Below are 55913 nucleotides of genomic sequence, written 5' to 3'. Positions count from 1 at the left end.
GTTCGGCCGATGGTCGTGCGCTGCGGGTCGCGGTGATCATGAAGGGCGCGGAGGCGGACGCCGACGACCATGTCGCGCCGCTCGCCGCCCAGACCGCGGCGGTCCAGCGCAGCCACCCGGAGCTGCGGGTGGCGGAGACCGGCAGCCCGTCGGTCAGTGTCGGCGTCGACACCCAGCGCGGCGACGACCTGGCGCTCTCCGAAGCGATCGCGCTGCCCGTCACGCTGCTGACGCTGCTGGCCGTCTTCGGGTCCGCGCTGATGGTGGCGGTGCCGCTGCTGCTCGCACTGACCTCGATCGCGGCCGCCATGGGCCTGTCGATGGTGGTCTCCCACCTCCAGCCGGACGCCGGGGTGGGCAACAACATCATCCTGCTGATCGGCATGGCCGTCGGCGTCGACTACACGCTCTTCTACCTCAAGCGCGAACGCGAGGAACGGGCCCGCTCGGGCGGCCGGCTCGACCCCGAGGCGCTGGTGGAGCTGGCCGCGGCCACCTCCGGCCGGGCGATCGTGGTCTCCGGCCTCGCGGTGATCGTCTCCACCGCCACCCTCTACCTGGCCACCGACGTGGTCTTCTCCTCGCTCGCGACCAGCACCGTCATCGTCGTCCTGGCCGCGGTCCTCAGCTCGCTGACGGCGCTGCCGGCACTGCTGGTCAAGATCGCCCAACGTGCCGACCGCCGCGCGGCCCGCCGTGCGCAGCGGACCGGCCGCCGCCCGGCGCCGCGGGAGAGGCCGGACGGGCCGGGCCGACTCTGGCGCGCCCTGCTGCGTCCGGCGAGCGAGCACCCCGCCCGCACCCTGTGTCTGTCCGTCCTGCTGATGCTGGCGCTCGCCGCACCCGCGCTGGGCATGCAGCTGCGCGTCCTCAACAAGGACAGCCACTCACGCGAGATCCCCGCCCTGCAGACCTACGACCGGCTCACCACGGCCTTCCCCGAGCTGCGCGTCCAGCATCAGATCGTGGTCCGGGCCCCCGCCGCGGAAGCCGCCGAAGTGGCGTCAGCACTGCGGGAGTTGAGCGAACGGGCGCAGTCCGATCCGCTCTACGCCAAGGGCGTCACCCCGCTGGTGAAGACCTCGCGGGACCGCCGTACCACCACCATGGAGCTGTCGACGCCGCACAAGGTCAGCTCCCCCGAGGCGATCGCCTCCCTCGACCGGCTCCGTACGGACCATCTGCCGGACACCGTGGGTGCGGTGCCCGGGGCGGAGTTCGCGGTCAGCGGCGATGTCGCCCACGACACCGACTACCTCGCCCACCAGGACGGGAAGCTGCCAGTGGTCGTCGGCGCGCTGCTGCTGCTGACCTTCCTCATGACGACGCTGGTCTTCCGCTCCGTCGTCATCGGTCTGATCGGTGTCGCGCTCAATCTGCTCTCCGCTGCCGCGGCGTTCGGGCTGGTCGTGGTCTTCTTCCAACACGGCCTGGCGAGCACACTGTTCGGGTTCGACACCGCGGCGACCAGTGCCATCGGCTCGCGTGTACCACTGTTCCTGTTCGTGATCCTCTTCGGCCTGTCGATGGACTACCAGATCTTCGTCGTCAGCCGGATACGGGAGGCGGCGCTGCGCGGGGTACCGACCCGTGAGGCGGTGCTCCACGGGGTCGGTGCCTCCGCCAAGGTCGTCACCAGCGCGGCGGTGGTCATGGTGACGGTCTTCGCCAGCTTCATGTTCCTGCACCTCGCGGAGATGAAGCAGATCGGGTTCAGCCTCGCGGTGGCGGTCCTGCTGGACGCCTTCGTCATCCGTGTGGTGATCCTGCCGTCGGCGCTGACCCTCCTGGGGCGGGCGAGCTGGTGGCCGTCCCGGACGATGCGGCGGGCACAGAGCGCCAGCGCCCTGCCCGTGCCGTAACTCTGCGCCCGTCCCGCGCCCGCGTCACCCGGCGAGCGGCACCGCCGGGTGGTCCGCGGGCCGGTCCGCAAGCCGGTCCGCGGCGCTCTCGTGGAGGCACAGGTCCTCGGTGCCGTGGACGCCCCAGGCCGGGAACGGGTCGTCGGCCGCCGTGGGCGTGGGCTCATCGGGGGCGAGGAGGCAGGAGGTCAGGGCGGTGTGCAGCGGTCCGGCGCGCAGCCCGGTGCCGATGAAGACCAGCTCCTGACCCGCCGGGCCCGGCTCCGCCCTGTCTGCCGTGACGGACTCCGTACGCCCGTCGTCCACGCCCGACGGCTCGAAGCGGGCGACCGAACCGGCCTGGGACCACAGCCCGGTGACGCCGGGGCGGGTGGCGAGCCGGAAGAAGCCCTTGGAGCGGAGGATGCCGCCGAAGGCGCCGCTGTCGAGCTGTTCGGTGACGAAGTGCCAGAGGCGGGCCGGGTGGAAGGGCCGGCCGGCGCGGAAGACGGTGCTGGAGATGCCGTACTCCTCGGTCTCCGGGACATGGTCGCCGTTGAGCTCGCGGACCCAGCCCGGCGCCAGCTGGGCGCGCTCCAGGTCGAAGCGGCCGGTGCCCAGCACCTCGGCGGGCGCCACCGTGCCGTGTCGTGCCGGAACGATCCGGGCGGCCGGATTGAGCCGGGCCAGCGTCGCCCGCAGGCGTTCCGCGGTCCCGGCGTCGACCAGATCGGTCTTGTTGAGCACGATGACGTCGGCGAACTCGATCTGGTCCATGAGCAGATCGCTGACCGTGCGCTCGTCGTCCTCGTACTGGCCGAGGCCGCGCTCGGCGAGGCCGTCGCCGCCTTCGAGTTCGGGGAGGAAGCCGGCCGCGTCGACGACGGTGACCATGGTGTCCAGGCGCGCGAGATCGCCGAGCGTGGCGCCGTCGTCGCGGGGAAAGGCGAAGGTCGCGGCGACCGGCATCGGCTCGGAGATACCGCTGGACTCGATCAGCAGATAGTCGAAGCGCCCCTCCCGGGCCAGCCGGTCGACCTCTTCCAGCAGATCGTCGCGCAGGGTGCAGCAGATGCACCCGTTGGTCATCTCGACGAGCCGCTCCTCGGTGCGGGACAGCGCCGCGTCGCCCCCGCGCACCAGGGCGGCGTCGATGTTGATCTCGCTCATGTCATTGACGATCACGGCGACGCGCAGGCCTTCCCGGTTGCCCAGGATGTGGTGGAGCAGAGTGGTCTTGCCGGCGCCGAGGAAGCCGGAGAGGACGGTGACCGGCAGCCGGGGGTGCGCCATGGCCGGTCAGCCCTTCGGGTCGATCAGGCCGAGCCGGTAGGCCTTCGCCAGACGGCGCGGCACCTGGTACACGGAGCCGTCGACGGTGACCGGCACCAGCTGGGGAGGGGTGGCCTTCCACTGGGCCCGGCGGTGGCGGGTGTTGCTGCGGGAGAGCTTGCGCTTGGGTACGGCCATGGGGCGGGCCTCCTACGGGACGGGCGGGTGCCGGCACGGTGCACCGGCGGACATCGTCGGGAGGCTATATGGAAATGGGTCCCATTTTCAATTGCGGCGCCCGGTCACGGGGACGGGATCGCGGGGCGGCCCCGGTCCGCCGGCGGCAGGAACGCAGCCGCCCGGGGCGGCCACCATGGGCCACCCCGGGCGGTAGCGCGCCTGGGCGGGAGATCCCCGACGGGATCAGCGCGATCAGCGGAATCAGCAGGAGCAGCAGATCAGATCGTGGCGGTGTCGATCACGAAGCGGTAGCGCACATCACTCGCCATGACCCGCTCGTACGCCTCGTTGATCCGGTCCGCGCTGATCACCTCGATGTCCGCGGCCAGCCCGTGCTCACCGCAGAAGTCGAGCATCTCCTGGGTCTCCGGGATGCCGCCGATCATCGAGCCGGCGATCGACTTGCGCTGCGGGATCAGCGCGAACGGCGCGACCGGCAGCGGATTCTCCGGGGCGCCGACCTGGACCAGGGTGCCGTCGGTGCGCAGCAGCCCGAGGTAGGCGTTCAGGTCCAGGTTGGCCGAGACGGTGTTGACGATCAGGCCGAAGGTGCCCGCCAGCGCCTCGAAGGTGGCCGGGTCGGACGTCGCGTAGTAGTGGTCCGCGCCCAGCCGCAGCCCGTCGTCCTTCTTGCGCAGCGACTGGCTCAGCACGGTGACCTCCGCACCCATCGCATGCGCGATCTTCACGCCCATGTGGCCGAGGCCGCCCAGGCCGACGACCGCGACCTTCTTGCCGGGGCCGGCCTTCCAGTGGGCGAGCGGGGAGTAGAGGGTGATGCCGGCGCACAGCAGCGGGGCCGCGGCGTCCAGCGGGATGCTCTCGGGTATCCGTAGTGCGTAGTTCTCGTCGACGACGATGTGGGTGGAGTAGCCGCCGTAGGTGGTCTCGCCGTCCCGGCCCGTGGCGTTGTACGTGCCGACGTTGCCGAGCTCACCGGTGCAGTACTGCTCCAGCCCGGCAAGGCAGTTCGCGCACTCCCGGCAGGAGTCGACGAAGCAGCCGACGCCGACCCGGTCGCCCGCCCGGTACCGGGTGACCTCGGCACCGACCTCGGTGACCACACCGGCGATCTCATGGCCGGGGACGATCGGGAAGGCCCCGCCGTCGCCCCACTCGGCGCGCACGGTGTGGATGTCGGAGTGGCAGATGCCGGCGTACTTGATGTCGATCAGGATGTCGTGGGCACCCAGCTCGCGGCGCGGAATCGTGATCCGCTCCAGCGGTGCTTTCGGGGCGGGTGCGGCGTACGCGGAGACAGAGGTGTGCTTCATGCCACCGACAATGCTTCGTTGCGCTTGCCCGGACCAGTGCCCCCTTCAACATAGGCATGGTGTGCCTACCCCTGCCGGAACCCCCCTCCGGGTCGGCCGCCGACCCCGGTCAGCAGGTGATCACCCACCAAGCTGAACGGGGTCGCGGTCGGGCCGAAGCGCTCCGGCGGCCGGTGTCGGCTCAGGAGAAGACCACCGATCAGGAGAAGACCACCGAACGCACCTTCAGCCGCTCCGAGCCATGACCACCGTTCGGCCGGAGGCTGAAGAAGTCGCCCGTGCAGTCGACGCCGGTGAACACCGTCGCGACCGACGAGGTGTAGTTCTTCGGGGTGTGCGCGGGCGGTACGGCAGGGTCGGCCACTTCGGGGAGGGTGATGCACACCCGGCTCACCGGGTCGGGCAGCAGTCCCACATGCGGAGTGCCGGTCTGGTCGGTGTAGACGTAGGTGAAGGGGCCGGTGGCCGCGCCGGCCGGGGTGGCGGGCAGGGACAGGGTGAGCGCGAGCGCGCTGACGGCGAGGGCGGCGGTGTGACGAAGGCGCATACGGATATTCCTTCCATTCCGGTTCCGTGCGGAATGTGTGCTTCCCGGTCCTTCGTCCGGTGATGTGCGTCGTCACACGAAGGAGTTGCGGCGAAACGATCCCTCGGCCGTTGTTCGGGGCGCCGGGGGTCTGTCGATGAATGCCGGGCCGCCCTAGGAGCGTTGGTGGCCGTCGTGCCGCGCCCGCAGGATGCCGGCGCTCCGTTCGCACCAGTCGCGGGTCTCCCGTTCGAAGGCGAGACCGCGCAGACAGGTCAGATACGGGCCGAGCCGCGCGCCGTGGGCCAGGAACTCCGCCTCGTCCCGTCCACCGCGCAGCCGCACCGCCAGCTGTTCGAGAATCTCGACCTTGGCGGCGGCGGTCCGGGCCCGCGCGTCCAGCTGCTCGATCACCGGCCCGGCGTCGATCCGGTCCACGGCCTGCACCTTGACCAGCAGATCGTCACGGATGAACGACGGCTTGGCCGTGGTCGCCGCAAACCGCTCAAGCTCGGCCAGGCCCTCCTCGGTGACATGGAAGAGCCGCTTGTTGGGCCGGGTCTCCTGGATCACCTGGCGGCCGGCGACCAGCCCGTCCGCCTCCAGTTTGGTCAGCTCCGCGTAGAGCTGCTGCGGCAGTGCGTGCCAGAAGTTGGCGACGCCGGCGTCGAATGCCTTGGCCAGCTGATAGCCGCTGTACTCACCGTCCAGCAGTGCCGCCAGCACCGCGTGCCTGAGGGCCATGACCCGGCCACCCCTTCCCATACTCAAGAATATGACTAATCATAGTCGCGACTATGAGAGGGCGGGGTCCGAACCGTGGCCGAGGTATGGCCGAGGCCGCTCGGACGGCTGCCCGGCCGAGGCGAGGAGAAGAGTCATGGGGACGACCGCGGAGCGCTTCAAGGCGGCGGTGGAGGCACAGGAACTCGACGCGGTGGAAGAGCTGTTCACCGAGGATGTCCGCCTCTACAGCCCGGTGAAGTTCACGCCCTTCGAGGGGCGGCCGATGGTGCTCGGGCTGTTCGGGGTGCTGCTGCGCACCTTCGAGGACTTCCACTACGTCGGCGAGCTGACGGGCAGTGCCCAGACGGCGGCGGGACCGGACGGCGGCTCCGCCGACTCCACGGTCCTGATCTTCCGGGCCACCGTGAACGGCAAGCAGATCCATGGCATCGATCTGCTGCAGTTCGACGAGGAGGGCCGGATCAAGGAGTTCACGGTGATGGTGCGGCCGCAGTCCGCGGTGCATGCGCTGGGCGAGGCGGTGCTGGCCGGACTGGTCGAGGACGGGCTGGTGCCGCAGGAGTAGCGGGGCCCGGCGGGCCGGTTCCTTGTGGCCGGCCGGTGCCGCTGCCCCGTGAATGTCGCCGCCGTCAGGAGGGAGTCGTCCTCCTGACGGCGACAGCACATTCCGCGGATCACGTGGTGGCGGGCGCGGAGGGGGCGTGCCGCGGACCGGATGCCGCGGCGCGCTGGTTTCAAAGGCGTCGGCTAGACCCGCTCCGACTGCTCCACCGTGATCGCCGCGGCCGGGCAGATGGCCGCCGCCTCGTGCACCGCTTCGTGCAGTGCGGCCGGTGGTTCGGCGTCGAGCAGCAGGACGATGCCGTCCTCCTCGCGCTGGTCGAACACCTCCGGCGCGGACAGCACACAGCTTCCGGCGCCGCAGCACTTGTCCTGGTCAATGAGTACGCGCATGGTTCTCTCCATGATGGGCCGCCCGGCTACCGAAGGCCGTGGGCGGACGAGCTGGAACGGGATGACGGGAACTGCCGGGGCGGCGGTGCCGGTCGCGCGGACTCACCATGCGACCGGCAGGGCGTGCACCCCGTATATCCCCATGTCGTGCCGGAACGGGACGTCCTCGAAGGGGATGTCGAGCCGCAGGCCGGGCAGCCGGCGCAGCAGTGTCTCCAGGGCGATCTGGAGTTCCACGCGGGCCAACGGCTGGCCCAGGCACTGGTGGACGCCGAAGCCGAAGGCGACATGACGGCGGGCATCGCGGCCGACATCGAGCGCGGCGCCCCCGGGGAAGATCTCCTCATCGCGGTTGGCGATGTTGAGCACGCACAGCACGCCCTCGCCCGCGCGGATGGTGTGGCCGCCGATGGTGACGTCCTCGTCGGCGATCCGCGGGAGACCGTTGTGGACGATCGTCAGATAGCGCAGCAGCTCCTCGACGGCCCCCTTGATGAGCGAGGGTTCCGCGCGCAGCCGCGCCAGCTGGTCGGGGTTGCGCAGCAGGGTGAGGATGGACAGTGCGGTCATGTTGGCGGTGGTCTCATGGCCCGCGACCAGTAACAGCCGCCCCATGGAGGCGATGGCCGCGTCGTCGAGTTCGCCGCGGGCTACCAGCCGGCTGATGATGCCGTCGTCGGGCTCGCGCCGCTTGGACTCGGCGAGCCCGCACAGATAGTCCTGCAGCTCCTTCTGCGCGAGGTGCACCTCCTCGGGCGTCGACCGGAGGCTGAGCAGGACGCTGCTGTGCTTCTGGAAGAACGCATGGTCGCCATAGGGGACACCGAGCAGCAGGCAGATCACCAGGGACGGCAGCGGCAGCGCGAATTCCGCGACCAGGTCGGCCGCGTGGCGCCCCTCGGCCATCCGGTCGAGCAGGTCGTCGGCGATGCGCTGCACCTCGGGGCGCATCGCCTCCACCTTCTTCACCATGAAGTCGGCGGTGAGCATCCGGCGCAGCCGCGCATGCTCGGGGTCGTCCTGGCGGATGAACGACGGGTTGCCGGTGGCGAATTGCCGTGCGCCGGCGGTGAGGAACGGGAACCCCGGGCGGGTCGCGTCGGCGCTGAACCGCGGGTCGCCGAGCACCTCCCGTACGTCCTGGTGCCGGGTCACCAGCCAACAGGAGGATCCGTCCCACAGGGTCGCCCGGGTCATCGGCTCCTCCCGGTGGGCCCGTTCGAGCGCGGGTGCCGGGTCGAAGGGGCAGCCGGTGGCCCGTGCGGCCGGGACGGCGACGGGGGTGCGGTCCGCGCCCGGTCCGGTCTCCTGCTCCCTCTCGATACGTTCTGCAGTCGTCATTCGGCTGGTCCTTCCACGATCGGGACACGGCACTGCCGTGGCGAACGGTGCGGGTAGCGCCACTCCTTGACGGGACATGCGAACTCGGTGGCCGGCTCGGCAGCCGCGGTGACCAGCGGCGATCACGGTCGGCGATTACTAGTTACCTAACTTAAGCAACTAAGTTTTTCCACGCTAACTCACCCGCGGAGGGGGAGGGAAGGGGAGAGCGCGGCGCGTACGAGGTTGGCTCAAACCGAGCGGGCGCCCCTACGGAACGGGCAGCTCACGGGGCGGATCGCGGCGTTGCGCGGGCCGCTAAAGTGCCTGCATGCCGGACCCCGGAAGAGACCAGGACCCCACCGCCGCTCTGCAAAGAGTGCTGGCCACGCTGTCCTACCTGCTCACCCGCTCCCGGGCGCACGAACGCCAGGCGGCCGAGGCGGGCGTCACGGCGGCACGCTCCGATCTCTGGCTGCTGATGGCCCTGGAGGACAGCGGAGGCAGCAGCAGGGTCGGTGATCTGGCCGCTCTGCTGATGGTCGAACCGCCTCATGTCACCCGGCAGATCAGCCAGTTGGAGGCTCAGGACCTGGTCGAACGGACCCCGGACTCACTCGACCGCCGCGTCCGCAAAGTGGCGATCACTCCGCATGGCAAGGCGGTCCTCAACCGGCTTCAACAAACCAGCCAAGCCGGTCTCCATGAGGCGCTCGCCGGATTCGACGACTCCGATATCGCCGCCACCGTCGCCGTGCTCAACCATCTGGTGTCCTACGCCCGCCAGAAGTTCACGGCCGAAGAGCGGTAGCGGGGGCGGGAGATGTGAGCGGGGTGGGGGATGCGAGCGGAGCGGGGATGTGAGTGGAGCGAGGGATGTGAGTGGGGCGGGGCCCGGTGCGGGTCGGGCGAGGTGAGGGGGGCGGGGGATGTGAGTGGGGCGGGGGATGTGAGGGGGCAGCGCCCGGCGCGGGGCGGGGGCGTGAGTGGGCAGCGCCCGGCGAGGGACGGGATGCCGTGCCGGACGCCGGTAGCCCGGCCTGATCCGTGATCCGTGCGTACGTCCCCGGCCGGGCCCCCGCGCCGCCCCTCGGTGCTACTCGATCTCGACCCGGCCGCTGTGGCCGTTGGCCGTGCCGGAGCTGCCGTTCTTGTCGGCGTTGGCGGTCTCCCCTTCGGGGGTGCCGAGGTTGCGGCGGACCGAATCGAGGATGGTCAGGCCCTGGCCGACCAGGCCGGCGGCGATCTCGCCGAGGCCGTCGGTGCCGTTGAGGACATTGACGTTGGCGTTGGCCAGGCCCGCGGAGGCCTCCTTGACGATCTGCGGGAGCTGGTCGATGAGCATCCGGTCCAGGGCCACCCGGTCGTGCGAGGCGGCGGCCTCGGCCTGGATCTTCATCCGCTCGGCCTCGGCCATGGCCAGCAGCCGGATGCGCTCGGCCTCCGCCTCGGCGGGCTTGACGACCTCGGCCACCAGCTCCTGCTGGCGCAACTGCGCGGCGCGCTGAGTTCGGTCTGGGCGGCGAGGACTTCCTGCTGTGCGTGGGCCTGGGCGAGCGGGCCGGCCTGGGCGGCGTGGGCCTGGGCACGGTCCACCTCGGCGGAGTACTCGGCCTGCACGATGGCGGTCTGCCGGGTGTATTCGGCCTGGTTACGCGCGGCCTCCTGCTGCGCCTCGACCGAGGCCTGGGTGGCCTGGGCCTGGGCGATCTGCGCCTGCCGCTGGATGGCGGCCTTGTGCGGGGCGGACATCGCCTCGATGTAGCCGGTCTCGCCGTCGTCGATCGACTGGATCTGCAACGAGTCGACGATCAGACCGATCTTCGCCATCTCGGTCTTGGACGTCTCCAGGACCTCGGTGGCCAGCTTCTGCCGCTCGGTGACGATCTCCTCGACCGTCATCGAACCGATGATGGAGCGCAGATGACCGGCGAAGATCCGGCCGGTCAGCACCGCCATCTGGTCCTGTTCGGACAGGAACCGCTGACCTGCGTTGACCACGCTCTCGGTGTCGTTGCCGACCTTGAACGCGATCACGGCGCGCACGGTCAGCGCAATGCCCTGCCGGGTCACACAGGTCTCGGCGACCTCCGACTCACACATCGCCAGGGTCAGAAAGCGGACCTTGCGGAAGACCGGCAGCACGAACTTGCCGTGCCCGGTCACCACTCGGAATGGCGCGCCCCCTTGTCCACGCCTGCCGCCCGAAATCAGCATGGCTTGATCGGGGGCAGGAACGCGGTAACCGAACATCTTTTGTCTCCTCAGCCTGCGTCGCCGGCCCCGCCGGTCAACGCGTCCAACGGATCGGCCCACTCCATGACGTCGACCTGGCGACTGCCACGGCACTCGATGACGAGCACGGTCGCCCCTACCGGAAGGGGCTCGGCGGACCAGGCGAGAAAGGCCTCGGAGCCGCCCCTGATCCGCACCAGAACCTCACCGGGACCGGCAGCCCCACGAGTGCCGATCAAAAGCACTCCCGTACAGCCGATTACGGCATTGTCCTGCGCCATCGGCGGCTGCCCTCCCCCGTTTACGTTCCTGGAAATCCGACCTTAGCGCTCCGCTGCGCGGCGGCCCATGGGGGGATGGTGGCGAGTTGGGGCACCGGCTTGGGCCCGATCAATTTCCCGTTAAGAGAAGCCCGAATGCGGTGTGGATTTCCGTTGGGTCGAGCTGTCGCGGATTTCGGGAGTGGAGGCCGGTGTCCCAGTCTCCCGGTGTCCAGCCTCCCGGTGTCGCGGTGTCGGCGGGTAATTCAGTGTGCCGAAGGCAGGGCGTCAAGGGCGGTGAGGATGTCGGTCGGTTCGGCGCGGGTGGTGTAGTCGGTGTCGAGGTAGGTCCAGCGGATGGTGGCGTCCTGGTCGATGACGTAGGTGGCGGGGAGCGGGAGGGTGCGCGGGTGTCCGCCGTTGACCCGCTGCAGGTCGAAGCCGAAGGACTCGTACACGACGGCCAGATCGTCGGGCAGGTCGAAGCTGATGCCGAACTGCTTGGCGGTGTCCGAGCCGAGGTCGCTGAGCACGTCGAAGGCGAGCGAGTGCTTTTCGGTGAGGGTGAGGGACTCGTCGGGGATCTGCGGCGATATGGCGACCAACTGGGCGCCGCGGGCGGTGATATCGGGGTGGTGCCGCTGGAGGGCGCGCAGCGCGAGGTTGCAGTAGGGGCACCAGGCGCCGCGGTAGAAGGTGAGCACGACCGGGCCCGCGGACAGCAGGGCGTCGAGGGTGACGGTGTCGCCGGTCGCGCTCGGGAGGCTGAAGCGGGGGGCGGTGTCGCCGGTCCGCAGGGCGCGCGCGGCCAGGCCGGAGGCGGCGAGGTCACGGGCGGCGCGCTCCATCACCTCGCGGGCGGCCTCGGGGAGTTGGGGGAAGCCGGTGCGGAGAAGGGTGCTGAGTTCTTCCTGAAGGCTCATTGCGGTGGGTGCTCCTGAGGTGAGAGAGGGGCGCGCAGTGGCGCGAGGGCGGCGGTCACCGTGTCGGTCAGGGCCTGGGCTTCGGCGCCGGCACGGGAGCGCAGATTGACGCCGTACGCGAGGGTCGCCAGCACCGCGGCGGAGGCGTCGAGATCGCAGGACGGCTGGAGGTGCCCCAGCTCGGCGGCGTTGGCCAGGGCCGCGCGCATGGCTGACTGGAGCATCTGGTGGTGGTCTTCGAGCAGGGTGCGGATGCCGGTGTCGTCGCATTCCGGGCCGGCGTAGGCATTGGTGACCATGCAGCCCCAGCCGGCGACCGGGCCGGAGCAGCGCACCTCGATCAGCCCGGCGAAGAACTCCTCGATCGAGGTCAGCCCCGAGGACGCCTGCGACAGATGGGCGAAGGCGGGTGTCGAGTGCTGCGCTATATAGCGGCCCAGCGCCGCGGCGTAGAGACCGTCCTTGTTGCCGAAGGTCGCATAGAGGCTGGAGCGGCTCACGCCGGTCGCGGTCACCAGCGCCTGGATGCCGGTCGTCGGAAGGCCGTGGCGCCAGAAGACCTGGATCGCTTCGTCGAGCACGAGGTCGGGGTTGAAGTGCTTGATGTCGGGCATGGCCGGGCTGCTCGTTTCGTTGTCACGAGAAGTCATGCAGGGTCGTCACGAGAAGTCATGCAGGGTCGGTCGGTCCCGCCCCGTATCTTGGAACGGTTATTCCAAGATAAGTCGAGAGCCCTTCCCTGACAAGGAGTTGGGGAAATCGGCTGTGGACAACATCTGGAACCCGCCCTTCCGGCAAGGGGGTTGGGGAAGGGCAGGGCAGGGCGTACATCTAGAGCCGGCTGAGTGCCTGCATCGCCTCGCGTTCGACGCGCGAGAGCTCGTGGAGGAGGGAGCCGGCCTGCACGAGGTGCTTCGCGTCGCCGGATTCGCCTGCTGTCGCGACGAGTGCGGCCACCTGCGTCCAGAGGGTGGCGGCCTCGGTATACAGGGTGTGGCCGGTGCGCAGATGGCCGCTGTCGATCATCTGGGCGCACTCGGCGAGGAAGTCCCGGTAGAGATTGCGGAACAGGGCGCCGCCGGTGCCGGCCCTCTCCATGAGGACGGCGGTCCGTGGCAGGTCTTCCCGCGGATTGTCGCTGCGCTGCAGCCACGTCGGCACGTGCTTGGCGGTCTTCTCGATGCCCCGGTGGCCCAGGTTCGCGATGGGCGGGTTCAGGAAGGCTTCGGCGCAGGTCTTGATCGCGGGGATGATCCGGTCCGGCGGTGGTGTCGGGCTGCTGGGCGCCGTGATGGTGAAGGAGCGGTGCTTGGCGGTCATGGGGCCGCGCTCGGCCCTGGCTCTGGCCAGGCCGGCGAGGCTGGTGGAGACGGCTCCGCCCTGCGGGGCGGTGTCCACCAGGTAGGCGTCCTGTTCGTCGTAGCCGTACATGGCCACGACGTGCCCGCCGAAGTGCACCTTGGTGGTGAAGTAGTCCAGGTGGTAGCTGTCGAGTTGCAGGCCGACCGGCCGACCGGCGTCGATGGGTGCTGCCACGTTCCGCCAGGCCTTGCGCGGGGAGGTGGTCTCCCCGATCAGCAGCTCAAGCCCGAGGGCGGCGGCCAGGTTCCTGGTGAGCTCGAACGGCTTGACCCGGCCTCCCAGGAAGGGAAAGCCCATGGCTTTGCTGTCCCAGTAGATGAAGGACAGCCCGGAGCCGAGCCCGAACAGCATGGGCTCGGACAGGTCGAGTCCCTCATGCCGCAGAAGCACGCCCAGCGCCGTCGTCTCGCAGTGCTGCATGCCGCGGACATCGATGTCTTTCACCATGGCCATGCCGCTCATTCTCCTCCCCTCACCTGACCACAACCCTGCAGATGAGGTTGCCTGGCCGCCGCGTCCCAGGCCTGATCCGCCGGATACCCCCTAAGCGCGGCGGCCCGCGGCCGGGTCCGGGAGGAGGGGCAGCAGGGCCGAGATCGCGGCGGACAGGGCGACGTTGAGGGCCACCGAGGCCGCCAGCGCATGCCCGTACGCACCGGTCGCATGATGCGCGGCGCCGCCCAGCGCGCCGTAGTAGAGGATGCCGACGACGGCCACGCCGACCGCGCCGCCGATCTGCTGTCCGGTGGAGAGCACCCCGGAGGCCATGCCCACCTCCTCCGGACCGACGGTGCCCAGCACGGCGTTCAGCAACGGGGTGACCAGCAGACCGTTGCCCGCGCCCACCAGGACCAGGGCCGGTGCCAGCTCCCAGGCGGTCAGCGCGGCACCGGCGCGGGCGGCCAGGAGGAGGGTGCCCAGGAAGCCCACTCCGCCGAGCAGGGCGCCGAGCTGTAGCACCCGCCGCCCGAAGCGGGCCAGCCGGCCGGCGAGCAGGCTGGCGGCGAAGAAGGCGACGGCGAGCGGCGTGTAGACCAGGCCCGCGCCCAGCGCGTCCAGCCCCAGACCGTCCTGCAGCGTCAACGACAGGATCAGGAAGAAGGAGTTGATGCCCGCGTACGTGAGGACGACCAGGGTCATCCCGACCGCGAACGGCCGCTCGCCGAACAGCCGCAGCCGTACGAGCGGGGCGCCGCCCCTGGCCTCCACCCGCCGCTCCACCAGGCCGAACGCGGCGAACGCGGGCACGGACGCGGCCAGACCGAGCCAGGCCCACAACGGCCAGCCGTACGCCCGGCCCTCGACCAGCGGCACCACGAGCAGAGAGAGGGCCACCGTCAGCACCACGGCGCCGGGCAGGTCCAACCGCCGGGACCGGGGCGCCCGCGACTCGGGCACGAACCGGCCCGCGAGCAGCAGCGTCACCACTCCCACGGGCACATTGACCCAGAAGACCGGCCGCCACGAGGAGCCGAAGAGGTCGGCGGCGATCAGCAGACCGCCGACCAGCTGCCCGGACATCGTGGCGATGCCGATGACCGCGCCGAGCGCGCCGAAGGCCTTGGGGCGTTCGCCTTCCGGGATCAGTATCTGGATCACCGCGAAGACCTGCGGGAACATCGCGGCCGCACCGAGGCCCTGGACCAGCCGCGCGGCGATCAGGGCGCCGGAGCCGGGCGCCAGGGCACAGCCCACGGAGGCCAGCGTGAACAGCGCCATCCCGGTCAGGAACAGCCGCTTGCGGCCGTAGCGGTCGCCGAGCCGTGCGCCGGTGATCAGGGCCAGGGCGTAGGTGAGTTGGTAGCCCGCCAGGATGAGTTGGACATCGGCGGGGGAGGAGTGCAGATCGGCCTGGATGGCGGGGGCGGCGACCAGCACGATGAAGGTGTCGAGCACGGCCATGAACGCCCCGACCAGTACGACGGTCAGGGCCCGCCACGGCGCCGCACCGGCCTGCCGGGCGGACGGCGGGACCGGCGCGGTATGCCGTCCGGTGGTGCCTGCGGGTGAGGTCTGGGTCATGCCGCCAGCGTCGGACGGCCCCGGCCGGACATACAGAGACCACTTATGCTGGTGTCCCCACAACCCCCCATCCGTCACCGTGCTGCGCCCGGAGACATCCGCGGCGAGCCCCTTCCGGCCGCAGACGCGGCGGGCCCGTCCGGCCGGCACCCGCGACCCGCGGCGAACGGGAGTACCGATGGCTGACCAGCAACGGCGGCGGAACCTCGCGGAGTTCCTGCGCTCACGCCGGGAGCGGCTCTCGCCCCGGGAAGCGGGCATCCTCGCCGGACCGCGGCGGCGCACCCCGGGGCTGCGGCGCGAAGAGGTCGCCCAGCTCTCCGGGGTCAGCGTGACCTGGTACACCTGGCTGGAGCAGGGCCGCGACATCACCGTCAGCGGACAGGTCCTCACGAGCCTGGCGCGCGCCCTGATGCTGAATTCGGTCGAGCGCCGGCATCTGTTCGCGCTGGCCGGGGTGCCGTTGCCGGAGCGGCCGCCGGGCCGCGGTCCCGGGCCCGCCCTGCAGCGGCTGGTGGACGCGCTCGCACCGAATCCCGCCTACCTCCTCGACGCCAACTGGGACCTGGTGGGCTGGAACCGCGCCGAGGCGGGGCTGATCGGCGACCCGGGCGAGCTGGAGCCGGCCGAACGCAACCTGCTGTGGCTGGTGTTCATGGACCCGGCGATGCGCACGCTGCTGGCCGACTGGGACGGACAGGCGCGGGATCTGGTCGCCCAGTTCCGGGCCGATTCCCGGCAGCGCTCGGGGGACCCGCGCCACGAGCAGCTCACGGGCGGCCTGCGGGAGGCGAGCGAGGAGTTCCGGGCCTGGTGGGAAGCGCATGACATCGCGGAGTTCGGCAGCAGCCGACGGACCTTTTCCCATCCCCGCGTCGGGGCGCTGACCTTCGACTACGTGAAGCTGGCGGCGCTGGACGCGCCCGGCATCAAGCTGTTCGCGTGTATGCCGGCCGATGCCGCGACGACGGAGAAACTGCCCGCGTTGCAGCGGTGTGCGGCGGGCGGGGCGGCCGCCTCGCCGATGTGAGGAGCCCGGCCCCCCGTCGTAGGCCCCGGCGGGCTCCCGGTCCCCTACGGCCGCGGGTTGACCGCCACGGCCTTGAAGAAGGTGTAGTGGAAGGTGCCGCCCTCGGCGGCGGCCAGCCGCAGATCGGCGATCCCCCGGTCCCAGTCGGCGGCGGTGCTCAGACCGGTGCGCAGCGCCTCGTCGCGGACCGCCTCGACCATGGCGATAAAGGTCTTCCGGGTGAGGCCGTCCACCAGCGCGGGCCGGGTGGCGTCGGCATAGGCCGTGCGCGGCCGGACCACCACCTGGTCGAAGCCGGCGCCGCTGAGCAGCGGCTGCAATGCCCGTCCGAGCAGCGCGTTTCCGCCGGCGGCGGCCTGCAGCCGTACCTGGTGGCTGATCACCTCATGGGCGTGGACGCTGTCCGGGTGCAGGACCACCGATCCGTGGTCGCCCTCGATCACGGTGAGGGTGCCGCCGGGCCGCAGTACGCGTCGCAGCCCGGCCAGCGCACGGCCCGGGTCCGGAAGGTGCTCCAGCACGAAACAGGCGAAGACATGGTCGAACTCCGCGTTGCGGAAGGGGAGGTGGTGCAGGTCGGCGGTCCGCCACTCCACCTCGGCGGCGGGCTCCTGGGCCGTCACATACGCGCGGGCCTGCGCCAGCGACTCCGCGGAGCGGTCGATCGCGACGATCCGCGCCCCCGGGCTGCTCCGGGCCAGATGCACGGTCTGCGCGCCCACCCCGCAGCCGACCTCCAGCACCCGGCTGCCCGCGGCGTACGCCGTCCCGGCGTGCAGCAACGCGGCCAGGGTGTCCGCCTGGTCGCCGAGCCGACGTGCCTCCTGAGGTGAATAGCCGTGCACATACGCCGTGTTCGTGGTCATGCCTTCACCGTGCCGCGACAATGGCCCGGTGCACAGGTCCAAAGAGCACCCTGCCAACCGGTCCATAACCTCCGAGTCCCCAGCCTCCGCGGCCCCCTCGTCCCCGGCTCCGCCGTCCCCCGGCTCCTCCGACTTCCTGCAGCTGAACCTCGATGACGCGCCCGCGGGCGGCCGGTCGGACTGGCTGGCCCAGGAGTTGCGGCGGGCGATCGCGGACGGCCGGCTGCCGGTCGGGAGCAGACTGCCCGCGACCCGGACGCTCGCCGCCGACCTGCGGGTATCGCGGGGTGTGGTGACCGAGGCCTACCAGCGGCTGACCGAGGACGGGCAGCTCGCCGGGCGGGGGAGGGGCGGCACGATCGTCGTCGCCGCGCCCGTGACGGCCGCCGCGACGATCACGGGAGCGACGCCCGGCGCCGGCCGGGCCCCCGTACCGTTCGCCGCACCGCCCGGCCCGGAGATCTTCGACGAGCTGCGCACCGCCCCCGCCCGGATCGACCTCTCGCCCGGTGTGCCGGACCTGGCCGCCTTCCCTCGTGCGGCCTGGCTGCGCGCCGAACGCGCGGTGCTGGCGGACCTCCCGTCGGCCGACTTCGGATACGGGGACCCCCGCGGCACCGTCGCGCTGCGCCGGGCCGTCGCCAACTGGCTGGCCCGCAACCGCGGCATCAGGGCGGACCCGGACGAGGTGGTGATCGTCGTCGGCACCGTGCAGGCGCTCGGTCTGATCGCCCAGGTGCTGCACCGCGACGGCATCCCGGAGATCGCGGTGGAGGACCCCGGATCGCTGGGCGCACGACAGCATCTCCAGCACTGGCGGATGGCGACGCCGCCGGTCCCGGTGGACGACGACGGGATACGGGTCGACGCGCTGCGGGCGAGCGGTGCGCGGGCCGTTCTGCTCACCCCGGCGCACCAGTTCCCCACCGGGGTGGTGCTCGGTGGCGGACGGCGCCGTGAGCTGATGCGCTGGGCGGCCGACGGCGGCCTGATCGTCGAGGACGACTACGACGCCGAGCACCGCTACGACCGCGCGCCGGTCCCCGCCCTGCGCTCGCTCCTTCCCGAGCAGGTCTGCTACGCGGGCAGCGTCTCCAAGCTGCTGGCCCCCGCTCTGCGGGTGGGCTGGCTGCTGCCGCCGCGGAAGTACCGGAAGGCGCTGGTCGACGCCAAGCGGTTCGCCGACCTCGGCAACGCCGCACTGCCCCAACTCGTCCTGGCCCGGCTGATGGAGTCCGGTGAACTGGAGCGCCGGCTGAGGCTGTTGCGCCGCCGCCACCGCCGCCGCCGGGACGCCATGATCGCGGCGATCCGCGACCGTCTGCCGGGCGCGACCGTGCACGGCGCCGCGGCGGGCCTGCATCTGACGCTCACCTTCGGACGGGACGGCTACCGGGGCTCCGACACGGACCTGGCCGCGGCCGCCCTCGCCCACGGCGTCAAGGTCCACCCGCTGTCCTGGCACAGCCAACGCCCGGCCCCGCCGGGCCTGGTCCTCGGCTACGCCGCCCGCACCCCGGACGAGATCACGCAGGGTGTGGCCGTCATCGGCGAGGCGCTGACCGGCGGGTGACGGGGCTGCGGGCACACTGCGCGCCACCCCGAGCGCAGCAGACCATTCCGTGCGCTCCTCCTCTCGGAGCGCACGGAATGGCGGGGTGCCGTCCTGGTGACCGGGCGCGGCATGGCGGGTGAGTGGGGTGGTGCCCGCCGGTGCCGCCGGGTCGGCCGGTGACCGGTCGGGAATCAGGGTTCGATGACTCCCGCGTGGTCGCTGGACGGCGACAGGATTGCCGACCCGGTGGAGCCGCCGGCGAACTCGGCGTCATAGCCGCCGTTGGCGAGGATGAGCGTCAGGATGAGCGTCTCGTTGAACCGGGCGACGCCTTGGGCGTCGGTGGTGGCGGTGCCCAGCAGGTTGCTTCCGATCTTGAAGATGATGGTCTGGCCGGGCACGGGCAGCCCGGTGACCTGATCGGTCAGCGTGGCGGTCAGGAACGGGAAGTACACGTGCGGCGGGAACAGCTTCGCCAGCGCCGGGGTCGCGGTCAGCGAGGTGGCGTGGACGGGCAGGAGGTAGGTGAAGCCGTTCACCAGGCCGGCACTGCCACCAGGGGTGGTGACGGTGACGGTCACGGGACCGGCCGCCGCCCCGGGCGGAGTGGTGGCGGTGATCTGCGTGCCGGTGGCGTTGACGCTCACCCCGGTGGCGGGGACGCCGCCGAAGTCGACACTCGCCCCGGTCAGGTTGGTGCCGGTGATCGTCACGACCGTGCCGCCCGCGATGGGACCTTGGGTGGGGTTGATGCTGGTCAGCGTCGGGTCGAATTGGATGACGCTGACGTTGTTCCCGTTGATGTTGCTGACGTAGACCTTGTTGTTGGGGGCGACCGTCACGGCGATGGGTCCGGCGCCGACGGGGATCGGGGCGCCGACGACGGTGTTGGTGGCGGTGTCGAACACCGTCACGCTGTTCGCCGCCCGGTTGGCCGTGTAGGCGATCCCGTCGGCGCCGACCGCGATTCCCCACGGCTGGTTGCCGACGGCGATCGGGGCGCCGACGACGGTGTTGCTGATGGTGTTGATCACCGTCACGTCGTTCGACCCGATGTTGGCGACGTAGGCGTTGCCGTTGGGGGCGATCGCCACGAAGTTCGGCTGGGCGCCGACGGGGATCGGGGCGCCGATGACGGTGTCGGTGGCGGTGTCGATCACCGTCACGGTGTTCGATCCCCGGTTGGTGACGTAGGCGTTGCCGTTGGGGGCGACCGCGACCCCGACCGGCTGGGCGCCGACGGCGATCGGGGCGCCGATGACGGTGTTGGTGGCGGTGTCGATCACCGTCACGGTGTTCCCGGCGAAGTTGGTGACGTAGACGCGTCCGCCGGGGACGGCCGCCACCACGGCCGGCTGGTTGCCGACGGCGATCGGGGCGCCGACGATGGTGTTGGTGGTGGTGTCGATCACCGACACGGTGTTCGACCCGCTGTTGGGGACGTAGGCGTTGCCGTTGGGGGCGACCGTCAGCCAGACCGGCGTACCGCCGACGCCGATCGGGCCGCCGACGACGGTGTCCGTGATGGTGTTGATCACCGACACGTTGGCCGACCCGGAGTTGGCGACGTAGAGGTCGCTGCTGGGGGCGATCGCCAGCCCGACCGGGTTGTTGCCGACGGGGATCGACGTGACGGCCAGGAAGATGTTCGCCGGGACTGCCGCCTGGCTCACCTGCCCCGCCTGGCTGGGGAGCGCCGCTGTCTGCAGCAGCTCCTGCATCGGCGACTGAACTTGCGTACTCATGTGGACCCCTTTTGTGGGGGCCATCCAGATCCCGCTCCGGGGCACCACAACCACAGACCGCGCGTCATAAAAACGCCGCGGGCTGCCCATCCCCGAGGAGGGATGGGCAGCCCAGTAGTTCGGTTATCGCCCCTTTTTCCCATGCTGCGGGGAAGCGAAACATTCGCACATGCCTGCCCATGGCCGGCGCTTTCACCCGTCGGCATCCAGATCATCCGGTACGGGCAGTCGCCCGTCCCTGCCGGCCGCGACGCGCCGCACGTCGCCGAGCGCCCGGGTGGTCTGCTGGAGCGTCACCCGGAGCGTGAGCGGCCCGGCCGCCGGATCGTCCAACACCTCTTCCGCGGGGAGTTCCCCGGCGTCGGCTGATCAGCGGAACGGGAGCGGGTGGCCCCGCTCCTCCTCCGGGCGGGGGCCGAAGATGCGGCGTTCGTCGCCGGTGATCGCGACATCGTGGATACCGGCCTCCCGGCGCCGCATCAGGCCGTTCTCGTCGAACTCCCACAGCTCGTTGCCGTAGCTGCGCCACCACTGGCCGGCCGCGTCATGGGACTCGTACTGGAAGCGCACCGCGATGCGGTTGCCGCTGTACGACCAGAGTTCCTTGCGCAGTGCGTAGTCCAGTTCGCGGGTCCACTTCTGGCGCAGGAAGTCGACGATCTCGTCGCGGCCGGTGAGGAACGTGTCGCGGTTCCGCCAGACCGAGTCCTCGGTGTAGGCCAGGGCGACGCGTTCCGGGTCGCGGGTGTTCCAGGCGTCCTCGGCCGCCTGCACCTTCTGCAGTGCGCTCGGCTCGTCGAATGGGGGGAAGGGTGGGCGTGGTGCCATGACGGACTCCCTTTCTCTGCACAGGAGAACGTTCGTTCTCCCCGTTGTCGGCTAGTGTAGAGAACGTTCGTTCTCCTGCAAGGTCACGGGAAGTGTCATGGGTCACGACGAAGCCCGCACGCGGATACTCGACGCCGCGGAGAAGCTCTTCTACGAGCGCGGAATCCAGTCCGTCGGGATGGATGAGCTCCGCACCGCGGCCGGGGTGTCGCTCAAGCGGCTCTATCAGTGCTTCCCCGCCAAGCACGACCTCGTCGAGGCGTATCTGCGCCGCCGCGACACCCGCTGGCGCGCCGCACTCGCCGAGTACGTCGACGCGCATGCCGACGATCCCGCGGCCCGGCCGCTCGCGGTCTTCGACTGGCTGGGCGACTGGTTCACGGAGGGCGGCTTCCGTGGCTGCGCCTTCATCAACGCGTACGGAGAGCTGGGGGCGACCTCCGACCGGGTCGGGTGTGTCGCACGGGAGCACAAGGAGGCGCTGCTGGGGTATGTGGCCGGGCTGGTGCGGGCGGTGCCGGTCGCCGAACCGGAAGCGCTGGCACGGCAGTTGGTGCTGCTGATCGACGGTGCGATCGCCGGTGCCGCCCTCATGGGCGAGCCCTCCGCCGCCCGGCAGGCCCGTACCGCCGCCGCCGCGCTCATGGAGGCGGCGGGGAGTGCGGCGGGGCCCGGGGCGGCGCACAGCGAGACCTGATGGCGCGTTAGTTCAAGGTGCGAACTAAGATCAACTACGTGACCGCGGTCCCCGCCACGCCCCATTCGTGGCGGGATTTTTCGCGTCTGCCGCCCGTACTCCGAGGAGAGGAATCCCCCCTTCTAGGGGTGAACGACGACGCGGCCGCAGCTCACCCCGAGCTGTGGCCGCGTCGGCTTTCGGCGAGGGTGGGGCAGTCCGGCCCCCGCTCCGGATTCTCGGGTGCCGGCCCCCCGGGCCTGACGACGGGCCCGGGACACCTGCCGTTGGGACGGGCTTCAGGTTGCCTTCAGGAAGGGTGCGTAAGGGTGGCCTTACGTGCTCAGGGAGCACGCCCGGCAGGGGAACCGTCCCGCGCCGGGCGCGCCGCCGTCTCACCGTCGAGGCAGCGGCCGCGCCACCCATGACCCGACCACACCACGCGCCCACGGAGGGCGAGTAGGAGGCAGGCCACCATGCAACAACTCACCGCGCACGCCCGTTCCTTCGAGAACCGCTGCGCCGAGCGCGGCGAGGAGTTCCGCAGGCTCGGAGCCGGGCAGTCGCCGCAGGCGCTGTTCGTCACATGCTCCGACTCGCGGGTCGTTCCCGCACTGATCACCGGGGCGGCGCCGGGCGATCTGTTCGAACTGCGCACCGCGGGCAACATCGTTCCCGAGTACCGCCCCGAGCGGCCCGCGGGGGAGGCCGCCACCATCGAGTACGCCGTACAGGTCCTGGGCGTGGAGCACATCGTGGTGTGCGGCCACTCACACTGCGGGGCGGTCGGTGCGCTGGTCCGCGGGGAGGACCTGACCGGGGTGCCCGCGGTCCGGGGCTGGCTGGAGAGCGCCGCACCGGAACTCCCGGGCGGCGCCGGGACGGACGGCGGCACACCGGAACTCGCCGACGCCGTCCAGCGGCACGCGCTGACGCAGGCGGAGCGGCTGCGGTCCTACCCGTGCGTGGCGGAGGGTCTCGCCGCCGGGCGGCTGTCTTTGGACGTCTGGTTCTACGAGGTGCATACGGGGGCCGTGCGCAGGCACCGGCCGGAGACGGGGCACTTCGAGTCGCTGTGAGCGGGCGCCTGCCCGATCCGCCGGCCAACCGACCCGCCGCCCGTCCCGCCCCACGCACCCCATCGGAGAGATCTCCATGCTCACCGCGCTCCAGCGCACCACCGCCAAGTTCCCCAACCTCAGTCCCGGCACACTCCGCCGTGATGTCCTCGCCTCACTCGTCGTCTTCCTCGTCGCCGTCCCGCTGTGTGTCGGTGTCGCCGTCGCCTCCGGGGTGCCGGCCGAACTCGGGCTGATCACCGGCATCGTCGGCGGCCTGGTCGTCGGCTGTCTGCCGGGCAGCTCGTTCCAGGTCAGCGGCCCCGCGGCCGGGCTCACCGTGCTCGTCCACGAGGCCGTGCAGCAATTCGGCCTGGCGTCCCTGGGCGCGATCGTGCTCGCTGCCGGACTGCTGCAACTGGCACTCGGCGCGCTGCGCTGCGGCCGGTGGTTCCGGGCGATCTCCGTCGCCGTCGTCCAGGGCATGCTGGCCGGGATCGGGCTGATCCTCATCCTCGGCCAGGTGTACGCCATGGCCGACACCGACCAGCCCAGCAGCGGCCTCGCCAAGATCACCGGACTGCCCGGCCTCGCCGCCGGGATCGCGAACAGCCCCGAGGCCTTCACCGCGTTCGCGGTCGGCGTGGGCACCCTCGGCCTGCTCGTGCTGTGGCCGCAGCTGCCCGCGAAGGTCCGTCTGGTGCCCGGACCGCTGGCGGCCATCGCCGTCGCCACCCTGGTCACCGCGGGGTTCGCGCTGCCCATCGCCAAGGTGGAGGTGCAGGGTCTGCTGGCGTCGATCCAGCCGCCCGGCCTCGGTGAACTCGGCGGACTGGCGCAGCTGTCCGTCCTCGGCACCGTGCTCGCCTTCGCCCTCATCGCCTCCGCGGAGAGTCTCTTCAGCGCCGCGGCGGTGGACCGGATGACCGGGGCCCGTACGGACTACGACAAGGAGCTGATGGCGCAGGGCGCGGGCAACACGGTCTGCGGGCTGCTCGGTGCCCTGCCGATGACCGCGGTGATCGTCCGCAGCGCGGCGAACGTACAGGCCGGGGCACGGACCAAGGCCTCCCGGGTGCTGCACGGCGGCTGGCTGCTGGTCTTCGCCGCGCTGCTCCCGGCGGCCCTCGGGGTCGTCCCGCTCGCCGCGCTCGCCGCCGTCCTGGTGCACGCCGGGGCGAAGCTGGTGCCCGTACGGCAGCTGCCGCAGCTGTGGCGGGAGCACCGGGGCGAGGCGGTGATCCTCGGGGTGACCGCGGGCGCGATCGTCTTCACCAACATGTTCGAGGGCGTGCTGCTCGGCCTGCTGCTGGCCGTCGTGAAGACCGCCTGGGAGACCTCCCATGTCCAGATCGACGTACGGGAGTTGACGGGCGGACGGACCCTCGTCGCGCTCAGCGGCAATGCGACCTTCCTGCGGCTGCCCAAGATCCTGGACACGCTGGAGGCGCTGCCCCGTGACAAGCCCGTCGAGCTGGACCTGACGGAGCTGCGGCACCTGGACCACGCCTGCCGCACCGCGCTGGACGGCTGGACCACCCAGCACAACGCCGCGGCGGCCCCGCCCTCAGCGGACCGGCCGGCCACGGTGACGGCCGGGCGGTCCACGGCCTCCTGACGCGAATGCGCGGCGCGGGCCCCGGCGGTGAAGGAACCGCCGGGGCCGCGCTGTGTCTTCCGGGGCCGGCCCGCCCGCCCCTAGCCCAGCGCCCGCTCCAGGCTGCCCAGCGCCGACTCCAGCTCCTCGGCGGTGATGGTCAGCGGCGGGGCCAGCCGGATCGTCGAGCCATGGGTGTCCTTGACCAGGACGCCTTCCTTGAGCAGGCGTTCGCTGATCTCCCGGCCGGTGCCGAGGGCGGGGTCGATGTCGACACCGGCCCACAGGCCGCGGGCGCGGAAGCCCGTCACACCCTTGCCGGTCAGCGCGGCCAGGCCGCTGCGCAGCTGTGCGCCGAGTTCGGCGGCGCGGCGCTGGAACTCCCCTGTGGCGAGCAGCTCGACCACCGCCGAACCGACCGCGGCCGCCAGGGGGTTGCCGCCGAAGGTCGAGCCGTGCTGGCCGGGGCCGAGCACGCCGAGCACCTCGCGGCGGGCGACGACCGCGGAGACCGGGACGATGCCGCCGCCGAGAGCCTTGCCGAGCAGCAGCATGTCCGGCACCACGGATTCGTGCTCGACCGCGAGGGTGGTGCCGGTGCGGCCCAGCCCGGACTGGATCTCGTCGGCGATGAACAGGCAGCCGTTGCGCCGGGTCAGTTCGCGTACGCCGGTGAGGTAGCCGTCGTCGGGGATGAGGACGCCCGCCTCGCCCTGGATGGGCTCGATGAGTACGGCGGCCGTCGTCTCGTCCAGGGCCGCTTCGAGCGCGGCGAGATCGTTGTACGGGACGGTGCGGAAGCCGGGGGCGAAGGGGCCGAAGCCGATGCGGGCCGTGTCGTCGTCGGAGAAGCCGACGATGGTGGTCGTCCGGCCGTGGAAGTTGCCGCCCGCCACCACGATCGTCGCCCGGTCCGCCGGGACGCCCTTGACGTCGTACGCCCACTTGCGGGCGACCTTGATGCCGCTCTCCACCGCCTCGGCGCCGGTGTTCATCGGCAGCACCATGTCCAGGCCGGTCAGCTCGGCGAGGCCCTCGGCGAAGCCGGCGAGCCGGTCGTTGTGGAACGCCCGCGAGGTGAGGGTGAGCTGGTCGAGCTGGCGGTGCGCGGCCTCGATCAGGGCCGGGTGGCGGTGGCCGAAGTTGAGGGCCGAATAGCCGGCCAGCATGTCGAGGTAGCGGCGCCCCTCGACGTCCTCGACCCAGACGCCTTCGGCGCGGGCGACCACCACGGGCAGCGGGTGGTAGTTGTGCGCGAGGACCGGGCCCTCGGCCTGGATGAGCTCCGCGGACGAACGGGGAGCGGCCTGCGCGGGGACGGTACGGGTGGGAGCGGTCATCAGCGGATCTCCTGGGTGCAGCACTTGATGCCGCCGCCGGCCTTGTGGAACTCCGACAGGTCGACGGGGACGGGGACATAGCCGTGCGCGCCGAGCTGCGCGATCAGGCCGGTCGCCTGCGGGGCGACGAAGACATGGCGGCCGTCGGAGACGGAGTTGAGGCCGAAGGCCATGGCGTCGTCCCGGGTGGCGAGCACCGCGTCGGGGAACAGCCGCCGCAGCACCTCACGGCTGCCGGACGAGAAGGCCTCGGGGTAGTAGGCGATGTTTGCCTCGCCCGTCTCCGGCGTCTCCTCCAGGACGAAGAGCGCGGTGTCCAGGTGGTAGAAGTACGGGTCCACCAGCTGGAGGCCGATCGTCGGTACGCCGAAGAACTCCTGCACCTCGCGGTGCGCCGCCGGGGTGGTGCGAAAGCCCGTACCCGCCAGGATGTAGCGGCCGGCCGGTACGAGATCGCCCTCGCCCTCGCACTGCGACTCCGGCCGGTAGACGTCGTATCCGGCCGCCTTGAACCAGGTCTCGTACTCCGTGGACTCCGGCCGCCGCTGCGGTGCGTGGAAGTGCGAGCCGAAGACCCGGCCGCCCACGACGAGCGCGGAGTTCGCCGCGAACACCATGTCCGGCAGGCCGGCCACCGGGGTCACGGTCTCCACGGTGTGCCCGTGCGCGCGGTAGGTGCCCATCAGGGCCTCCCACTGGCGCCCCGCGAGCGCGGTGTCCACCGGCACATCCGCTCGCATCCATGGGTTGATCGCGTAATGCACGGCGAAGTGTCTGGGCTCGCAGACCAGATAGCGCCGGGGGCGCGACACACGACTCATCGGCACGGGACGATCCCTTCGCTTCCTCAGGGGCATACGGGTGACCAGGTGTCACAGAGGGTCACCCGGAGTGCTTCCAAGGTAAGGAGCGAGGGAATCGGGACACAAGAAACAAATGCTGCTCAGCTGCGCAGCAATGCTGCGTCTCGCGGGCACTGAACGCAGCATTCCTGCGCGATCCCGTCACGCATTCCGCGTCCGGGGCGTGGGTGCCGGGCTCCCGGCGGCTGTGACGGGCCGCGCGCACCGGCCCGCTTCAGCGGGTGGTCCCTCCCGAGGACTGCTGGGCGCCCGCCTCCGGGCTGTCCGGCAGCAGATGGGACAGCACCATGTAGCTGATCGTCTTGCGGATGAACGGCTCGGCCCGGATGCGTTCGAGCACCTCCTCGAAGTGCTCCACATCGGTCGCCCGGACGTGCAGCAGCGCATCGGCGCCCCCGGTGACGGTCATCGCCGCCGCGATCTCCGGGTGGTTGCGCACCACCTCCGCGAGCCGGCGGGGCGGCGCCGCGCTGTCGCAGTACACCTCGACATACGCCTCGGTCAGCCAGCCCAGTGCGGCAGGGCGGACGGTGGCGGTGAACCCCGTGATCACGTTGTTCTCCCGCATCCGGTCCACCCGCCGCTTCACCGCGGTGGACGACAGCCCGATCGCCGCACCGATCTCCGCAAAGCTCGCCCGGCTGTTGTCGATCAGCGCCGCAACGATCTTGCGGTCGAGGTCGTCGAAGGGCACGGCCTTGTTGGTCACAGGGGCCTCCCGATTGATCCCGGTCCATCCCGGTGATGCTCCGTCGCGGTCGCCTCACGGTAGCGACACCGGGGGCGGGAGGAGCGGGGGCCGGGCTGGTGGCTCGCCAGGAGTTCGGGACCGGGCTGGTGGCTCGCTAGTGGACAGCCCTTAGGGGTTCTGGGGATGGCGTGACGTATCCGGCATACGGGGCGGGGCCGGGTGCGTGGGTCCACCGTCCCCGGCGGACGCCGCATGGGATCCTGGTGTGTCATGGATCTGCCGGACGGTCGGTGGACGTGCGGCGATGACGAGGGTGCCCGATGAGACTCTGCTTCCTGGTGGAGGAGCAGTACCGCCATGACGGCATGCCCCTGGAGGTGATCCACCAACTCCGCGCCTGGGACCACCAGGTGGACGTGGTGTGGCCCGGCCGCTCGCTGATCCGGATATCCGAGGCGATACGGGCGGGCAGCCACGACGCCTGGGTCCTCAAGACCGTCTCCGGCGGTCCGGGCCTGACCCTCCTGGAAGCGGCCGCTTCCGTCGGGCTGACGACGGTCAACGACGTCCGGGCCATCCGTGGCGTACGGGACAAGGCGCTGGCCGCGGTGATCGCCCGCGGCAAGGGGCTGCCCGTCCCCGTGACGTATGCGGCGGCCCGTCCCGAGGAGTTCGCGGAGATACCGGAGGCGGAGTTCCCCCTCGTGGTCAAGCCCGCCGACGGCAGCTCCGGGCGCGCCGTCCGGCTGGTGGCGACGCCGGACCGGCTGCCGGCCCCGGTGGAGCCGGACGGACCGGCCGGCGGGCTGCTCATCGCCCAGCCCTACGTCCCCAACTCCGGTACGGATCTGAAGGTGTACAGCGTCGCCGGTGAGCTGTACGCGACCGAGCGGTGCTCCCCGCTGCACCCCGCTCACGCCGTCCGCGAACGGCAGGTACCGCTCACCCCCGAAGTTGCCCGGATCACCGCCGAGATAGGCGACGTGTTCGGCCTCGACCTCTACGGGGTCGACATCCTGCTCGGCCCGGACGGCCCGGTGATCGTCGATATCAATGACTTCCCCAGCTTCCGCCAGGTGCCGGACGCGGTCGCCCGGGTGTCCGCCGCCGTCCTGGACCTCGCCCGTCATGGGACGAGGGGGCGGGTGGCGTCCGTACGGGAGGCGTCCGTACGGGAGGCCGCCCCGGCGGCCCCGTTCGCCGTGCCGTCCGTTCCCCGCCCCGCCCGGCCCGCGGCGTCGATCGGCGGCGGCCGGTGAGGATCTGTCTGCTCACCGCGGACCCCGGGCATCCGCTGCTCGCCGCGGTCACCGGTCTGCTGACCCCGGAGCACCGGGTGGAAACCCTGGACCCGGGCGCCGAGGGGCCGGGACCGGACCTCTCCTCGCTCGCCGACGTCTATCTCCTCAAGGCGCGGACGCCCCGGGCGCTGGCGCTCGCCGCGCTTCTGGAGGAGCACGGCGCCCCGGTGCTCAACTCGGCCGCGGCGACCGCCCGGTGCCAGGACCGGGTGGAGATGGCCGCGGTGGCCCGCGCGGCCGGGCTGCCGTTCGCCGGCACCCGCTTTGCGGCCACCCTCGGGGAGCTGGCCGCGGCCGGTGCCCCGGCCGGGCCGCTGGTGATCAAGAGCCGGTTCAGCCGGCGCGGGGACCTGGTGACCCGCGCCCACAGCGCCGTACAGCTGCGGGAACTGGCCGCCGACTGGCACGAAGAGCCCGTGGTGGTACAGGAGTTCACCGTGAACAGCGGCTGGGACCACAAGCTGTGGGTGGTCGACGGGCAGCTCTTCGCCGCGTTGCGGCGCTCGGAGCTGGCCCCCGACGGCCGCGGCCCGACGCTGCCGCTGCCGGTCGGCGAACTGCCCGCGAGCTGGACGGCCGCCGCGCTCCGGGTCGGCGAGGTCTTCGGGCTGGAGGTCTACGGGGTGGATCTTCTCGACGCCGGGGGCGGTGCGCCCCTCATCGTGGACATCAACGCCTTCCCCGGAGTCCGCGGCCAGGCCGGTGCCCCGGAGGCGCTGGCGGCACTCGCCCTGCGGACCGCAGTGAGCGGCCGGACCGGCAGCGGGGCCGAAAGAAAAGTGCCACAAGTCAGCGAGAAATGAACCCGGTTCGGAGCACTACGGACCGAAGAAGAGTGGAGGCGGAAGCTCCTCCTCCATAAGGCCTAAGGCGCCGACCCCTGGGGTAGCGCTGCCCCCGTCAAGGAGGGCGTGGTGCAACGCGCCTTCCTTCCATACGTATTGGGGAGAGGCCGGCACCGGTGACACAGCCATTTGAATTGCCCCACTTCTACACGCCCTACCCGGCGCGGTTGAACCCGCATCTGGAGACGGCGCGGGCCCACTCCAAGAAGTGGGCCCGCGGTATGGGGATGCTGGAGGGCTCGGGCATCTGGGAGGAGAAGGATCTCGACTCCCACGATTACGCTCTGCTGTGTTCCTACACCCACCCGGACTGCGATGCCGATGCGCTCTCGCTGGTGACCGACTGGTACGTCTGGGTCTTCTTCTTCGACGACCACTTCCTGGAGAAGTTCAAGCGGACACTGGACCGGAAGGGCGGCAAGGAGTACCTCGACCGGCTGCCCGCCTTCATGCCGATGGACCTGACGACGCCCCTTCCGGAGCCGGTCAACCCCGTCGAGGCCGGGCTCGCCGACCTGTGGGCGCGCACGGTGCCGCGGATGTCCATGGACTGGCGGCGGCGGTTCGCCGAGAGCACCGAGCATCTGCTCAACGAGTCGCTGTGGGAACTGTCCAATATCAATATCCACCGGGTGCCCAACCCCGTCGAGTACATCGAGATGCGCCGCAAGGTCGGTGGCGCGCCCTGGTCGGCGGGCCTGGTGGAGTACGCGACCGGCGCCGAGGTGCCCGCGGCCGTCGCCGCCTCCCGGCCGCTGCGGGTACTGCGCGACACCTTTTCCGACGCCGTGCATCTGCGGAACGACCTGTTCTCCTACCAGCGGGAGACGGAGGAGGAGGGCGAGCTGAGCAATGGCGTCCTGGTGCTGGAGACCTTCCTGGACTGCACCACCCAGGAGGCGGCGGACGCCGTCAACGATCTGATCACCTCCCGGCTGCAGCAGTTCGAGAACACCGTCGTCGCCGAACTCCCCGCGCTCTTCCTGGAGAAGGGCCTCGATCCGGCGTCCTGTGCGGAGGTGCTGGCGTACGCCAAGGGGCTCCAGGACTGGCAGTCCGGCGGCCACGAATGGCATATGCGCTCCAGCCGCTACATGAACGGCGGCGGGGCTGCGGCCGGCCGCTCGCAGCCCTGGTCGCCGTTCTCCTTCGGCGGGCTCGGCACCTCGGCGGCGGACCTGGACACCGCCCTGGCCACGACCGGTGCGCTCCGCCTCCGCAGCGGTACCCACCTCCCGCACCGGAAGGTCGGACCGTCCCGACTCCCCGACTTCTTCATGCCGTTCACCACCACCCTCAGCCCGCACCTGGAGGGCGCCCGGCAGCGGCTCCTCGACTGGGCCCACCGGATGGGCATCCTCCAGCCGCAGCCCGGGGTGCCGCTGTCCGACGTCTGGGACGAGCCCGCGATGATCCGGCACGATCTGGCGCTGTGCGCGGCCGGCATCCATCCGGACGCCACCCCGGAGCAACTGGACCTGAGCGCCGCCTGGCTGGCCTGGGGCACCTACGCCGACGACTACTACCCGGCGGTCTTCGGCCGCACCCGCGACATCGCCTCGGCCAAGGTGTGCACCGAGCGGCTGTCGGCCTTCATGCCGCTCGACGCCACGACGTCCGCACCGGAGCCGGTCAACGCCCTCGAACGCGGGCTGGCGGACCTGTGGACCCGCACGACGGTCTCCATGGGGCCCGAGGCGCGCCGGGCGTTCCGTGCAGCCGTCGACACGATGACGGCCAGCTGGCTCTGGGAGATCGACAACCAGATCCAGAACCGCATCCCCGACCCGGTCGACTACATCGAGATGCGCCGGGCGACCTTCGGCGCCGACCTCACCATGAGCCTGAGCCGGATCGGCCGCGGCCGGCAGGTCCCGCCGGAGATCTACCGCACCGGCACCCTGCGCTCACTGGAGAACGCCGCCGCCGACTACGCGGGCCTGATGAACGATGTCTTCTCGTACCAGAAGGAGATCGAGTACGAGGGGGAGGTCCACAACGGCATCCTGGTCGTCCAGACCTTCTTCGGCTGCGACTACCCGGCCGCGCTGGCCATCGTCCATGACCTCATGACCTCGCGGATGCGCGAGTTCCAGCATGTCGCGGCCCATGAACTCCCGGTCGTCTGCGAGGACTTCCAGCTCTCGGCCGAGTCGCGCGAGGCGCTGGACGGCTATGTCCGCGAGCTGGAGCACTGGATGGCCGGCATCCTCATCTGGCACCGGGACTGCCGGCGCTACCAGGCCTCCGAGCTGCGCCACCCGACGGGCTCGCCCGGCCGGGTGGGCGAGCCGACCGGTCTGGGCACGTCCGCGGCCCGCCTCTTCCGGTCGGTTGCGCGCGTGGGGTAGACGGGCGGTGGCCTGGCATGTCCGCGGCCCGGCCCGCCCTCCCGCCGACTGCGGGGCGGGCCGGGCCCGTCGGCCGCGGACTCCCGGCACCATGCGCCCGTGCCCCTCCCGTGCGCACTTCCGCGTCATGTGCCATCGACCTATGGTTCATGACTCATGCCTGCGGGGGCGAGACGTCAGGGGGCGAGCGATGGCGGCAGGGAGTGCACCGGGCGGGTCGGCAGGTGCTTCGGCGGCACGGCGGGCGCAGCAGGCCCGCCGCCAGGAGCGCCTGTTACGCGAACAATGGCAGGCCGCCAGGCAGCGGGCCGAGCGCTGGGAGGCGGCGAGCGAGGGGGAACAGCGGGTCGCCGCCCAGCTGCTGATGCTGACCGAGCGGGGTTGGCGGCTGCTCGTGGACCGGCGCTGGCCGGGCACCCGCGCGGCCAATGTCGACATGCTGCTGATCGGCCCCGGCGGGGTCTTCGTCATCGACGTCAAGAACTGGCGGGCCGCACCGGAGACCTCGGGCGGCCGGCTGCGGGCCGGGGGGTTCTCCCGCGATGAGCACCGTCGCAAGCTGCTCGCGGTCACCAAGGCCGCCGAGAGCGCGGTGGCGTCCCTGGGGATGTCCCCGGTGGCGGTGCGTCCGCTGCTGGCCTTCGCGGGACACCGGGTCGACGCGGAGCTGGGCCGGATACGGCTGCTGGGCGAGCGGGAGATCGGACCGGCGCTGCTCTCGGAGCGCACCCGGCTGTCAGCGGAGTCCGTCCGGGCCCTCGCCGATCATCTGGAGCGGGCCTTCCCCGAGTACGAGGCCCCGCCCGCCGCCGCCACCCCGGACGCCGTCTCCCGCACCCCGGACGCCGCCACCCGGCCATCGGCCGCCGGGTCCGACGGTCTCTTCGACCTCGACGGGCTGCGGGAAGCCGCCCTCGACGAGGTGCGCCGGGCCCCCATCGAGCGGTGGATGACCTTCCTCGATCCTGACCAGCTCGCGCTGGTACGGCGCAACTGGGCCGGCCCGGCCAGGATCAGCGGCCCGGCCGGCACCGGCAAGACGGTCATCGCCCTGCATCGCGCCGCCTACCTGGCTCAGCGCACCAACGGCCGCATCCTGTACGTCACCTTCGCCAACAACCTCCCCCGCGTACAGGCCACCTTCCTGAAGACCATGGCCCCGGCGGTGGCCGACCGGGTCGACTTCCGCAGCCTGCACTCCTGGGCACAGGAGTATCTGCGCGACCGGGGCGTCCCGGTCCATCTGCACAAGGAGAAGGCGGAGACGGCCTTCAGCTTCGCCTGGAAACACGTCGGCCGGAACAGCTGTCTGACCGAGATCGATCCGCTGCACCCGTACTGGCGGGAAGAGATCGACTACGTCATCAAGGGCCGCGGCCTCACCTCCTTCGAGGAGTACGCCGCCCTCCCGCGCCGTCGCCGCCGCGCCGGTCTGCGCCGCCCGCACCGGCAGGCCGTCTGGTCCCTGTACGAGGCGTACGAGGCACAGCGCACCGAGCGCGCCGTTCACGACTTCAACGATGTGCTCTCCCTCGCGCTCGCCGAGGCGGCCGGCCGTACCGGCCACAGCGCCTACACGGCCGTCGTCGTGGACGAGGTCCAGGACCTGACCCTCGTCGGGGTGCGCCTGCTGCATGCCCTGGTGGGCGACACCCCCAACGGACTCCTCCTGGTCGGGGACGGCCAACAGGCCGTCTACCCGGGCGGGTTCCGTCTCTCGGACGCGGGCATCGACATCCGCGGCGACCGTGGCCAGGTGCTGCGCGCCAACTACCGCAACAGCAAGGAGATCGTGGACACCGCGCTCTCCGTGGTCGCCGAGGACGCCTTCGAGGACCTCGACGGCACGCGCACCCCGGGCCGCCGGGACGTCGACCTGACCTACCACGACGGCGAGGTGCAGCGCGCCGTACTGCCCACCCCCGTCGCGCACGACGAGGCCCTGCTGACCGCGCTGGGCGCCCTGTCCCCCCAGGAGCTGGCCGGCTCCGCCGTTCTCTGCCCCTCGAAGCGCGCCATCGAGCACTACCAGCGCCTCCTCACCCGGGCGGGCCTGCCCGTCTGCGCGCTGGACCGCTACGACGGACACCCGGTCGAGGCCGTCAAACTCGGCAGCTACCGCCGTGCCAAGGGCCTGGAATTCAAGCGCGTCTATCTGCCGCAGCACGACGCCCATCTGCCCAAGGGGACCCCGGACGGTCCGGCCCCCGCCGAAACCGCCCACGAGCGCGCGGAACTGGCGCGCAGTCAGCTCTACGTCGCCATGACCCGCGCCCGCGACGTCCTCTGGCTGGGCAGCGTCCGGCCGGTCGAGGAGAGCTGACCCACTGGAGCCGCCGGCGACGGCCGTCCGTACAGCCGACGGCGGCGGCGAGGGCGAGGGCGACGGCCTACGGCTGCGGTGGCGGCGGCTGCGGCGACGGCCTGCGGCTGCGGCGACGGCCTACGGCTGCGGCTGCGGCGAAGACGGCGGGGCCGGTGACACGGGCGGTCGGCGCGCCCAGCCAGCCCGAAATGTGCTGCTGCTCGGTGAATCTCCCCTTCGAGGTGAATATCCCGAGAGGGCGTCGGGAACCCCACATGGCGACATTCCGTATGGGCCTGACCCAGGACCGGCCCGCCGTCATGGCTGACAGGAGTTCCGACTGTGCGACGCAAGACCGCTTTCCTTGGTGCGCTGGCTCTCACCGGGGGGCTCGTCGCGTTCGCTCCCTCCGGCGCACATGCCGTCACCGGCGTCATCACGTACCACACCCGGCCCGAGAACCGGCCGCACGAGATCCTCGACCCCGGCGACGACCACTGCTACGGAGTGGGGGACGGCTACGGCGAGGTGGACAACGACACCCCCACCGACCTCGTCCTCTACACCGGCCGCGACTGCACCGGCCGCGTGGTGACCGTCGTGCGCGCCCGCTCCTGGCTCAACGCCAAATTCGGCAGCCTCCAACTGAGCGCGAACGGCCCCCGGGAAGCGGTCACGTCCGCCGACGAGGACCGCCCGGATGACCAGGATCGACGCGATGGCCAGGATCGACGCGATGGCCAGGATCGTCGGGACGACCAGGATCGTCGGGACGACCAGGATCGTCGGGACGACCAGGACCGTCGCGACGACCGGGATCCTCGCGATGACCAGGCCCGCTCCGATGATCCAGACCGTTCGGACAACCCGGATCGCTCCGATGACCCGAACCGCTCCGATGACCGGGACCCTTCCGGCAGCGACAGCCCGGACCGCCGCTCCGACGGTCAGGACACCTCGGACGACCCGGCCCGTTCCGACGACTCAGATGCCTCCGGCAACCCGGACCCGTCCGGCAGCTCCGACCCCTCCGACAGCTTGGATCACTCCGACCACCCGGAGAGCCCGCTGGACCCGGACAAATCAGCCGACAACTCGGCGGACACCTCGGAACGCCGCGATCGGCCCGCGAGTTCGGCGAGCGCGAGCCCCGTGGACCCGGTGAACGCGGGAAGCCCGGGACGGCCGGGACGCCCGGGGCGTTCGGGGGGCGCGGGCTAGGAGGACGACGCGGCGCACTCCCGCCGTACGGGCCCGTGCCAGGAACGGCAGCATCACGACGGCCGGGTCCGGCCCCGCTCGGTCCGTCCGTCCGCCGCGCCGCGCGATCGGCCACGACGCGGCTGCGGACGAGACGCAGGACGGCACCTCTCGGCACCCGCGCATCGCTCAGCGCCGTGTGGGGCGGCCGGCCCAGTCGGTCAGGGCGTGGTGTCGCTCGATGCGGCGGGCCGGCAGCGCCGGGGTGCGGGTGGCCCAGGCGATATGGCCGTCGGGGCGGATGAGGATCTCGCGTACCCCGTCGAGGTCGGTGCGGTGCCCGTGCCGGGTGACGGTCAGGGCGGTCACCCGCTGCCCCCAGCCCGTGGTGACGGTTCGCCTCAGCTGCTCGTCACCCGCGAGGTCCAGCAGGACGAACCGGCCGCGCGGCAGGAGTTCATGGGCGCGGACGGCCGCTGAACCGGCCGCCGTCAGGGCGACATCGGGCATTCGTCGTCCCACCAGGGGATCGGCGTCGGCGGCGGTGGGCGGATAGGCCGTGTCGAGCGCGGAAATCCGCCCGGCCAGACGTCGGTTGACCTCCTCGATACCCAGCAGCTCCGTCAGCAGTTTTCGCAGCGCGGCGGCCGGGCGCTGATACGGGGGGAGCAGGGGCAGCTCCATCAGCAGCGTCTGGACCTCGGTGTTCTCCGTGACCGCCTGTCCGATCGGATGACGCTCGGCGTGGTAGCTGTCGAGCAGTCCGGGCGGCGCCCAGCCGTTGATCTCGCCGGCGAGCTTCCAGCCCAGGTTCATCGCGTCCTGGAGCCCGGTGTTGAGGCCCTGGCCGGCCGCGGGGAAGTGGATATGCGCGGCATCGCCCGCCAGCAGGACACGTCCGGCGCGGTAGCGGGCGGCGAGCCGGGTGGCATTGCCGAAGCGCGACAGCCAACGGGGCTGGGCCACCCCGCAGTCGGTGCCGCAGATTCCCGCCAGGGAGGTCCGGAACTCCTCCAGAGTCAGCGGCTCGGCGGCCGGTGTGCGCATCCGCCGCGGATCGACGAGGACGATCCGGGTGAGGCCTCCCGTCCGCCCCTCCGCCGGGCCGCCGTCCGTCCGTTCGTCCCCCGGCTCCGGCTCCGGCTCCAGCGGGGCGATCAGTACGCCCTGGGCGCGCGCACGGTCGAGGGCCGCCGGGTCGACGACCGCGAAATCCCCCAGTGCGCCGGTCAGGGTCTCGTCGGTGCCGGGGAACTCGATACCGGCGGCCCGGCGCACCGCGCTCCGTCCGCCGTCGCACCCGACCACGTACCGAGCGCGTACGGTCCTCAGGTCACCGCCGGGCACGCGGACGTCCACCTCGACACGGCCCGGGTCCGTGCGCCCGTCCCGCCCGTCGCCGCCACCTCGGCCGCCGTCTTCGCCGATGTCACTGCCGATGCCACTGCCCCTGTCACGGCCGTCGTCCTGGCGCAGGCCGACCACCTCGTGTCCGCGCCGGATCGGTACGTCGAGTGCGCGGGCGCGCTCCGCCAGCAGCTGCTCGGTACGGGCCTGGGTGAGGAACAGCGTGTAGCCGTGCCGGGTGTCCAGCGCGCTGAAGTCCAGCCGGGTGTCCAGTCCGGCGAAGTGCCACCCCGGTACGGCTCGCCCGCGCGCCAGGAAGCGCTCCACCAGGCCCCGTTGGTCCATCAGCTCGACACTGCGGGGGTGCAGGGTCAGCGCCCGCGAATGCCGCTGGGCCTCGGTCCGCCGCTCAAGGATCTGCACCCGCACGCCGCCCAGCGCCAGCTCGGCGCCGAGCATCAGCCCGGTCGGTCCCGCACCCACCACGATCACATCGACATCGGTGTCGGCATCCATCAGATGTCTCCCCGCAGTTCCGCCCACCATTTAGTGAACAACGTTCACGTGAACGCTGTTCACTATAATGAGAGCCATGAGCGCCGCGTCAACCCCCAGCCCTCCCAGCTCTCCCAGTCCTCCCAGGCCTCCAGGCGCCCGGTCCGCCGCCACCACGGGGCGCGGCCGGCCCCCGAAGCTCGACCAGGTGCGCACCGTCGAGGCGGCTCTGGCGCTGCTGGACGAGGTCGGGCTCGACGCGCTCACCATGCGGCGGCTGGCCGAGGCGATGGACGTACGGGCCGGTGCCCTGTACCGCTACTTCGCGACCAAGCACGAGCTGCTGACCGCGATGGCCGAGGTGCTGCTGGCCGACTGCCTCGAACGGCCGCTCTCGTCGCCGGACTGGAGCGAGCGGCTGGCCGAACTGGCCCGCCGGATGCGTACGGCGCTCCTCGGCCGCCGCGACGGCGCTCGCGTCTACGCCGGTACGCATGCCACCGGCGCACACACCCTCGGCTTCGCCGACGCCCTCATCGGTGTCCTGTGGGAGGCGGGCTTCGCCGCCGACGACGCGGGCCGGGCCGCCCTCACACTCGTCCACTTCACCCTCGGCCACACCCTGGAGGAGCAGGCCGCCCGCCAGGGGGCGGCGGACGAAGGCCCGGCGGACCCGGACCTGCTGCGCGCGGCGGTGGCGCCGGGGCGATACCCCCATCTGGCCGCCGCGTTGCCGGTGCTGAGCAGTACGGATTTCACGGCCCACTTCGAGTTCGGGCTGGGGCTGCTCCTCCAGGGCCTGCGCGCCCTCGGGCCCGGCTCCACGCCCCCGGGGACCGGCGGGTGACGCCGTGCCCGAACTGCCCGACGTCGAGGCGTTCCGGGGGATTCTGGCCTCCTGCGCGCAGGGGAGGCTGATCCGGCGGACCGAGGTGTACGACGCGGGCGTCCTGCACGGGGTGAGTGCCCGGCGACTGCGCCGCGAACTGACCGGCCGCCGGTTCGCCGAGCCGGAGCGGCGCGGCAAGTGGCTGCTCGCGCACACCGACGGCCCCACCGTGCTGCTGCACTTCGGGATGACCGGCGAGCTGGTGTGCGCCGGCCCCGCCGACCCGCCGCACGCCCATGACCGGGTGGTGTTCACGGTGGGCCGCGATCGCCAGCTCCGCTACCGCGACCAGCGCAAACTCCAGGGCCTGTGGCTGGTCGACGAGGCCGGTCTCGACCGGATGCTGTGTGATCAGGGGCCGGATGCGGCGACGGTGACCCGTAAGACGCTGGAGGCGGTGCTCGCCGGGCGGCGCGGCAGCCTCAAGTCGGTCCTCATGGACCAGTCGGCGCTGGCCGGACTCGGCAATCTGCTCGTCGACGAGATCCTGTGGCGCGCCCGGCTGCACCCCGCCCGCCGGGCCGGTGCGCTCTCCGCCGACGAGTGCGGCCGGCTGTACACGGAGCTGCGCCGCACCCTGCGGTCAGCGGTACGCGCCGGACGCGTACCGCCGCGCCGGTCCTGGCTCACGGGGCGCCGCGACGGCCCCGGGGCGACCTGCCCGCGCTGCGGTGCGACCCTGTGCCGGAAACGCCTCGCGGGCCGCGGCACGGTGTGGTGTCCCCGCTGCCAGCCCGGCCGTACCGGCGGCGGGGACGGGGGCTGAACTGCGCCTGCCGCATGCCCCGTTGGCTGCACGCCTGTTGGCTGCTCGCCCGGTTGGCCGCATGCCCCGGTCGGCCGGTCGTCCCGGTTGACCGCGCGCCCCCGTTGGCCGACCGCCTCGTCGTCCGCTCGCCCCCGACAGGCCAACCGCGCCCCCGACAGGCCAACCGCGCCCCCGCTACCCGCCGTTCAAGTACGCCAGTACCGCCAGCACCCGACGGTGGCCGGTGTCGCCGGCCGGGAGGCCCAGCTTCGCGAAGACATTGCCGATGTGTTTGCTGACCGCCCGGTCCGACACCACCAGCAGCTGGGCGATCGTGGTGTTGTCCCGGCCCTCCGCCATCAGCTGCAGCACCTCACGCTCGCGCGGCGTCAGGGTGTCGAGCGGATCGTCACGGCGCCGGGTCAGCAGCTCCGTGACCACCTCCGGGTCCAGCGCGGTGCCACCCGCCGCGACGCGTTCCAGCGCGTCCAGGAACTCGTCGACCCGGCCCACCCGGTCCTTCAGCAGATAGCCGACGCCGCTCGCGCCGCCGCCCAGCAGCTCCGCGGCATAGGTCTCCTCCACGTACTGCGACAGCACGAGCACCGGCAGACCGGGGATCTCGCGCCGGGCCGCCAGCGCCGCCCGCAGCCCCTCGTCGCGGAACCCGGGAGGCATCCGGACGTCCAACACGGCGGCGTCCGGGCGGTGTTCGAGGAGCGCGGGCAGCACCTCGGGCCCGCTGGCCGCGACCGCGGCCACCTCGTGCCCGGCGGAGGTCAGCAACAGGACCAGCCCCTCCCTGAGCAAGGCATTGTCCTCGGCGATCACCACGCGCACGGCAGCTCCACATCGATCACGGTCGGGCCCCCGGCGGGGCTGGTCACTTCCACGGTCCCGTCGAGCGCCGCGACCCGGCGCCGGATGCCGAGCAGCCCACTGCCGCCCGACGCCCCCGCGGAGCCGCTCTCCGCGCCGCCGCGCCCCTCGTCACGTACCGACAGCGTCAACCGGCCGGGCCGGCGGACGAGTTCCACCCGGGCCCGGTCCGCCCCGCTGTGCTTGGCGGCATTGGTCAGGGCCTCCGCGACGACGAAGTACGCGGCCGCCTCGACCGCCGCCGGGGCGCGCGGGCCCTCCGCCAGCCCGTCCTCGCCCACCGTCACCTCCAGGCCGCTGCTCGCCGCGAGCGCCCGCACCGCCCCCACCAGGCCCCGGTCGGTGAGGATCGGCGGATGGATGCCGCGGACGACGTGACGCAGCTCCGTGAGGGCCTCCTCGGCCTGGTTCTGTGCGTCGTCGAGGAGCTTGCGGGCCGTCTCGGGGTCCTTGTCGTAGGCCCGGCGGGCCAGCCCCACCCGCATCGACAGGGCCACCAGCCGGGCCTGGGTGCCATCGTGCAGATCCCGTTCGATCCGCCGCAGTTCGGCGCCGTGCGCGGCGACGGCACCGGCCCGGGTGACGGTCAGTTCCTCGACCCGCTCGGCGAGCCGGGCCCGGTGCCCGCTGTCCGGTGACGGCCGCAGCAGCGCACGCGACCAGGCCGCATCGAGGTCGGCGAGGCGCTCGATCAGCGGTAGTACGACGGCCCGTTGCCGCAGCAGCCCGCACCACACCCCGTCGGCCGGCAGCCCGACGGCCCACAGCGGCAGCGCGAGATACGCCAGGAGCCAGCCGTAGCCGAAGTGGACGGCGAGCCAGCGCAGATCCCGGTAGGTGCCCGGATCGGCGAGCGCGGTACGGACCCGCTCGGAGAGCCCCCCGGTGAGCGGCACATACGCCTCGGGCACCGTCGTACCCGTCCAGGCCGCCACCCGCCGCCGCTTGAACCCGGCCGTCCTGCGCAGCAGCAGGACCGTCTCGGGCAGCACACCCGCGCCGATCACGATGACCGTCGCCACGGCGGTGAACAGCAGCACCCCGAGGAAGAGATACGACAGCAGTGCCAGCCCGGCCGCCGTCATCAGCTGGGCCGTGGCCCGCCCCGCCCGCCGCACTGTCTCCCCCATGGGGCTCAGGCTAAGCGACCGGTCGCCGCGGCGCGGGCGGGTGCGCTCCCCGGCCGGGGGTGTAGTGCGCTCCACCCCGTATTCGGGAGGACGCTCCCTCGAACCGCCGGTCCGGAGCGGGCAGTCTCGACCACAGAGGCTCGGCGCACCGGCACGGTGCTGCGCCTTAACCCTTACGTCTTACCTCTTACGTCTTACCTCTTGCGTCTGACCCTTACGTCCGACCCTTCGGAAGGAACTCCCATGAAAGCCCTGCTCTGGTTCGTGCTCGTGGTCGCCGTCGCCTTAAATGTCAGCACCAGCTTCGCCTTCGACGGGGTGCAGCAGGTGCTGATCAGTGTCGGCAGCGGTGTCGTGGTGATCGGCTCGGCGGTGGGGTTGTTCCTGATGCGCACCAAGCGGTCCTGAGACGGGCACGGCCCGGGTCAGGTGCCGATCAGCCGGAGCGAGACCCACAGCGCCACCGTCGCCAGCGCGAACAGCGGGAGTTCGGGCGGCTGGGCGGGGTGCGGGCCGGGTGCCGCGGCCCGCAGCGCGGGGGCGAAGAAGCGGCGGAAGACCAGGTATTCGTCCCCACGCCTTAAGGGCGCGGGAGGTGCCCCTATTGCTTGCCCTGTACCTTGCGGACCGGGCTCCGCCAGGCGCTCAGTGCGACAGGAACTGCTGGCACTGGTACGGCCCGGCGCGTTCCTTGCCGGTCACGAGGGTCACCTGGACCTTGTCCGGGCGGGTGCCGTGGAGGAGGACCTCGGCACGAGCGAAGGTGCAGACCAGCTGGCCGGTGCTCTGGTCCCCGGGGGATTCGGCGGTGTAGCCGGGAGTCCTGACGGTGACATTGCCCTGGTGGGCGGTGACGTTGACCCACTTGTCGGGGCGGACGAGATTGGCCAGTCCGTCGGCCCGCTCTTCTTCGGTCGGCCCGTCGACCAACAGCCGGTAGGCGACGTTGAAGTTCTCGACCGTTTTGCCGGGCCGGGGCACCCCCCGCAGCCCGCTGTCGGAGGCGAAGTAGATCCGCATGTTCTTCGAGATCCCGGAGGGCGCGGTGCCGCCGGACGTGACGCCGGTGGGACGGATGCCGCAGCCCGCGGTGACGAGGGCGAGCACACAGCAGCTGAGGGCGGTGCGAGGACGCGTCATGAGGCGGATTCCGTACGGAGGGGGATCTGGAGGATGAAGACCGCGCCGACGCCCGGCGCCGGGGGTGCGAGCTCGATGGTGCCGCCGTGCAGACGGGCGTTCTCCAGGGCGATGGCCATGCCCAGGCCGCTGCCCTCGGACCGGCTGCGGGCGCTGTCGGCCTTGTAGAAGCGGTCGAAGACATGACGGGCGACCTCGGGGGCCAGCCCCGGCCCGTGGTCGGCGACCGCGACGGTGAGCCGGTCGTCCGCCGCCCGAACGGTGACGGTCACCGGTGGCGCACCGTGCCGGAGGGCGTTGCCGACGAGGTTGGCGACGATCACATCGAGTCGGCGGCGGTCGAGCCGGGCCCGGATGCCCGGGGGGAGATCGGCTTCGACCCGGTCGGTCCAGCCGCGGGCCGCGAGCGTGCCGCGCACCGCCTCGGCCATGTCCACGGAATGCACCGTGAGCGCCACGGCGCGGGCGTCGAAGCGGGATATCTCGATGAGGTCGTCGACGAGCCGGGTCAGCTTGGCGGTTTCGGCGCTGACCGTACGGGCCGCGTGTGCGGTGTCGGGGGTGAGCTGGTCGGCGTCCTCCTCCAGGACGCTGGAGACGATGGTCATGGCGGCCAGCGGAGTGCGCAGCTCGTGGGAGACATCGGCGACGAAGCGCCGGGCCAGAGCCTCCTGTTCGCGCAGCTCGCCGACGCTGTGCTCCAGCGCACCGGCGGTTTCGTTGAAGGTGTGGGCGAGTTCGGCCAGTTCGTCGCGGCCCTTCTCCTCGACCCGGATGCTCAGCTCACCGGTGGCCAGCCGGCGGGTGGCCCGCGCCAGCTTGCGGACCGGCCGCAGCACCGTGCGGGCCGCGAGCAGCGCCAGGGCGGCGGCCAGCAGCACCACGGGCACCAGGCCGCCCTGCACACTGCGTACCAACTCGGCCGCGTCGCGTTCCTCCTCGGTCAGGGAGACGACCGCGAATATCTCGACGCCGGACGGCTGCCCGGGGCTGTCGCGACCGGCCCGTGCGTCCATCCGGACCGGGGCGCCCAGGACCAGCCAGGGCTTCCCGCCGTGCTCCACCCGCTGGAGGGAGACCCGGGTCTGGGTGCGCACGGCCGCGCGCAGCTCGGGAGTGATCCGGGTCCGGTCGGCGGACGGGTCGGAGCTGGCGGTGTAGTCGCGGTATTGGGCGACGACCAGCGACCCGCGCAGGCCGGACGAGATGTCGTTGGCGAAGCGGGCCATGGAGCGGGGGTCGCTGGGGACATCGAGCTCCGGCGCGAGCTGCTCGACGCGGTTGCGGAAGTCGTCGACGGCGGTGTTCTGGGCCCGCTTGAGGACCGCGTTACGCGATTCCCGGTACGCCAGCCCGGTGGCGGTGACCGCGCTGATCAGGGCGACCACGACGACGGTGATGATCAGCCGCCCGCGGAGCCCGTCGAGGCGCGGGAGCCGTATACGGGCCCGCAGTCCGGTCCTCGCGGGCGACGAGGGGGCGGACTGCGCCGTGGTCTCCTCCGTGGTGCTCATGGCGCGCTCACAGCGGTCCGAAGCGATAGCCGAAGCCGCGCACGGTCTGGATGTAGCGCGGCTTGGCGGGGAGATCCTCCAGCTTGGCGCGCAGCCGCCCGACCGCCGCGTCCACCAGCCGGGAGTCGCCCAGGAAGTCGTGTTCCCAGACGAGTTCGAGGAGCTGCTCCCGGCTGAAGACCCGGCCGGGGGCCGCCGACAGCTCCAGCAGCAGCCGCAGTTCGGTGGGCGGGAGGGGGACGGGGGTGCCGTGCTTGGTGACGGTCAGGCCGGCCCGGTCGATGACGAGTCCGGCGAAGTTGTCGCTGTCCGTACGGGTCACCGGTCCGGCCCGGCGCAGGGCCGCCCGGATACGGGCCTCCAGCACCCGGCCGGTGATCGGCTTGATCACATAGTCGTCGGCGCCCGCCTCCAGCCCGCTCACCACGTCCAGATCGTCACCGCGGGAGGTGAGCATGATGATCGGCAGCTGGCCCCGGCCCCGGATGCGGCGGCAGACCTCGAAGCCGTCGATACCCGGCAGCATCAGGTCGACCACCGCGAGCTCGATGCCGCCGCCGCCCGGGCGGGACAGCAGCTCCAGGCCCGCCTCGCCGGTGGCGACGGCGTCGACCTCGTGGCCGTGCCGGCGCAGCACCAGCTCCATTCCGTCCCGTACGGACGTGTCGTCCTCGATCAGCAGCACATGCGGCATGCCGACGATTATGGGCGAGGGTTTGTGCAGCTCAGGAGTTATCCACAGGCCGAAAACGCGGTCCGGCGGCATTGTTACGTTCTCATCATGCGGCCATGGAGTGGCCACCAATTCCGGCCCCGACATTGTCCGCATGACGCAGAAGACACGCTCCCGCTCCCGTGCCGCACGCCTCGCGCTGCTGATCGCCGCACCCGCCCTCGTCCTGACCACGGCCTGCGGCGGCGGGGCCGAGTCGTCCGACGAAGGGGTCGCCTCCGTCGGCAAGGCGCCCTCCACCGAGCAGACCAAGGACGGCGCCGACGCGTCCAAGGGCGGTGCGCCCAAGGGCAAGAGTGCGTTCTACGACGCACAGATGAAGTTCGTCCAGTGCATGCGCAAGAAGATCAACAAGGACTACCCCGACCCCAAGCTGAGCGGCCATCTCGACTGGACGAAGATCGACGCACTTCAGGAGGCGTCGGGCGACGACAGCATCACCAAAGGCGGCCGGAAGGGAGCTTGTACGCCCGAGATGCAAAGGGCCATGAGCCTGGAGCCGCCCCGCGACACCCAGAAGGACTACGAGTCGATGCTCGCGCACGCCAAGTGCATGCGCGCCAAGGGCGTCTCGAAGTTCACCAACCCGCAGCTGCAGGACGGCAACGTCGTCCCCGGCGGTGACCCGAACCCCACCTCGCCCGAGGTCTCGTCGGACTCGTCCACCTACAAGCAGGCCCGCCAGGCATGCAAGGGCAAGCTCCTCGACGGCCTGGACGGCATGCAGTGAGCCCCGCACCGAAGCGCCGCCGGGGGCTCGTCGCCCTGGCGGCGGCGGTCACCGCGACCGCGGCGACCGCCGGGGTCATGATCCTCACCGGCACCGGCCAGGACGCCTCGGCCGACGGCCGGGGACCGAAGGGGCCGCCCACCACGACCGAGATCACCCGCACCGATCTGGTCCAGAGCAAGACCGTCGACGGAAAGCTGGACTACGCGCAGCGCCGGGTGGTGAAGTCCCCCGTGGAGGGCACGGTCACCAAGGCCGCCACATCGGGGAAGACCGTGTCGCTCGGGCAGCGCCTGTACGAGCGCGACGCCCGGCCGGTGACCCTCCTCTACGGCGCGACACCGATGTTCCGCACGATGAAGGCCGGCGCCCGCGGCCCGGACGTCCTCCAGCTGGAGCGCAACCTCCGCGACCTGGGCTTCGGGGCGGGGCTGTATGTGGACGTCCGCTTTGACGAGGCGACCAAGGCCGCCGTCAAGCAGTGGCAGAAGTCCCTCGACGTGACCCCCAACGGCGAGATCGGCCAGGGGGACGTCGTCTTCCAGCGCGGCCCGGTGCGGGTGGTGTCCGCCGACGCCGCCCTCGCCGACAGTGTGGGCCCGGACAGCAAGGTCCTGACGGTCGCCTCCACCAAGCCGGTCGTCCGGGCCGAGCTCGACGCGGCCGACGGGGCGCTGGCCGCCAAGGGCACCAAGGTGGAGATCGCCATGCCCGGCGGAGGCACCCAGCGCGGCAAGGTCAGCGGCGTGGTGGCCCCCGAGGAGTCCGATTCCGATGACGGCGGGGCGGCCGGCTCCGGTAGCTCGTCCTCGGACTCCATCAACGTGGAGATCACGCTCGACGACGGAGCCAAGCTCCAGGAGAAGGACCGCCAGGGCACCCTCCGGGTGAAGTTCGTCAGTGAAAGCCGCAAGGACGTGCTGACGGTGCCGGTCGAGGCGATCGTCGCGCTGCGCGAGGGCGGCTACGGGCTGGAGCTGGTCCAGGGCTCCAAGACCCGCATGGTGGCGGTCGAGACGGGCCTGACGGCCGACGGCCGGATCGAGGTCAGCGGGACCGGCCTGGCCGAGGGCATGAAGGTCGGAGCGGCCGAGCAATGACCCCACCCGTGATCGAACTGCGGGCGGCCACCAAGTCGTACCCGGGCGGGGTGCACGCCCTGCGGGGCGTGGACCTCCGGGTGGAGCCCGGCGAACTGACCGCCATCGTCGGCCCGTCCGGCTCCGGCAAATCCACCCTGCTCAACCTGCTCGGCACCCTCGACCGGGCCACCTCGGGCGAGGTCCGGGTCGCCGGGTACGACGTCAGCACGCTGTCCGACGCCCAGCTCTCCGCGCTGCGCGCCCGGCACATCGGCTTCGTTTTCCAGCACTTCCACCTCGCCCCTGGCCGCAGCGCCCAGGACAACGTCGCCGACGGGCTGCTGTACGGCGGGACGGGCCTGCGTGAGCGCCGTGCCCGCGCCCGTACGGCCCTGGAAGAAGTGGGGCTCGGGCACCGCATCGGCCACCTCGCCCACCAGCTCTCGGGCGGCGAGAAGCAGCGGGTCGCCATTGCCCGCGCGCTGGTCGGCGACCCCGATCTGCTGCTCGCGGACGAACCGACCGGTGCGCTGGACACCGCCTCCGGTGAGCTGGTCATGAAACTCATCCACGAGCTGCATGCGGCGGGGACGACCGTCTGCGTCATCACCCACGACAACGACATCGCCGACTCGCTGCCCCGCCGGATCCGCTTCCGCGACGGCGAGATCGTCGACGACTCCGGTGCCGCTCCCGCCGCCCCCGGCTCCTTTGCGGAGCCCACCGAGGAGGTGACCCGATGAGCGGCCCCGCACTCCGGGCGGCCCGGCTCTCCCCGGCCGATGTGCTGCGGGTCGGCGCCGAGGGGCTGCGCAGCCGCCGCACCCGTGTCGTGCTGTCCGCCCTCGGCATTGCGATCGGTATCGCGACGATGGTCGCGGTCATCGGGCTGTCCACCTCCAGCCGCGCCGATCTCATGAACCGGCTGGACCGGCTCGGCACCAATCTGCTCACCGCCGAGGCGGGCAAGGACGCCATGGGCCAAGATGCCAAACTCCCCAAGAACGCGGTGTCGATGGTCGAGCGGATCGGCCCGGTCCAGCACGCCACCGCCATCGGCACGGTCGACGCCCGGGTGCGGCGCAGCGATGCCGTGCCGGAGGAGATGGCGGCGGGTGTCACGGTGCAGGCCGCCCGTAGCGATCTGCTCGATACCCTCAACGCCCAGATCGATCAGGGCAGTTGGCTGAACCGCGCCAGTGAGCGACTGCCCACCGTCGTACTGGGTTCGGTGGCCGCCGACCGCCTCGGGATCACCGCGCCCGGCGCCAAGATCCTGCTGGACGACCGCTGGTACGTCGTCACCGGAATCCTGGCGCCCATCGAGCTGGTGCCGACCCTGGACCGTACGGCGCTGGTCGGATACCCGTCCGCCGAGCGCTACTTGGGCTTCGGCGGTCACCCGAGCGTCATCTTCGAGCGGTCGTCGGACGCCTCGGTGGAGGCGGTCCAGGGGGTCCTGGCCCGCACGGTCAACCCGAGCGACGAGGCCTCGGTGAAGGTCTCCCGCCCCTCCGACGCTCTCGCGGCCAAGGCCGCCACCGACAAGGGGCTGACCAGTCTGATGCTGGGCCTGGGCGCGGTGGCGCTGCTCGTCGGCGGTGTGGGCGTGGCCAACACCATGGTGATCTCGGTGCTGGAGCGCCGCCAGGAGATCGGGCTGCGCCGCGCCCTGGGGGCGACGAGAGGCTCGATCCGGATCCAATTCCTCACCGAGTCACTGCTGTTGTCGGCGCTCGGCGGGCTGGCGGGCGCGGCGCTGGGCGCCGCCGCCACCATCGCCTTCGCCCGCGCCCAGGGGTGGACCGCCGTCGTACCGCCCTGGGCTCTGGCGGGCGGACTGGGCGCCACTCTGGTGATCGGGGTCGTCGCCGGTCTGTACCCGGCCGTACGGGCTTCCCGGCTGCACCCGACGGTGGCGCTCAGCGCGACCTGACCGATGGCGGCGGCGCCGGTGCTCCGTAGTGATCCGGCGGAACGGACGGGCGTCACCAAGGGGCGCCCGTCCCTTCCGTCACGCTCTCTGCCCACGATATCCGGAGAGTTACGTTTCGGCACTCTTGGGCATATTTGCTAAGAATCTTGGCTTATGTCTGAATTTTCACGCAAATCTCCTTGTTGGAGGTAGATAAGCGTCGTAGCTTGGGAGTTGTCGTAGCCGGTAACGGTTCGACAGCAAGGAACAAACTTCCTAGGAGGCGAGAATGAGCTTCCGCAAGGTCTTCCCTAGAAGGCGTCACGACGACGACGATTACGACCACGACCACGACCGCCGCAGGCGCCGCCGCAGGAGGCGCGGACGCAGGTATCTGCGCAGGCGTCGTTTCCACTGACTCAACCCTGAGTCCTGACTCAAAAACCTGAGTCCGAGGCAGGCTCGCGTACCGCGCGGGTCCGCCTCGTTGGTGTGAGGGGCCCCCTTCGGCCCCGGCCCACCGTCCGAGCAGCGACGATATGACGTAGCGACCATGCATCTCCGCAGCTCACGCCGGCGCCCGGAGCGCCGTGAAGCGTCGCCTCAACAAGGCACGGAGTCATCTCCTGTTGGACACGGTTCGTCCGTGTCCAAGCAGGACGGCGACGCGTCCGCCCTCCCAGCGGTCGGACCGCGGGCGGCGGCGCAGCCGACCCTGGAGACCGGTGCGGACCGGATCCTCGGGAGCGGCCTCGTGGCGGATGCCCCGATCCGCACCCGGCGGGTGGGGTTCAAGGAATCGGTGCGGCGCTTCTGGCCGCTGACCCGGGGCGACCGGCGCTGGATCCTCATGGTCTGCCTGAGCGCCATCCTGGCCGCGTTCGCGGAGACCGTGGCCATCCTGGTCTTCGCCGAACTCACCGACAACGCTCTGCAGAAGGGCTCGGTCAGCGCCTTCTGGGCACCGGCCGGGCTGTGGCTGGGCGTGGCCGTCGCCGGCGGGATCGTGGGGTATCTGGGCAACTCGCTCGCCGCATGGACGGCCGAGCGCTTCGTGATGCGGCTACGGGCCCGCGTCTTCGCCCACCTCCAGACGCTTCCGCCCCACTTCTTCCAGCGCAATCGCCGCGGTGACCTGGTGGAGCGGATGACCGGCGACGTGGACGCCATCGAAGCGCTGGTGGTCTCCGGCCTGGTCCAGGCGGCCACGGCCGTATTCGGCGTCATCTTCTATGCCGGTGCCGCGTTCTGGCTGCGCTGGGACATGGCCCTGGTCACCTTCGCCCTGGCCCCGCTCTTCTGGATCGCCACCAAACGTTTCACCGGCCGGGTCAAGGAGGTCTCCCGCAGGGAGCGCGCGGCCGACGGCGCCATCACCTCGGTGGTCGAGGAAGGCCTGGTCAACGTCGTCCTGACGCAGGCCTACAACCGGCAGCACGACGAGCAGGAGCGGCTCGGCCGCGAGGCCCGCAGGTGGCTGCGGGCGTCGGTGACCAGCGCCCGCCTCAACGAGCTGTACGAGCAGATCGTCGAGGTCCTGGAAACGCTCTGCGTCCTGGCGATCATCGGCCTGGGCGCGTGGGAGATCTCCACGGGGCGGATGACGCTCGGGGAGCTGCTGGCCTTCGCCGCCTTCGTCGGCTACCTCTACCCGCCGATCCGCGACCTCGGCCAGCTCGGGCTGACGGTCACCGAAGCCACCGCCGGATCCGAGCGGCTGCTGGAGATCCTCGACGCCCGGCCCGCCGTCACCGACCCGGACCCCGCCGTCGTCGTCCCGGCGCCGAACCGCGCGGTCGGCGCGGTGGAAGCGTGCCGGGTGCACTTCCGCTACCCCGGCGGCAAGAACGAGGTCCTCCAGGACTTCTCATTCGGCGCCGTACCCGGGGAACTGGTGGTCATCACCGGCCCCAGCGGCGCGGGCAAGTCGACGCTCGCCGCCCTGCTGCTGCGGTTCTACGACCCGGACGCGGGCAGCATCCGGCTCGACGGCATCCCCGTGAACCGGATGCCGCTCGCCCGGCTCCGCCGCAACATCACGCTGCTGCCCCAGGAGACCCTTGTCCTGCACGACACCGTGGAGGAGAACATCGCCTGCGGGCGCGACCAGGTGACCCACGGCGATGTCGTCCGCGCCGCCCGGGCGGCCGACGCCGAGGTGTTCATCGACGCCCTCCCCGACGGCTATGACACCGTCATCGCGCCCGGCACCTCGCGGCTGTCCGGCGGCCAGCTGCAGCGCGTCGCGATCGCGCGGGCCATGCTGCGCGACGCCCCCGTGCTCATCCTCGACGAGCCCACCACCGGCCTGGACACCCTGGCCACCCAGCGCATCCTCGCGCCACTACGGCGCCTCGCCGAGGGCCGCACCACCATCGTGATCACCCACGATCTGGACCTCGCCATGGACGCCGACCGCATCCTGGTCCTGGACGAGGGACGCCTGGTGGAGTCGGGCACCCACGCCCAACTCCTCGCCGGCAGCGGCCTCTACTCCACGCTGTTTCACACCCACCCCCCGCCTCGCAACGGCTCTCCGCACCCCCTCGCGCACCCCTCAAGCAGTCACTGGCGGTAATCGGCAGGGGTGCCGCGCCCGCGGATGACGTACGGCGTCCGCCCGTGCGCACACCACACTCCCCGCACCCGGCGACCGCGCTCCCTACGCCGATGACCGGCCATACACTCCGTCACCGGCCGCACGGCCCGACGAGGGAACTCGCGCGCCAGGCCGGAACCTGACCGGCATCCACGCGTTTACTCTCCGTATACGAGGCGACGCGGCGCGCCCCAGAAGCGCGAGGTCCGCGTCCCGGGACCAGATGGCTCGGTGAACCAGGAGCGCGCGTGAGCAAGCCAGCCGTAGCGGGGAGTGACAGCGTCGGCGGTGGCCGCCATCTGCGCCGGGTGGTCGGGTTCTGGGGGCTGATGTTCATCTGCCTGGGATCGATCATCGGCTCCGGCTGGCTGCTGGGCGCGCTCACCACCGCCGTCGTCGCCGGCCCCGCCTCGCTGATCTCCTGGGCGCTCGCCTCGGTGATGCTCGCCGTCCTCGCGCTGGCCCACGCGGAGCTGGGTGCCACCTACCCGATCGCGGGCGGCACCGCCCGGTTCCCGTTCTTCGCCTTCGGCCCGCTGGCCGGCTTCTCCGCGGGCTGGATGTCCTGGCTGCGGTCGGTCCTGATCGCGCCCATCCAGGTCGAGGCCACGCTCTCGTACATGGACCGCATCGGCTGGATCCATGACCGGGCGGACCTGCTGCATGCGAACGGCACCCTCACCGCCGCGGGCCTGCTGATCGGCAGCGGCCTCATGCTGATCTTCACGATCATCAACATCCTCGGGGTCCGGCTGCTGGCCGGGATCAACTCGGTCACCGCCGTGGTGAAGACGGTCGTCCCCCTGCTGACCGTCGCGGTCCTGATGACGCTGGCCTTCCACCCCTCGAACTTCACCGCGGGCGGTGGCTTCGCCCCGCACGGGGCGCACGGTGTCTTCGCGGCACTGCCCGCCGGAGTGGTGTTCGCGCTGCTGGGCTTCGAGCAGGCCATCCAGCTGGCCGGTGAGGCACGCGATCCACAGCGCGACATCTCCCGGGCGGTGATCGTCGCCATGGCGATCGCCACCACCCTCTACCTCCTGCTCCAGGTCGCCTTCATCGCCGCCCTGGATCCCGCTGCCCTGACCCGCGGCTGGGACAATCCCGTGGGGGCGGGCAACTTCGGCCCCTACGCCACTCTGGCGGCCGCCGTCGGCGCCGCATGGCTCGCGACCGTCATCTACGTCGACGCCGTCATCTCCCCGGCGGGCACCGGCCTGGTCTACATGGCGGGTGCCGCGCGGCTCTCCTACGCCATGGGCCGCGAGCGGGTCCTGCCCCGGCCCCTCGCCCGGATCGGCCGCAGCCGGGTGCCCGTCGTGTCGACCTTCCTCGCCTTCGTGGTCGGCGAGCTGGCCTTCCTGCCGTTCCCCAGCTGGCAGGCCCTGGTGGGTCTGGTCACCTCGGCAGCGGCCATCATGTACGCGTTCGCGCCGGTGTCCCTGCACGCCCTGCGCGTACGGGACGGCGACCGGAACCGCCCCTACCGGATGCCGTCCGGACCGGTGCTGGCCCCGCTGGGCTTCGTCTTCGCCAACTTGATCTTCTACTGGTCCGGGTACGAGGCGGACTGGAAGCTCGGCATCGCCGCCCTGATCGGCTTCGTCTTCCTCGCGCTCACCCGCCGCGGCATCCCGTCGGGCGAACGCAGCGGACTGCGCGGCAGATCGGCCGCCTGGGTGTGGCCCTGGCTGGGCGGCATGGTCCTCATCGGCTATTTCGGCCGCTACGGCGGCACCGGGGCGCTCCCCGAATGGTGGGACCTGGTGATCGTGATCGTCTTCAGCCTGGCCGTGCACTACACCGCGGTGCGGCTCGCCGTCCCCGCGGAGGCGGTGGACGCGGCCGTACGGCACGAGGAGGAGGGCGAATCCGTGCCCCCACCGCCCGCCGCCTCCGCACGATGACGGCCCAGGGGGAGGGGGCCGCCCCCTACTGGCCGGCGGCGGCCGCCGCGCGCAGCGCCTCGGCGGTGAACTCGTCGAGGGGGTAGAACAGTTCGATCGCCAGCTCCGAGAGCGTCACATCGGCCGGGGCGCCGAACGTGGCCATGGTGCTGAACAGCGACAGCTCGCCGCCCGGGACACGCATTCTCAGCGGCACCTGGATCGGCCCCGGCCGCGCCGCCGCGGCACCGGCCCGGAACGTCTCCTGCTCCGCGGGGGCCGGATAGCGGCACACCTCCTCGTACAGCGCCCGCAGTTGCGCGTCCCCGGTCGCCTGCACCTGGCGCAGCAGCCGCTCCAGGAGCAGGGCGCGGACCTCACCGGCATTGGCCAGCCGGGTGGCCAGCCCGTCGGGGTGCAGGGTCAGCCGGAACACATTCGGCCGCGGCAGCAGCACCTCGGGCGGGATGCCCGACATGAGGACGGACATCGCCCCGTTGCCGGTCACCACGTTCCACCAGCGGTCGACCACGACGGCCGGGTACGGCTCGTGCGCCGTCAGCATCATGTCGAGCGCGGCCCGGATCTGCGCCATCCCCGCGTCATCGAGGTCGCTCTCCCGGTACGCCGGCGCGTAATCGGCGGCCAGCAACAAGGTGTTGCGCTCGCGCAGGGGGACCTCCAGGGCGTCGGCCAGCCGCAGCACCATCGTCCGGCTCGGACGCGAGCGGCCCGTCTCCACACAGGACAGATGGCGGGTGGAGGTGTCCGCCAGCAGCGCGAGATCGAGCTGGCTGAGCCTGCGCCGCCGGCGCCACTCCCGTAACAGGACTCCCACCCGCGGCGACTGATCCACATCCATCTCCGGAGGATAGCCACCCGGAGATCACCACGGCCATGACCTCCCAGGTCATTGAGACCAGGACCCACGCGATGCCACGGTCTACCCCCGGCCGGACCACTCGGCCCGGCCCCACACGGAGGAGACCCCATGGCCACGCCGACCACCCCTGCCCCGACCACTCCTGGTTCGGCTCCCGCCGCCCCGCACCCCGCGGCCGCCCGCGGGGCACAGGACCTGCTGCGCACCGTCCTGCGGATCGACAGCTGGGGCACCGCCGCCTTCGGTGTCGTCCTGCTGGCCGGCGGCAGCGCACTGAGCGGCCCGCTCGGCCTGCCGACCACCTGGTCCGTCCCCTTCGGCATCGCCATGCTCGGCGGCGCCGCGGCCCTCGCCCTCATCGCCGGCTATCCACGCATCCCCGCCCGCCTCACCCAGACCGTCATCGCCGCCAACACCGTCTCCTGCCTCGCCCTCCTCCTGCTCCCCTTCACCGGCGCCCTGCCCCTGACCACCCCGGGAACCGCCTTCCTCCTCATCGGCGCCGTGGTGGTCGCCGTTTTCGCCGCACTGGAATACCGGGGGTATTGCCGTGGGGGGACGGTGGGGTAGGGGCCTGGCACTCCCCACGTCGTTCTGGCAATGCGGGCGTCCGCGTTACGCCTCGGCCTTCCCACTCGCCACGGAGAAGGCCGAGGCGGCACCTGGGACCGCTCCGGCCGTTGGGAACCCGCGCCCGAAAGAGAGTTCATTCGTTCGATCAATACGGGGCGGCTCAGGGGCGTAACAAGCCATATGCCGCCTGCTCACTTGCCTTCTCGTGGCCCGACGGCAGCATGGGCAGGCCAGTTGAAAGGGCGCGATGCGCGCAGTGTGAAGCAGGCGGGGGTTTGGATGAAGCATGCGTGGCCGCACTCCACTTTCCTCGGACGGCTGCGGAGCAGCACCTTGGAAGACCTCATGAGCCTGGGGACCCCGATGGTGTACCCCGCTCATCGGCAGCTGCTCCAGCAGGGTGACGAGAGCCGGCATGTCCTCTTGCTCACTCGTGGTGTGGCCAAGGTCGTCGCCAGCTCGGAGAGCGGCTACGAGATGCTGCTGGCCATACGCGTAGGCGGTGATCTGGTGGGGGAGATGGCGGCCTTCGAGGACCAGCCCCGCTCCGGCACCGTGATCGCCTGCAGTGAGGTGACCGCGCGCATCATTCAGGTCAATGCGCTGGAGGGCTTCCTCGCCCGCCACCCGGACGCGATGAGGGCCATGCTGGCCATGCTGTGCGCGCGGCTGCGGTGGGCCAATCGCCGTCGTATCGATTTCCGCGCATATGACTCGCTCACGAGGCTCGCACGGGTGCTTGCGGAATTGAGCCAGGCGTATGGAGACCATGTGCCGGACGGCAGCGTAAAGCGGCAGGTACTCGACGTCACGCTCAATCAGGCGGAACTCGCCTCACTCGCCGGACTCGCCCTGCCGACGACGGAGAAGGCCCTTGCATCGCTTTCCAAGCTCGGACTGGTGGAACGCAGTTATCGAAAGATAACCGTCTGTGACGCGCCGAAACTGCTTGTGTTCGCCAAAGTCTTTGCGGAAAACCCATATTGATACGGGATCAGCTCTCGAACGTCCTTCTAGCCTCTCGGGCAGCACTTCGCGGGGAAGTGCCGTCAGAGAGAGGAATGGCCGGGTGGCCGAGTGGTCCGGGTTCTACCCCTGCACATGCATCGCCGTTGACGCGCAGGCGTACGGAGGCAACAACGATCGAAGGCAGTCCGAAATCCAGCACGACCTGCCGCGGATTCTCTCCCGTGCAGCCAGGGGCACCGGACTGGACCGGTCGCAGTGGCACATCCAGCCCAAGGGGGACGAGGAACTGGCCGTCCACCCCATGGACGGCACGGAGCCACGGCTGGTCGACGACTTCGTACGGCATCTCGTGTCCGAGTTGCGTGAGTACAACGAACTGCGGGTCCCCACCGGCCGGATGAGGCTCCGGGCCGCCATCCACCACGGACCGGTGGAGCTGGCCGACAACGGGTTCGCCGGATCGACGGTGGTGACCACCGCCCGGCTGCTCAGCTCCCGCCACCTCTATGACGCCCTGCAGGCGAACGGCGATGCCGACCTCGCGCTGCTGCTGTCCGACGACGTCTACCGGTCCACGGTGGCCGGCGGCCACACCACCCTGTCCACCGCGGACTTCCGGTCCGTCACCGTCCGGGAAAAGGAGTACGAGGCCGCCGCCTGGCTCCAGGTCCCCGGGCACGACGTGCGCGGGTCCGGTGCCGAGGGTCCCGCGCCGGCTCGACCGCATGCGCCCGCCGCCGGAGGCTCCGGCGAGGACTCCGCGGTGCGCCACGACTACCGGGCCGAGCAGATCAGCGTCAACAACTTCACCGCACCGGTCGACCTGCGCGGCGGCGTCGTCGGTTTCGGGAGTGCCGGTGGCTGACGACGCCGAGGTCCCGGACCTCAGCGAAGCTCCTGTCCCCGGCCCTGAGGACGATCTCCCCCAGGGGCAGCAGGAGGACTCCGCTCCGGCGGACCGGACGGACGCCGAGGGCGGCCCACCGCCCCGCGCCGAGTGCGACGAACGTGAGGAGGACGGCAAGGGATACGACGACCTGCGGCGTGTCCTGGGCCAGCGGGTCTACAACAACTTCTACGGGACCGTGGACGCCTCCGGAGCGGCCTTCGGCTTCGGTGCGGCCGCCGCTCCTGGTCTGGCTCCGGGTTCCGTGGGGCCCGATGAGGTGGACCG

General features: G+C 71.5%; 52 protein-coding genes and 1 pseudogene (2 of these 53 running past the window's edge). 26 read left to right on the top strand and 27 right to left on the bottom strand.

Features of this window, described 5'->3' with window-relative positions:
* On the top strand, window positions 1–1862 hold the 3' portion of the coding sequence (locus SLV14N_RS18940; protein ID WP_263273213.1) for an MMPL family transporter. 361 nt of this gene lie to the left of the window's left edge; 1862 of the gene's 2223 nt are visible here — the last part of the coding sequence; the start codon falls outside the window, past its left edge; the stop codon is at window positions 1860–1862.
* Between the two features lie 24 nt (window positions 1863–1886).
* Here SLV14N_RS18940 and SLV14N_RS18935 read toward each other — a convergent pair whose 3' ends face one another.
* The 5 genes from SLV14N_RS18935 to SLV14N_RS18915 all read right to left on the bottom strand — a co-directional run bounded on the left by SLV14N_RS18935 (window position 1887) and on the right by SLV14N_RS18915 (window position 5897).
* Entirely contained in the window at window positions 1887–3134 is a 1248-nt protein-coding gene (locus tag SLV14N_RS18935; protein WP_208682164.1) for a GTP-binding protein, read from the bottom strand.
* A gap of 6 nt (window positions 3135–3140) precedes the next feature.
* Window positions 3141–3311 carry a 50S ribosomal protein L32 gene (gene rpmF, locus SLV14N_RS18930; protein ID WP_018089864.1) on the bottom strand — a complete coding sequence of 57 codons (171 nt, stop codon included), beginning with the start codon at window positions 3309–3311 and terminating at the stop codon, window positions 3141–3143.
* 260 nt (window positions 3312–3571) lie between these two features.
* The gene (locus SLV14N_RS18925; RefSeq protein WP_263270276.1) at window positions 3572–4627 is read right to left on the bottom strand and encodes an NAD(P)-dependent alcohol dehydrogenase; all 1056 of its coding nucleotides are present in this window, start codon (window positions 4625–4627) and stop codon (window positions 3572–3574) included.
* 199 nt (window positions 4628–4826) lie between these two features.
* Window positions 4827–5174 (bottom strand): hypothetical protein, encoded by a 348-nt coding sequence (locus SLV14N_RS18920; RefSeq protein ID WP_208682162.1) that lies wholly within the window; start codon window positions 5172–5174, stop codon window positions 4827–4829.
* 153 nt (window positions 5175–5327) lie between these two features.
* Window positions 5328–5897 carry a PadR family transcriptional regulator gene (locus tag SLV14N_RS18915; protein WP_208682161.1) on the bottom strand — a complete coding sequence of 190 codons (570 nt, stop codon included), beginning with the start codon at window positions 5895–5897 and terminating at the stop codon, window positions 5328–5330.
* Between the two features lie 136 nt (window positions 5898–6033).
* Here SLV14N_RS18915 and SLV14N_RS18910 point away from each other — a divergent pair, with 136 nt between their 5' ends.
* The gene (locus tag SLV14N_RS18910; RefSeq protein WP_208682160.1) at window positions 6034–6465 is read left to right on the top strand and encodes a nuclear transport factor 2 family protein; all 432 of its coding nucleotides are present in this window, start codon (window positions 6034–6036) and stop codon (window positions 6463–6465) included.
* Between the two features lie 182 nt (window positions 6466–6647).
* Here the strand turns inward: SLV14N_RS18910 and SLV14N_RS18905 are convergent, their stop codons facing one another.
* Both SLV14N_RS18905 and SLV14N_RS18900 read right to left on the bottom strand, forming a co-directional pair.
* Complete coding sequence (locus SLV14N_RS18905) at window positions 6648–6854, bottom strand: ferredoxin (protein WP_018089869.1); 207 nt, start codon at window positions 6852–6854, stop codon at window positions 6648–6650.
* A 102-nt stretch (window positions 6855–6956) separates the two neighbouring features.
* Entirely contained in the window at window positions 6957–8195 is a 1239-nt protein-coding gene (locus tag SLV14N_RS18900) for a cytochrome P450 (protein WP_208682158.1), read from the bottom strand.
* A 310-nt stretch (window positions 8196–8505) separates the two neighbouring features.
* Between SLV14N_RS18900 and SLV14N_RS18895 the strand changes: the two genes are divergently transcribed.
* Window positions 8506–8985 carry a MarR family winged helix-turn-helix transcriptional regulator gene (locus tag SLV14N_RS18895; protein ID WP_208682157.1) on the top strand — a complete coding sequence of 160 codons (480 nt, stop codon included), beginning with the start codon at window positions 8506–8508 and terminating at the stop codon, window positions 8983–8985.
* Window positions 8986–9270: 285 nt separating this feature from the next.
* Here SLV14N_RS18895 and SLV14N_RS18890 read toward each other — a convergent pair.
* From SLV14N_RS18890 to SLV14N_RS18865, 6 genes and pseudogenes are all read right to left on the bottom strand, one after another.
* Window positions 9271–10427: pseudogene (locus SLV14N_RS18890) on the bottom strand (SPFH domain-containing protein).
* 11 nt (window positions 10428–10438) lie between these two features.
* The gene (locus SLV14N_RS18885) at window positions 10439–10690 is read right to left on the bottom strand and encodes a hypothetical protein (protein WP_263270272.1); all 252 of its coding nucleotides are present in this window, start codon (window positions 10688–10690) and stop codon (window positions 10439–10441) included.
* Between the two features lie 245 nt (window positions 10691–10935).
* On the bottom strand, window positions 10936–11592 hold the full coding sequence (locus tag SLV14N_RS18880) for a peroxiredoxin-like family protein (protein ID WP_208682155.1): 657 nt from the start codon (window positions 11590–11592) through the stop codon (window positions 10936–10938).
* Complete coding sequence (locus SLV14N_RS18875) at window positions 11589–12206, bottom strand: TetR/AcrR family transcriptional regulator (protein WP_208687970.1); 618 nt, start codon at window positions 12204–12206, stop codon at window positions 11589–11591. The genes SLV14N_RS18880 and SLV14N_RS18875 overlap by 4 nt, the downstream gene beginning before the upstream one ends.
* A 217-nt stretch (window positions 12207–12423) precedes the next feature.
* Window positions 12424–13407 carry a BtrH N-terminal domain-containing protein gene (locus tag SLV14N_RS18870; protein WP_208682154.1) on the bottom strand — a complete coding sequence of 328 codons (984 nt, stop codon included), beginning with the start codon at window positions 13405–13407 and terminating at the stop codon, window positions 12424–12426.
* 90 nt (window positions 13408–13497) lie between these two features.
* Entirely contained in the window at window positions 13498–14976 is a 1479-nt protein-coding gene (locus SLV14N_RS18865) for an MFS transporter (protein WP_208682153.1), read from the bottom strand.
* A 178-nt stretch (window positions 14977–15154) separates the two neighbouring features.
* Here SLV14N_RS18865 and SLV14N_RS18860 point away from each other — a divergent pair, with 178 nt between their 5' ends.
* The gene (locus tag SLV14N_RS18860; protein ID WP_263270270.1) at window positions 15155–16006 is read left to right on the top strand and encodes a helix-turn-helix transcriptional regulator; all 852 of its coding nucleotides are present in this window, start codon (window positions 15155–15157) and stop codon (window positions 16004–16006) included.
* Window positions 16007–16050: 44 nt separating this feature from the next.
* Here the strand turns inward: SLV14N_RS18860 and SLV14N_RS18855 are convergent, their stop codons facing one another.
* Complete coding sequence (locus tag SLV14N_RS18855) at window positions 16051–16872, bottom strand: methyltransferase domain-containing protein (RefSeq protein WP_263270268.1); 822 nt, start codon at window positions 16870–16872, stop codon at window positions 16051–16053.
* A gap of 136 nt (window positions 16873–17008) precedes the next feature.
* Between SLV14N_RS18855 and SLV14N_RS18850 the strand changes: the two genes are divergently transcribed.
* Window positions 17009–18445 carry a PLP-dependent aminotransferase family protein gene (locus tag SLV14N_RS18850; protein WP_221174756.1) on the top strand — a complete coding sequence of 479 codons (1437 nt, stop codon included), beginning with the start codon at window positions 17009–17011 and terminating at the stop codon, window positions 18443–18445.
* 173 nt (window positions 18446–18618) lie between these two features.
* Here the strand turns inward: SLV14N_RS18850 and SLV14N_RS18845 are convergent, their stop codons facing one another.
* The 3 genes from SLV14N_RS18845 to SLV14N_RS18835 form a co-directional block, all read right to left on the bottom strand.
* Window positions 18619–20172, bottom strand: a complete 1554-nt coding sequence (locus tag SLV14N_RS18845) for an IPT/TIG domain-containing protein (protein ID WP_263270266.1) — start codon at window positions 20170–20172, stop codon at window positions 18619–18621.
* Window positions 20173–20364: 192 nt separating this feature from the next.
* Complete coding sequence (locus tag SLV14N_RS18840; protein WP_263270265.1) at window positions 20365–20505, bottom strand: hypothetical protein; 141 nt, start codon at window positions 20503–20505, stop codon at window positions 20365–20367.
* Between the two features lie 36 nt (window positions 20506–20541).
* Window positions 20542–21000: a nuclear transport factor 2 family protein gene (locus SLV14N_RS18835; protein ID WP_263270263.1), complete on the bottom strand. Its 459-nt coding sequence runs from the start codon at window positions 20998–21000 to the stop codon at window positions 20542–20544.
* Window positions 21001–21097: 97 nt separating this feature from the next.
* Here SLV14N_RS18835 and SLV14N_RS18830 point away from each other — a divergent pair, with 97 nt between their 5' ends.
* The 3 genes from SLV14N_RS18830 to SLV14N_RS18820 all read left to right on the top strand — a co-directional run bounded on the left by SLV14N_RS18830 (window position 21098) and on the right by SLV14N_RS18820 (window position 24352).
* Window positions 21098–21697, top strand: coding sequence for a TetR/AcrR family transcriptional regulator (locus tag SLV14N_RS18830; RefSeq protein WP_263270262.1), 600 nt, complete (start codon window positions 21098–21100; stop codon window positions 21695–21697).
* 455 nt (window positions 21698–22152) lie between these two features.
* On the top strand, window positions 22153–22755 hold the full coding sequence (locus SLV14N_RS18825) for a carbonic anhydrase (protein ID WP_263270260.1): 603 nt from the start codon (window positions 22153–22155) through the stop codon (window positions 22753–22755).
* A 76-nt stretch (window positions 22756–22831) separates the two neighbouring features.
* Window positions 22832–24352, top strand: a complete 1521-nt coding sequence (locus SLV14N_RS18820; RefSeq protein WP_263270259.1) for a SulP family inorganic anion transporter — start codon at window positions 22832–22834, stop codon at window positions 24350–24352.
* Between the two features lie 80 nt (window positions 24353–24432).
* Here the strand turns inward: SLV14N_RS18820 and rocD are convergent, their stop codons facing one another.
* The 3 genes from rocD to SLV14N_RS18805 all read right to left on the bottom strand — a co-directional run bounded on the left by rocD (window position 24433) and on the right by SLV14N_RS18805 (window position 27243).
* On the bottom strand, window positions 24433–25671 hold the full coding sequence (rocD, locus tag SLV14N_RS18815; protein ID WP_208682141.1) for an ornithine--oxo-acid transaminase: 1239 nt from the start codon (window positions 25669–25671) through the stop codon (window positions 24433–24435).
* Window positions 25671–26492: a dimethylargininase gene (ddaH, locus tag SLV14N_RS18810; RefSeq protein ID WP_259670767.1), complete on the bottom strand. Its 822-nt coding sequence runs from the start codon at window positions 26490–26492 to the stop codon at window positions 25671–25673. The genes rocD and ddaH overlap by 1 nt, the downstream gene beginning before the upstream one ends.
* A 256-nt stretch (window positions 26493–26748) precedes the next feature.
* Window positions 26749–27243, bottom strand: a complete 495-nt coding sequence (locus SLV14N_RS18805; RefSeq protein ID WP_208682139.1) for an Lrp/AsnC family transcriptional regulator — start codon at window positions 27241–27243, stop codon at window positions 26749–26751.
* Between the two features lie 302 nt (window positions 27244–27545).
* Between SLV14N_RS18805 and SLV14N_RS18800 the strand changes: the two genes are divergently transcribed.
* From SLV14N_RS18800 to SLV14N_RS18780, 5 genes are all read left to right on the top strand, one after another.
* Window positions 27546–28484, top strand: coding sequence for a RimK family alpha-L-glutamate ligase (locus SLV14N_RS18800; protein WP_263270257.1), 939 nt, complete (start codon window positions 27546–27548; stop codon window positions 28482–28484).
* Window positions 28481–29329: a RimK family alpha-L-glutamate ligase gene (locus tag SLV14N_RS18795; RefSeq protein ID WP_263270256.1), complete on the top strand. Its 849-nt coding sequence runs from the start codon at window positions 28481–28483 to the stop codon at window positions 29327–29329. Before SLV14N_RS18800 ends, SLV14N_RS18795 begins: the two co-directional genes overlap by 4 nt.
* A 158-nt stretch (window positions 29330–29487) precedes the next feature.
* Complete coding sequence (locus SLV14N_RS18790) at window positions 29488–31722, top strand: family 2 encapsulin nanocompartment cargo protein terpene cyclase (protein WP_263270255.1); 2235 nt, start codon at window positions 29488–29490, stop codon at window positions 31720–31722.
* 190 nt (window positions 31723–31912) lie between these two features.
* Window positions 31913–34045: a nuclease-related domain-containing DEAD/DEAH box helicase gene (locus tag SLV14N_RS18785; RefSeq protein ID WP_263270254.1), complete on the top strand. Its 2133-nt coding sequence runs from the start codon at window positions 31913–31915 to the stop codon at window positions 34043–34045.
* 324 nt (window positions 34046–34369) lie between these two features.
* Window positions 34370–35248, top strand: a complete 879-nt coding sequence (locus tag SLV14N_RS18780; RefSeq protein WP_263270253.1) for an MSCRAMM family adhesin SdrC — start codon at window positions 34370–34372, stop codon at window positions 35246–35248.
* 168 nt (window positions 35249–35416) lie between these two features.
* Here the strand turns inward: SLV14N_RS18780 and SLV14N_RS18775 are convergent, their stop codons facing one another.
* On the bottom strand, window positions 35417–37090 hold the full coding sequence (locus SLV14N_RS18775; protein WP_263270252.1) for an FAD-dependent monooxygenase: 1674 nt from the start codon (window positions 37088–37090) through the stop codon (window positions 35417–35419).
* Between the two features lie 76 nt (window positions 37091–37166).
* Between SLV14N_RS18775 and SLV14N_RS18770 the strand changes: the two genes are divergently transcribed.
* Together SLV14N_RS18770 and SLV14N_RS18765 are read left to right on the top strand one after the other, a co-directional pair.
* Window positions 37167–37916, top strand: a complete 750-nt coding sequence (locus tag SLV14N_RS18770; protein ID WP_369292820.1) for a TetR/AcrR family transcriptional regulator — start codon at window positions 37167–37169, stop codon at window positions 37914–37916.
* A 4-nt stretch (window positions 37917–37920) separates the two neighbouring features.
* Complete coding sequence (locus tag SLV14N_RS18765) at window positions 37921–38724, top strand: Fpg/Nei family DNA glycosylase (RefSeq protein WP_263270251.1); 804 nt, start codon at window positions 37921–37923, stop codon at window positions 38722–38724.
* Window positions 38725–38901: 177 nt separating this feature from the next.
* On the opposite strand, the gene SLV14N_RS18760 is transcribed toward SLV14N_RS18765, so the two are convergent.
* Together SLV14N_RS18760 and SLV14N_RS18755 are read right to left on the bottom strand one after the other, a co-directional pair.
* On the bottom strand, window positions 38902–39546 hold the full coding sequence (locus SLV14N_RS18760; protein WP_263270250.1) for a response regulator transcription factor: 645 nt from the start codon (window positions 39544–39546) through the stop codon (window positions 38902–38904).
* The gene (locus tag SLV14N_RS18755) at window positions 39534–40715 is read right to left on the bottom strand and encodes a sensor histidine kinase (RefSeq protein ID WP_263270249.1); all 1182 of its coding nucleotides are present in this window, start codon (window positions 40713–40715) and stop codon (window positions 39534–39536) included. The genes SLV14N_RS18760 and SLV14N_RS18755 overlap by 13 nt, the downstream gene beginning before the upstream one ends.
* Before the next feature lie 243 nt (window positions 40716–40958).
* Between SLV14N_RS18755 and SLV14N_RS18750 the strand changes: the two genes are divergently transcribed.
* Window positions 40959–41123: a hypothetical protein gene (locus SLV14N_RS18750; protein ID WP_263270248.1), complete on the top strand. Its 165-nt coding sequence runs from the start codon at window positions 40959–40961 to the stop codon at window positions 41121–41123.
* A gap of 237 nt (window positions 41124–41360) precedes the next feature.
* Here SLV14N_RS18750 and SLV14N_RS18745 read toward each other — a convergent pair whose 3' ends face one another.
* The 3 genes from SLV14N_RS18745 to SLV14N_RS18735 are packed head-to-tail and all read right to left on the bottom strand — an operon-like array spanning window position 41361 to window position 44063.
* The gene (locus tag SLV14N_RS18745) at window positions 41361–41855 is read right to left on the bottom strand and encodes a hypothetical protein (protein WP_208682111.1); all 495 of its coding nucleotides are present in this window, start codon (window positions 41853–41855) and stop codon (window positions 41361–41363) included.
* On the bottom strand, window positions 41852–43369 hold the full coding sequence (locus SLV14N_RS18740; protein WP_263270247.1) for an ATP-binding protein: 1518 nt from the start codon (window positions 43367–43369) through the stop codon (window positions 41852–41854). Before SLV14N_RS18740 ends, SLV14N_RS18745 begins: the two co-directional genes overlap by 4 nt.
* A 7-nt stretch (window positions 43370–43376) precedes the next feature.
* On the bottom strand, window positions 43377–44063 hold the full coding sequence (locus SLV14N_RS18735; protein WP_208682109.1) for a response regulator transcription factor: 687 nt from the start codon (window positions 44061–44063) through the stop codon (window positions 43377–43379).
* Window positions 44064–44196: 133 nt separating this feature from the next.
* Between SLV14N_RS18735 and SLV14N_RS18730 the strand changes: the two genes are divergently transcribed.
* The 6 genes from SLV14N_RS18730 (at window position 44197) to SLV14N_RS18705 (ending at window position 52335) form a co-directional block, all read left to right on the top strand.
* Complete coding sequence (locus SLV14N_RS18730; RefSeq protein WP_208682107.1) at window positions 44197–44832, top strand: hypothetical protein; 636 nt, start codon at window positions 44197–44199, stop codon at window positions 44830–44832.
* Window positions 44829–45932: a peptidoglycan-binding protein gene (locus tag SLV14N_RS18725; RefSeq protein WP_263270246.1), complete on the top strand. Its 1104-nt coding sequence runs from the start codon at window positions 44829–44831 to the stop codon at window positions 45930–45932. Before SLV14N_RS18730 ends, SLV14N_RS18725 begins: the two co-directional genes overlap by 4 nt.
* Window positions 45929–46657 (top strand): ABC transporter ATP-binding protein, encoded by a 729-nt coding sequence (locus SLV14N_RS18720; RefSeq protein ID WP_208682102.1) that lies wholly within the window; start codon window positions 45929–45931, stop codon window positions 46655–46657. The genes SLV14N_RS18725 and SLV14N_RS18720 overlap by 4 nt, the downstream gene beginning before the upstream one ends.
* A complete protein-coding gene (locus SLV14N_RS18715; RefSeq protein WP_208682100.1) occupies window positions 46654–47850 on the top strand; it encodes an ABC transporter permease in 1197 nt (398 codons plus the stop codon). The genes SLV14N_RS18720 and SLV14N_RS18715 overlap by 4 nt, the downstream gene beginning before the upstream one ends.
* 625 nt (window positions 47851–48475) lie before the next feature.
* Window positions 48476–50407: an ABC transporter ATP-binding protein gene (locus SLV14N_RS18710; RefSeq protein WP_263270245.1), complete on the top strand. Its 1932-nt coding sequence runs from the start codon at window positions 48476–48478 to the stop codon at window positions 50405–50407.
* A 269-nt stretch (window positions 50408–50676) separates the two neighbouring features.
* The gene (locus tag SLV14N_RS18705) at window positions 50677–52335 is read left to right on the top strand and encodes an APC family permease (protein ID WP_208682095.1); all 1659 of its coding nucleotides are present in this window, start codon (window positions 50677–50679) and stop codon (window positions 52333–52335) included.
* 25 nt (window positions 52336–52360) lie between these two features.
* On the opposite strand, the gene SLV14N_RS18700 is transcribed toward SLV14N_RS18705, so the two are convergent.
* Window positions 52361–53176 (bottom strand): helix-turn-helix domain-containing protein, encoded by an 816-nt coding sequence (locus SLV14N_RS18700; protein ID WP_263270244.1) that lies wholly within the window; start codon window positions 53174–53176, stop codon window positions 52361–52363.
* Window positions 53177–53305: 129 nt separating this feature from the next.
* Between SLV14N_RS18700 and SLV14N_RS18695 the strand changes: the two genes are divergently transcribed.
* The 4 genes from SLV14N_RS18695 to SLV14N_RS18680 all read left to right on the top strand — a co-directional run.
* Window positions 53306–53767, top strand: coding sequence for a hypothetical protein (locus SLV14N_RS18695; RefSeq protein WP_259670406.1), 462 nt, complete (start codon window positions 53306–53308; stop codon window positions 53765–53767).
* Between the two features lie 282 nt (window positions 53768–54049).
* The gene (locus tag SLV14N_RS18690; protein ID WP_208682092.1) at window positions 54050–54757 is read left to right on the top strand and encodes a Crp/Fnr family transcriptional regulator; all 708 of its coding nucleotides are present in this window, start codon (window positions 54050–54052) and stop codon (window positions 54755–54757) included.
* 82 nt (window positions 54758–54839) lie between these two features.
* Window positions 54840–55604, top strand: a complete 765-nt coding sequence (locus tag SLV14N_RS18685) for a hypothetical protein (RefSeq protein WP_263270243.1) — start codon at window positions 54840–54842, stop codon at window positions 55602–55604.
* A protein-coding gene (locus SLV14N_RS18680; RefSeq protein WP_263270242.1) for a hypothetical protein crosses the window boundary here: on the top strand, window positions 55597–55913 show its 5' end (the start). The gene runs 1846 nt beyond the window's last position; 317 of the gene's 2163 nt are visible here — the first part of the coding sequence; it begins with the start codon at window positions 55597–55599; its stop codon lies off the right edge, out of view. The genes SLV14N_RS18685 and SLV14N_RS18680 overlap by 8 nt, the downstream gene beginning before the upstream one ends.

The organism is Streptomyces sp. Je 1-4 4N24, from assembly GCF_026239515.1.
GTDB classification, from domain to species: domain Bacteria; phylum Actinomycetota; class Actinomycetes; order Streptomycetales; family Streptomycetaceae; genus Streptomyces; species Streptomyces nigrescens.
The sequence above is the reverse complement of the archived record's forward strand: the minus strand, read 5'-3'. Positions and strand labels throughout refer to the sequence as shown.

Coding starts and splice junctions, on each gene's coding strand:
- SLV14N_RS18935 (WP_208682164.1), bottom strand. CDS start 3,134: ATGGCGCACCCCCGGCTGCCGGTCACCGTCCTCTCCGGCTTCCTCGGC.
- rpmF (WP_018089864.1), bottom strand. CDS start 3,311: ATGGCCGTACCCAAGCGCAAGCTCTCCCGCAGCAACACCCGCCACCGC.
- SLV14N_RS18925 (WP_263270276.1), bottom strand. CDS start 4,627: ATGAAGCACACCTCTGTCTCCGCGTACGCCGCACCCGCCCCGAAAGCA.
- SLV14N_RS18920 (WP_208682162.1), bottom strand. CDS start 5,174: ATGCGCCTTCGTCACACCGCCGCCCTCGCCGTCAGCGCGCTCGCGCTC.
- SLV14N_RS18915 (WP_208682161.1), bottom strand. CDS start 5,897: ATGGCCCTCAGGCACGCGGTGCTGGCGGCACTGCTGGACGGTGAGTAC.
- SLV14N_RS18910 (WP_208682160.1), top strand. CDS start 6,034: ATGGGGACGACCGCGGAGCGCTTCAAGGCGGCGGTGGAGGCACAGGAA.
- SLV14N_RS18905 (WP_018089869.1), bottom strand. CDS start 6,854: ATGCGCGTACTCATTGACCAGGACAAGTGCTGCGGCGCCGGAAGCTGT.
- SLV14N_RS18900 (WP_208682158.1), bottom strand. CDS start 8,195: ATGACGACTGCAGAACGTATCGAGAGGGAGCAGGAGACCGGACCGGGC.
- SLV14N_RS18895 (WP_208682157.1), top strand. CDS start 8,506: ATGCCGGACCCCGGAAGAGACCAGGACCCCACCGCCGCTCTGCAAAGA.
- SLV14N_RS18885 (WP_263270272.1), bottom strand. CDS start 10,690: ATGGCGCAGGACAATGCCGTAATCGGCTGTACGGGAGTGCTTTTGATC.
- SLV14N_RS18880 (WP_208682155.1), bottom strand. CDS start 11,592: ATGAGCCTTCAGGAAGAACTCAGCACCCTTCTCCGCACCGGCTTCCCC.
- SLV14N_RS18875 (WP_208687970.1), bottom strand. CDS start 12,206: ATGCCCGACATCAAGCACTTCAACCCCGACCTCGTGCTCGACGAAGCG.
- SLV14N_RS18870 (WP_208682154.1), bottom strand. CDS start 13,407: ATGGCCATGGTGAAAGACATCGATGTCCGCGGCATGCAGCACTGCGAG.
- SLV14N_RS18865 (WP_208682153.1), bottom strand. CDS start 14,976: ATGACCCAGACCTCACCCGCAGGCACCACCGGACGGCATACCGCGCCG.
- SLV14N_RS18860 (WP_263270270.1), top strand. CDS start 15,155: ATGGCTGACCAGCAACGGCGGCGGAACCTCGCGGAGTTCCTGCGCTCA.
- SLV14N_RS18855 (WP_263270268.1), bottom strand. CDS start 16,872: ATGACCACGAACACGGCGTATGTGCACGGCTATTCACCTCAGGAGGCA.
- SLV14N_RS18845 (WP_263270266.1), bottom strand. CDS start 20,172: ATGAGTACGCAAGTTCAGTCGCCGATGCAGGAGCTGCTGCAGACAGCG.
- SLV14N_RS18835 (WP_263270263.1), bottom strand. CDS start 21,000: ATGGCACCACGCCCACCCTTCCCCCCATTCGACGAGCCGAGCGCACTG.
- SLV14N_RS18830 (WP_263270262.1), top strand. CDS start 21,098: ATGGGTCACGACGAAGCCCGCACGCGGATACTCGACGCCGCGGAGAAG.
- SLV14N_RS18825 (WP_263270260.1), top strand. CDS start 22,153: ATGCAACAACTCACCGCGCACGCCCGTTCCTTCGAGAACCGCTGCGCC.
- SLV14N_RS18820 (WP_263270259.1), top strand. CDS start 22,832: ATGCTCACCGCGCTCCAGCGCACCACCGCCAAGTTCCCCAACCTCAGT.
- rocD (WP_208682141.1), bottom strand. CDS start 25,671: ATGACCGCTCCCACCCGTACCGTCCCCGCGCAGGCCGCTCCCCGTTCG.
- ddaH (WP_259670767.1), bottom strand. CDS start 26,492: ATGAGTCGTGTGTCGCGCCCCCGGCGCTATCTGGTCTGCGAGCCCAGA.
- SLV14N_RS18800 (WP_263270257.1), top strand. CDS start 27,546: ATGAGACTCTGCTTCCTGGTGGAGGAGCAGTACCGCCATGACGGCATG.
- SLV14N_RS18785 (WP_263270254.1), top strand. CDS start 31,913: ATGGCGGCAGGGAGTGCACCGGGCGGGTCGGCAGGTGCTTCGGCGGCA.
- SLV14N_RS18775 (WP_263270252.1), bottom strand. CDS start 37,090: ATGGATGCCGACACCGATGTCGATGTGATCGTGGTGGGTGCGGGACCG.
- SLV14N_RS18770 (WP_369292820.1), top strand. CDS start 37,167: ATGAGCGCCGCGTCAACCCCCAGCCCTCCCAGCTCTCCCAGTCCTCCC.
- SLV14N_RS18755 (WP_263270249.1), bottom strand. CDS start 40,715: ATGGGGGAGACAGTGCGGCGGGCGGGGCGGGCCACGGCCCAGCTGATG.
- SLV14N_RS18750 (WP_263270248.1), top strand. CDS start 40,959: ATGAAAGCCCTGCTCTGGTTCGTGCTCGTGGTCGCCGTCGCCTTAAAT.
- SLV14N_RS18745 (WP_208682111.1), bottom strand. CDS start 41,855: ATGACGCGTCCTCGCACCGCCCTCAGCTGCTGTGTGCTCGCCCTCGTC.
- SLV14N_RS18740 (WP_263270247.1), bottom strand. CDS start 43,369: ATGAGCACCACGGAGGAGACCACGGCGCAGTCCGCCCCCTCGTCGCCC.
- SLV14N_RS18735 (WP_208682109.1), bottom strand. CDS start 44,063: ATGCCGCATGTGCTGCTGATCGAGGACGACACGTCCGTACGGGACGGA.
- SLV14N_RS18730 (WP_208682107.1), top strand. CDS start 44,197: ATGACGCAGAAGACACGCTCCCGCTCCCGTGCCGCACGCCTCGCGCTG.
- SLV14N_RS18720 (WP_208682102.1), top strand. CDS start 45,929: ATGACCCCACCCGTGATCGAACTGCGGGCGGCCACCAAGTCGTACCCG.
- SLV14N_RS18715 (WP_208682100.1), top strand. CDS start 46,654: ATGAGCGGCCCCGCACTCCGGGCGGCCCGGCTCTCCCCGGCCGATGTG.
- SLV14N_RS18700 (WP_263270244.1), bottom strand. CDS start 53,176: ATGGATGTGGATCAGTCGCCGCGGGTGGGAGTCCTGTTACGGGAGTGG.
- SLV14N_RS18695 (WP_259670406.1), top strand. CDS start 53,306: ATGGCCACGCCGACCACCCCTGCCCCGACCACTCCTGGTTCGGCTCCC.
- SLV14N_RS18690 (WP_208682092.1), top strand. CDS start 54,050: ATGAAGCATGCGTGGCCGCACTCCACTTTCCTCGGACGGCTGCGGAGC.